The following is a 54957-nucleotide window of genomic DNA, read 5'->3' as shown; positions in this document are numbered from 1 at the left end:
AACGCGGCGTCTCGAAAAAACGTGTTCTCGTGTTCGTGCCGGAGTTAGACGCGCGTGACGTTCGTCGCGCGCGGGCCCTTCTGGGCCTCCTCGATGTCGAACTCAATCTCTTCGCCCTCGGTGAGGTCCGCGCCGCCGACGTCCTCCATGTGGAAGAAGACGTCCTCGTCCGCGTCGTCAGTCTCGATGAAACCGTAACCGCCAGTTTGGTTGAAGAAGTCAACCGTTCCGCGTGCCATTACAGAGGGTACTACGCCGAACGCGACGATAAGGGTTGCGCGACGCCCGGTAGCACGGGTGTCACGCGTCCCGCGTCACTCGCTCGCGCCGGGCGTCGGGTCGAGCGGGACGGTCTCGCCCACCGTGAGCGTCGCCGTCTCCCCGCCGAGTTCGACGGTGAAGTCGCCGGCCTCGACGACCGGGTCCGCGTCGCCCGGCACCTCGCCGGGGACGACGGCGAGCGCGGCGAGCGGGAACTCGACCGTCACGCGCCGCGAGCGCCCGGGCGCGAGTTCGACCTTCTCGGAACCGAGGCGTTTGCGCCGCGGGTACTGGACGGAGCCGTACGCCTCCGTGTAGAAGGCCTCGGCGAGCGCGGTACCCGTCCGGTCGCCGGTGTTCGTCACGGTCACGCTCGCCGTCGCGGTGCCCGTGCGCGCGGCGTCCGCGACCGTGGACGGCGAGACGGTGAGATCGGAGAACGCGAACTCCGTGTAACTCTGCCCCGCGCCGAAGTCGAAGAGCGCGTCCGCGTTGTCCTTCGCGGGGTGGTACTGGTTGTAGTAGTTCGGCACTTGCCCGACGCCGTCCGGCCAGCGGAAGGCGAGGCGTCCGCCGGGGTCGGCGTCGCCGTAGAGGACGTCCGCGACGGCGCCGCCGGCGCTCCCCGGATAGTACGCCATCACGAAGGCGTCGAGCTTGGCGAGCGTCTCGCTCGTCCCGCGCGGCCGGCCGGCGACGAGGAGACCGACGACCTCCGTGTCGAGGTCGGCCACGGCGTCCACGAGCTCACGCTGGGCGGCCGGGAGGGCGAGTTCGTCCGTGTTCCCGAACCCCTCGGCGTACGGTCCCTCGCCGAGGACGAGGACGACGCGGTCGGCGGTCTTCGCGTCCGCGACGATCGCGGCCTTCGTCTCGGCGTCGAGGGACCACTCGTCGTCGCTCCAGCGGTTGAACGCGTAGCCGGTCTCGTGGACGGCGACGCCGCCGATGGCCCGCGAGCGCACGCCGTCCGCGATGGTCGTCGCCCACGGTTTCGCGTCGTCGGCGTGGAGGCCCTGCCAGCCGATGGTCCACCCGCCGCACTGCGCGCGGACGTCGTCGACGTTCGGGCCGGCGAGCACGACGTTCTGCGTCGGGGCGAGCGGGAGCGCGTCGCCCTCGTTCTTCAGGAGGGTGAGGGACTCGCGGACGGCCTCGCGAGCGGCGTCCTTCGCGCCGCCGACGACGTCCGGGGCGCGCGTCGGGTCGACGTACGGGTCGTCGAGGAGGCCGAGTTCGGCCTTCAGTTCGAGCGAGCGCCGCGCGGCCTCGTCGATGCGCGACTCCGGCACCTCGCCGGCCTCGACGAGGTCGCGAAGCGCCGCGTGGAACTCATCGACGTGCGAGAGATCGGAGAGCATCGCCATGTCGACGCCGGCGTTGACGCCGGCTTTCACGGCCGCCCGGAGGTCCGGGGCGTACTCGTGCATCTCGACCATCCGGTGGAAGTCGTTCCAGTCGGAGACGGCGAGGCCCTCGAAGCCCATCCGGTCGCGGAGGACGTCGGTGAGGAGCCACGAGGAGGCGTGCGCGGGCACGCCGTTGACGGAGCCGCTGTTGATCATCACCGTCAGGGGCTCCTCCTGGAGGCCCATGTGGTGGGGGACGAGGTGGTTCTCCACGAGGTCGCGGACCGGGATGCGGGCGGGACTGCGGTCGTCGCCGTTCTGCGGCTCGCTGTACGCGGCGAAGTGCTTCACGCTCGCGGCGACGCCGCCGTGTTCCGCGTCGCCCTCCTGGAGGCCGCGAACGGCCGCCGCGCCGAGCTCGCCCGTCAGGTGCGGGTCCTCGGAGAGCGTCTCGTAGAAGCGCCCCCAGCGGGGGTCGCGGGCGATCCCGCTCGTCGGGGCGAACCCCCAGTGGGCGCCGATCGCGGACGCCGAGTCACCGGTGTGTCTCGCCGCGGCCGCCATCAGCTCGGGGTCCCGCGTCGCGCCCATCCCGACGTTGTGCGGGAACGCCGTCGCCCCCTCGACGGTGACGTTCCCGTGGACAGTGTCGAGGCCGTAGACGAACGGGACGCCGTTTCCCTCGCCGATCGCGTACTCCTGGAGGGCGTTGACGCCCTTGGCGAGTTCGACGGGATCGCGCGACGGCGGGTAGGCCGAGCCGGTGAGGAGCGAACCGACGTGGTAGTCGGTGAACAGCGACGCAATCTCGTTCGCGTCGACCGTCGAGACGTTCGCCTGGATCATCTGCCCGATCTTCTCATCGACGCTCATCTCCGCGAGGATCGCCTCGACGTCCGTCTCCGGCGGCGCCGGGCGCGACCCGTCGCCGTACGTCTGCATCTCCTGGGCGCTAACGCCCTCGGAGCCGCCGGCGACGGCGGCCGCACCGAGCGCGCCCGTCGCCTGGAGGAACCGTCGACGCGAATGCGTGATCTTTTCCGACATGTTTCACCGCGAATTGATCGTACGTGATGTAAAAACATTACTATATATGTACGTAACGATAGTCAAGGATACCGCGGCCGTCGCCGGCGCGCCGGCGACGGCCGGTCGGCGAGCGTCGTGCGCGACCGCGAGCGCGTCCCGAACGCGTTCGCTACGGAGCGCGAAGAGTCGGGCCGCTTCTCGTCCGCGTTCAGGTCGTCCGTCAACCGACGACGGCCGGGCGAGCCGGCGTTACCGGCGTCGCGTGAGGGCGACGAGGAGCACGAGCGCGCCGAGGAGCGCGAGCGCGCCCGCGAGGAGGCCGAACCCGGGCGACGAGCCGCCGGACGTCCCCGGGGAGCTCTCGCTGCCCGCGAGCGACGGACGGATGTCGTTCACCGCGGCGACGTCCGGGCCGTTCACGACCGTCACCGTCTCGTTCGCGTGCACGACGCGGTACGCGCCCCGATAGCCGTCGTCCCCGGAGACGATCCAGACGCCGTCCTCGCGGGTCGCGCCGTGCGCCTTCAGCGCCGCGACGTAGCCGGCCGCGAAGTCGCCCGCGTCGGTCTCGGTCTCCCACGCGGTCTTCCAGACGAAGCCGTCCGCGTCGCCGTTCCGGTAGGGGAGCACCGCGTCGCCCGCCCACCCCGCCGAGGCCGGCGCGGCGTAGCGGAACGTCCGATAGCCGTCGTCCGCGCGGATGTCCGTCGGCACGACGCCCGCGTCGTAGCGCGCGCTCTGCCACCAGAGCCCCATGAATATCGAGGCCTCGCCGAGCGTGTCCGTCCCGTTCACGCCGACGCTCGGATACGTCCGCCAGCCGTTCGTCGCCGCGTCGCGATCGACGGCGACGTCCGTCACCGCGGGGGCGTCACCGTGGATGACCTCGCTCGTCGTGGTCGGCGGGTCGCGCCACGCGGCGTCGACAGCCGCCCAGCCGCCGCGCTCGATGAGCTCGTTGACGTATCCCGGCCCGCTCGCGTACGGGAAGTAGAGCGTGTACTGCAGGCTCTGAGGGGGCGACGGGCCGGTCGACGCCGGGGAGTCGGACGACGAATCGTCGCTCGACGGCGTGGCGACGCAGCGCCACGTCCCGTTCGTACAGCGCCGGGTGTACTGTCGCTGGACGTATCGAGCCTCGCCCTCGATGAGCCCGCTCGTGGCGAGTTGCGCGTCCTGCGTCTCGCCGCCGTACTTCGCCGCACCGAGGTCGTAGGTCTGATCTTGGAGGGCGTGGGTCAGCTCGTGGGCGAGCGTCGCCCGGTCGATGTACGCCCGCTTCCCGGAGGGGACGATGATCTCGATGGCGTCGTCGCTCGGCGAGTAGAACCCTTGGACGCTGTTCGAGTAGTACGAGGACGTCGCCGAGGAAAGGTTCGTCTCGTCGCCGACGATCAGGGCGGCCTCCCACACCTGTTGGTTCCACCGCGCGTACGTCGCGTTCGTCGGCGCGTTCGATCGGTTCGCGCGGTACGCGTCCCGCGACATGACGTTCACGGGGACCGGCGTCTCGAAGTCGTGCCCGCGGAGGCGTTCGACGCGCGCCATCGTCCGCCGGACGTACGCGCGGATCTCCGCGTCGCTCAGCCCGTCGGACTGATCGACGTCGATCGCGGTGTCGTACCGATAGCCGTCGACGTAGCCGATAGATCGGTTCGAGTCGGTCGCGTCGTCGGCCTGTGCGGGCGCGGGAGTGTCGGTCGCGGGCGCAGTCGCGCTCGCGCTCGCGCTCCCCCGATCGACGCCCGACGCGCCGGCGGCTGTCGCGTTCGCCGTCGCCGCGCTCGACGCGACGAGGAGAACGACGACGAGAAGCGTTCGCAGTCGTGTGCGCATCTACCGGTTCTTCGGGCGGCCCGGCAAAGTCCCTGTGGGTTACGAGCGCGGCTTCACGACGGTATCGCACGACGGACAGGCGGCGTACGCGGCCTCGCCGTCGTCGTCCTCGTACTCGATGAGCACCGCGGTCGCGGGGACGTCGGCCCCGCACTCCGGACAGCGACCCAGCGCCCCGTCGGTCCCGTCGGCACCGTCGGCGTCAGTCATTCCCGTATCGAATACGAGTCACCGAACGGCCATAACTGTTCGGCGGGGAGGGGAAGGGTCTTCCGTGGCGGTCGCCTGCCCGCGGGTATGCACGGCGTGGAGGTGGTCGAGACGGCGGCGGCGTTCCGCGAGGCGCTCGCGGTCCGATACGCCGTCTTCGTCGACGAACAGGGCGTCCCGGCGTCGGTCGAGGTGGACGACCACGAGGCCGAGGCGACGCACTTCCTCGCCCGCGTCGACGGCGCGGCCGTCGGCACCGCGCGCTATCGGACGGCCGAGTCGGGCGCGGCGAAGATCGAGCGCGTCGCCGTCCGCGACACCCACCGCGGCGAGGGGTGGGGCGCGCGCCTGATGGACGCGGCCGAGGCCCGCGCCCGCGAGGCGGGACACGACCGCGCGGTCCTCGACGCCCAGACGAGCGCCGCGGGCTTCTACGCCGCGCGAGGCTACGAGCGGGTCGGCGACGTCTTCGACGAGGCGGGGATCCCGCACGTCACGATGGAGCGTCCGCTCGACGAGTAGGGGGCCGCGCGAACCGGTCGCCGGGCCGCGGACCGTCTGCCGCCGCGCTCGCCGCCGGGACGGATCCGACACCCGATCCCCGCGTCTCAGAGTTCGACGTCGGTCGCGGAGTCGACCGCGAAGCGGGTCGCCTCGGGGTCGCCCGCGAGGACGTCGGAGAGGCCGGCGACGAACGCTCGGAAGTGCTCGCTCTCCTCGTGGGCCTCGACGGCCGCGGCGTCCTCGTAGCGTTCGACGAACCGGAGGACGGTCTCGTCCTCGACGTCGACCGCGGCGTGGTAGTCGATGACGCCCGGTTCCTCGGTGGACGCCGCGACGACGTCGCGGGCGAGGTCGAGGGCTTCCTCGCGGTGATCCGGGTCGATCGGGAAGGTCGCGTGCACGACGATCATCACGGGCGCCTAGGACGACCCACCGCAAAAGCCGTCGGGTGGCGGTAGTCGTAGCCGTCACCGAGTCCGGAGGGACAGCACTAAGAACGGACGCGACGTGCGGGCGAGTATGGACGACGAGCGCAGACGCGTCCTCGACCTCCTGTGCGAGGACGCCCGGTACACGGCGGAGGACGTCGCCCGACAACTCGACCTCACCCCGGAGGACGTCGAGGCGCACGTCGAGGCCCTCGAAAACGCCGGGGTCGTGCGCGGCTACACCGCGGTCGTGGACTGGGCGGCGCTCGACGACGGAATCGTCGAGGCGAAAGTCGAGTTGAACGTCGAGCTCGACCGCGAGACGGGATACGAGGACATCTCCCGTCGCATCGCCAAGTTCCCCGAGGTGACGGCGTTCCAGCTCGTCAGCGGCGACTACGACTTCGCCCTGGAGGTCCGCGCCGACACGATGAACGCGGTGTCGCGCTTCGTCTCCGAGGAGATCGCCCCGATCCCCGAGGTGACCCAGACGGTCACGCACTACGTCATGGAGACCTACAAGGACGACGGGATCGAGTTCGACGACGGCGAGACGGACGACCGGCTCTCGTACTCCCCATGAGCCGCCTCTCCGAGCGCGCGGAGCGAACGCCGCCGTCGGGCATCCGGCGGTTCTTCGAGATCGCCGAGGAGATGGACGACGTCGTCTCGCTCGGCGTCGGCGAACCCGACTTCAGCGCGCCGTGGCCCGCCCGGAAGGCCGCCATCGACGCCCTGGAGCGCGGACAGACCTCCTACACGTCGAATCGCGGCCGGCGCGACCTCCGCGAGGCCATCGAGGCCCACGTGACGCGCTACGGGCACGAGTACGACGCGGACGAGGAGATCCTCGTCACGACGGGCGTCAGCGAGGCGATGGACCTCGCCATGCGCGCGCTCGTCGACCCCGGCGACGTCGTCGCGGTCGCCGAACCCGCCTACATCTCCTACGGACCGGACGCCTCGTTCGCCGGCGGGGAGGTCCTCCGCGTGCCGACGCGGGCCGAGGACGAGTTTCGACTCACGTACGACGCCTTGGAGCGCGCCGGCGCGGAGCGCGCCGACCTCCTCGTGCTCTGCTACCCCAACAATCCGACGGGCGCGGTGATGGACGCCTCGGGGTTCGCGGAGGTCGCGACGTTCGCGCGCGAACACGACCTCTTCGTCCTCTCGGACGAGGTGTACGCGGCGCTCACCTACGAGGGCGAACACGACAGCATCGCCACCCAGCCGGGGATGCGCGAGCGCACCGTCGTCTTCAACGGCTTCTCGAAGGCGTACGCGATGACCGGCCTCCGATTGGGGTACGCGATGGGTCCCCCCGAGGTCATCGACGGGATGAACCGCATCCATCAGTACACGATGCTCTCCGCGCCGACGACCGCGCAGGCCGCGGCGCTCGAAGCCCTGCACTCCTGCGACGACGCCGTCGTCGACATGCGCGAACAGTACGACCGGCGTCGGCGCTTCGTGCTCTCGCGCTTTCGGGAGATGGGTCTGGAGTGCTTCGAGGCGCGCGGGGCGTTCTACGTCTTCCCGTCGGTCCCCGGCGACGACGAGCGGTTCGCGGAGGAGCTCCTCCGCGAGGCGGAGGTCGCCGTGGTCCCCGGGCGCGTCTTCGGCGACGGCGGCGAGGGTCACGTCCGCGTCTCGTACGCGCGATCGCTCCCCGAGCTCCGCGAGGCCACGAACCGCATCGAGGACTTCCTCGCCGAGCACCGCTGAGCGCGGGCGCGAACCGTCGCGGCGACGGCCGATCCGGAAAATCCGGTGAGCGCGACGCGAACCGATCAGAACTCGTATTCGTCGCCGAGCGAGCGCTCGCTCGTCTCGCGCATGTCCGCCTCGAACTCCCCCATCTCGGCCTCCTCGTCGCTCCCCGACGTGGCGTCGTAGACGTTCAACCCCGTCGAGAGGAGCTCTTCGACCGCCTCCTTGCGGTTGAAGAACTCGCCATCGTCGACGAGGCGGTCGATTTCGACTTCGAGATCGCTCGGGAGGTCGACTTCGGCGGTAGGCATCGTGGGGGGTGGTTTCCGCGCGGGACGTTTCAACCCTGCGGCCCGGCGCTCGCGTCGCCCGCGTTCCCGTAGACGGTGCCGACGAGGACGGCCACGACGCCCACGGCGAGGACGGCGCCGAGGACGAAGGGCGGCCACGGCGAGACGACGTAGAGCGCGGTCATCGCCGGCGGCCCGACGGTCCGTCCGAGGCTCCCCGCGCTCTGCGTGATACCGAACGCCGCGCCCTGCTCGTCCGGCGGCGCGGCCGCGGAGACGAGCGTCGAGAGGGCGACGTTCAACAGGCCGTTCCCGAACGACAGCACCGCGAGGACGACGAGGAGGGCGACCAACGCGGGCGTGAACCACGGTGGCGCGCCGGCGAGCAGGGACGGCGGGACGACGGCCTCGCCGATGACCGGGGTGAACGGGACGGCGGCGAGCGAACCGACGAGCGCGAGCGCGCCGACGACGGCGAGCGCGTCGTCGCGGTACCGACGGGAGAGCCGTCCGACGACGACCGCCTGATTCACCACGCCGAGCACGCCGATGTACGTGAGGAGGAGCGCCGTCTCGGCCTCCCCGTAGTCGAAGGTGTCGGCCGCGAACGGGACGAAAACGACCTGCATCCCGGAGAACGCGACCGAGACGAGGAGGAAGGTCGCGACGTACGGGCGCAGCGCCGCCGAGCGCGCGGCCCCGAGGAAGCCCGAGACGACACCGGTGCGGCGCGCGGAGCCGCGGTGACGCGCGGGCTCCGGGAGGAAGGCGTACGCGGCGACGCAAGCCAAAGCGGAGAGGCCCGCGGCGGCGAAGCTCGGGAGGCTGAACCGCGTCGCGGGGACGAACGCGGGGAAAGCCGCGCGGGCCGCGGCGACGACGGGGTCGCTGGCGAGGAGGCCGCCGAGCGCCGGTCCGAAGACGAAGCCGAGGCCGAAGGCCGCGCCGATGAGGCCGAGCGCCCCCGCGCGCTCCTCCCGCGTCGTGACGTCCGCGATGTACGCCTGTGCGGTGGCGACGTTCCCCCCCATCGCGCCGGCGATCATCCGCGCGACGAAGAGGGCGCCCACGCCGCCCGCGACGCCGAACAGGGCCTCGAACTCCGCGCCGAGGCCGAACACGGTCCACGCGACGGCGCTCCCGGCGACCGAGAGCATCAGCACCGGCCGGCGGCCGTGCTCGTCGCTGAGGCGACCGAGAAGCGGCGCGAAGACGAACTGCAACAGCGAGTACGACGCCGCGAGCAGGCCGATGTAGACGTCGCTCACCCCGAAGCTCCGGACGTAGTAGGGGAGGATGGGGATGATGATGCCGAACCCGAGGAGGTCGATGAAGACGATGGCGATCACGGTGGCGAGCGCGCGCCGCGGCCGATCGAGTCCGGTGGGCGCATCACCGTCCGATTCGCCGCCCGCGTCCGCGCTCGTCGCCTCGGGGTCGCTCACCGCGGTCCCCCGTCCCGGTCGTGCATACCGCGCCGTGCAAGCGCCGGCGGCAAGTCGGTTGCGACCGCGGCAGCGCGAACCGGACGATATCTAAGGGTCGAGCGCATACGCCCGGTGACGACCCGCACGGGGACAGCATGAGTGCATCCGACGACGACCTCGACCTCGCGCGCGTTCTGGATGCGCTCAACGACGCGGACTGTCGGGCCTTCCTCGATGCGCTCGAAGAACCAATGACGGCGAACGAACTCTCGGAGGCGTGCGACGTGCCACTCTCGACGACTTACAGGAAACTCGAACTGCTCACCGACGCGACGCTCGTCGACGAGGAGACGGAGGTCCGATCGGACGGCAGACACCGCTCGCGCTATCGGGCGGCGTTCGACTCCCTCGAAGTCGCGTTCGACGACGACCACGACCTCGACCTCGACGTCGAGCGACCCGCGCGCGGCCCCTCCGAACGCCTCGCGGACATCTGGGCGGAGGTGCAAAAGGAGACGTGACCCCGATGGGAATCGGACTCGCGACCCTCGTGACGATCCTGAAGACGGTGACGCTCCTCCTCGGGGGTGCGATCACGTACTTCGCCTACGAGGCGTCGATCCGCACGCACTCGCGCTCGATCCGCCTGCTCGCGCTCGGCTTCGGTGTCGTCACCCTCGGTGCGCTCTTCGCCGGCTTCGTCGACACGCTCCTCCACGTCGACCCGATGCTCGCGCTCGTCATCGAGAGCGGGTTCACCGGCGTCGGCTTCGCCGTCATCCTCTACTCGCTCTACGTGGAGGACTGAGCCGGACTGGCCACGTCCGTGCCGGAATCGACGGCTTCTCACCGGCGAAGGACGAACGCGGCACAACGCGGACGCCACGGACATGACCGACGGAACGCCCACCCACGACGAGAGCGACGAGACGGACGACGAGCACGACGGCCCGGTCGACCGCGACCAACTCGCGCACGCGACCCGCCTCCTCCTCGACGCCATCGGCGAGGACCCCGGCCGCGACGGACTCGTCGAGACGTGGGAGCGTCGCGTCCCCGCCGCCTATGAGGAGCTCACGCGCGGCTACCGCGAGGACGAGCGCCCGACGATGCGGACCTTCGACACTGACGCCGACGACCTCGTCGTCAAGACCGGGATCCCCATCTACTCGCTCTGCGAACACCACCTCCTTCCGTTCCACGGGGTCGCACACGTCGCCTACCGACCGGACGGAGAAGTCGTCGGGCTCTCGAAGCTCGCGCGCTACGTCAAGTGGGCGTCCCGGAAGCTCACCGTCCAAGAGCGTCTGACCCGCGACATCGCGGAGGGCCTCGATGAGGCCGTCGCGGCCGACGCCGTCGCCGTCGAACTCTCCACGACCCACCTCTGCGAGGCGATGCGCGGCGTCGAGGCGCACACCACGACGACCTCGCGGGCCACCGTGGGCGACCTCAGCGCGGACGAGCGCGACCGGTTCCGCGACGCCATCGCCGCCGAGCACTGATGCAGCGAACGGTCGCCGGGACGACCGTCCGCGGCCTCGACGTCGGCCCCGAGACCCGCTGTGCGCACTACGACGCCGCCCGCGACGTGATCGCCATCCGCGCGGCGTGCTGTGACGCCTACTATCCCTGTCGCGCCTGCCACGATGCCGTCGCCGACCACGAGCACCGGGCGATCCCGCGCGACGCCTTCGACGACCCGGCGGTCCTCTGCGGGGCCTGCGGGGCGGCGCTCACCGTCCGCGAGTACGCCGACTGCGACGACGCGTGCCCGTCCTGTGGCCACGCGTTCAACCCCGGCTGTAAACGCCACTGGCGCAGGTACTTCGCCGAGCGATAGCGACACGGCCGGCTCTACGAGCGGAGAAAGTCGATGAAAGTAGGGGTCGCGCTCGCCTCGTCAGGCCTCGGCGAGAACGTAGGCGGGACCGGAGGTCCCGCTCGCACTGACTTCGGCTTACGCCTCAGCCAGATTGCGTGAGACGCTCGCGCGTCTCACTAATGCTTGCCTCGGCTTACGCCTCGGCAAGCACAACGCAGGACGCGTAGCGTCCTGCTGGCTCTCACGTCGCTTACGCCTCAGCCAGTACGTCGTCGAACTCGCCGTCGTCGACGCGGGCCTTGAAGCCGCGCGCGTCCTCGCCCTCGATGGTGACGCCGAGAGAGGCGCAGGTGCCCGCGACTTCCTTCGCGGCGTTCTTCGTGTCGTACGAGAGCAGGTCGGACTTCTTCTGCTCCGCGATGGACTTCAGCTGCTCGATGGAGAGGTCCGCGACGAAGTCCTTCTGGGGCTCGCCGGACCCGGTCTCGAAGCCGGCCTCGTCCTTGATGAGCTCCGCCGTCGGCGGGACACCGACGTCGATGGAGAAGGAGCCGTCCTCCTCGTACTCGACGGTGACGGGGACTTCCGTGCCGTCGAAGGCCGCGGTCTGGTCGTTGATCTCCTCGACGACCGCCTGCACGTCGACGGGCGTGGGACCGAGCTCCGGGCCGAGGGGCGGGCCGGGGTTGGCCTGCCCGCCGGGGACGAGCACTTCGATGGTATCAGCCATGCGTGGACGCAATCGCGCGGCGGATTTAAACCGTTCGAAAGCCGGCGATCGCCGCGGCCCGCGGGCCGCCCCCTCACGGGAGACTGATGCCCTGTCGGGCGAGGTAATCACTCGCGGCCCGGATCTCGACCGGACTCCCGATGATCCGAACGACGCCGTCGCGCTCGAACAGCGTCACGGTGAACCGCTCGTCGAGCGGCGCGTCGAGGCCGTCGAGCGCCCCGGCCGGGAGGACGATCTGCGTGCTGTCCCGGTAGCGCGACGGATCACCCATACCGATCCTGTCTCCCGAGCTGCTGAATAAACGTGTCGAAGATCGTGAGAGACGCGCGCGACGCCCGGACGAAAGTGATTTCCGGCGAGACGGCCCACGTTCGGCCAATGGGACTGGAGGCGGAGATCGAGGAGCTCGAAGAGGAGATAGCGAACACTCCGTACAACAAGTCCACGGAAGCGCACATCGGCCGGCTGAAGGCGAAGCTCGCGGAGAAAAAGGAGAAGCTCGAAGCCCAGCAGGCCGGCTCCGGCGGCGGCGGCGGATACTCCGTCAAACAGCAGGGCGACGCGACCGTCGCGCTCGTCGGCTTCCCCTCGGTCGGCAAGTCCACGCTCGTCAACGCGCTCACGAACGCCGACAGCGAAGTCGGCGCGTACGAGTTCACCACGCTCGACGTCAACCCCGGGATGCTGAAATACCGCGGTGCGGACATCCAGATCCTCGACGTCCCGGGTCTCATCGAGGGCGCCGCGGGCGGGCGCGGCGGCGGGCGCGAAGTCCTCTCCGTCATCCGCTCGACCGACCTGATCGTCTTCGTCCTCTCCGCCTTCGAGATCGACCAGTACGATCGGCTCTACGACGAGCTCTACGACAACAAGATCCGCCTCGACACCGAACCGCCCCACGTCCGCATCTCGAAGAAGATCAAGGGCGGCATCGACGTGAACACGTCGGGCGACCTCGAACTCGATCACGACACCGTCCGACAGGTCCTGCGCGAGCAGGGGTACGTGAACGCGGACGTCACGATCCGCGGCAACCCGAACGTCGACGAGCTCGTCGACGGCGTCCTCGACAACCGCGTCTACCTCCCCTCGCTCACCGTCGTCAACAAGGTCGACCTCATCGAGCCGTCGTACGTCGACACGGTGAAGGAGAACCTCCGCGCGCGCGACATCGATCCAGAGGAGGACGCCGTCTTCATCAGCGCACACGAGGAGAAGGGCCTCGACGCCCTCAAGGAGCGCTTCTGGGACGAACTCGATCTGATCAGGGTCTACATGGACAAACCGGGCCGCGGCGTCGACTACGACGAGCCGCTCATCCTCCGACGCGGCGAGACGGTCGACGACGCCCTCGACAAGCTCGGCGGCGACATGGACGAGCGCTTCCGGTTCGCGCGCGTCACCGGCCCCTCCGCGAAACACGACGACCAGCAGGTCGGCCGCGACCACGGGCTCGAAGACGAGGACGTCCTCCGGCTCATCGTCCGCAGATAGACGCCCCGACCCGTCTCGTTCGGTTCGATTCGGTTCGGCGGCGGGGCGTTCGAGAATGGGAGATCGACGACGAGGGTCGCGTCGATCGTCTCCCCCGACCGAAAAACCCTCGACGGGCGCGCCCGAAGGCCGCGTATGTCGCGTCGCCGCGCCGTTCGTATCCTCCTCCTCTGCGTCGTCGGCGCGCTCCCGTGGACGATCATCCGCTGGACCGGAAGCGCCGGGGTACAGTACGGGGCGTTCTTCGCGTACGGGCTCGGCCCGCTCAGCGGTCCGCTCGGCGAGCGGTTCATGCTCCTCCCGCGCTACCTCGCGGTGGCGGTGGTCGACACCTACTGGCGACAGGCGTGGCCGACCGGGGCGTTCCTCTTCGCGTGTGCGCTCGGGAGCGCCGCGCTCGCGCTCGTCGGCCGCGAGGACCGCCGCGTCACCGCCGGCCTGCTCGTCATGAGCGGCGGGGCCGAGTTGCTCTACGCGGTCGGGCTCGCGGGGTCGCGCTCGGACCTCCTCGTGCTCCCCGTCGCGCCGCTGCTCTGTTGGGGCGTCGCCCTGCTCTGCTATCGGGACGGCCTGCGACGCCTCGTCTACCTCCGCCCGGCAGAGGCCTGATCCGCCGACGCCGGTACGCTTAACGCCTCCGCGATTCACATCTCAGCCATGAGCGAGAGCGACTACGTGCTCGATCACGTGATGATCCGCGTCGGCGACCTCGAGGAGTCCCTCGACTGGTACACCGGCCACCTCGACTACGTCGAGTACGGCCGCTGGGAGGCCGAGACGTTCACGAACGTCTACCTCGGCCCCGAGGACCGACAGGAGGAGGACGCCGTCCTCGAGCTGACGTACAATCACGACACGAGCGAGTACGACATGGGCGACGCGTGGGGCCACATCGCCGTGCGCGTCGAGGACGTCGCGGCGGCCTACGAGGAGCTGATGGAGGAGGGCGTCGAGGACTACCGCGATCCCGAATCCTGCGGGGGGTCCTACGCGTTCGTGACGGATCCGGACGGCCACGAGGTCGAGATCGTCGAGCGCGACCACGGTCAGAAGTGGAGCCTCGATCACACGATGATCCGCGTCGAGGACGCCGACGAGGCGCTCGGCTTCTGGACGCGGAAGTTCGGGTACGAGCCCGACGGCCGCTGGGAGTCCGATACGTTCGCCAACTACTTCATGAAGCCAGCGGGAGCGAGCGAGCGCGCGATGACCGTCGAACTCACCTACAACTACGACGGGCGCCGCTACGAGGACGCCGACGGGTGGGGTCACCTCGCGGTGCGCGCCGACGACTTGGGTGAGGCGTGGGACGAACTGATGGAGCGCGAGGCCGCGGAGTACCGCGACCCCGAGTCCTGCGACTGGAACTACGCGTTCACGAAGGATCAGGACGGTCACGAGATCGAAGTCGTGACGCCCGACACCGACGTGATGGACGACTGACGGTCGCGGTGGCCGGCGATCGGCGACCGACTAGCTCCCTTCGTCGAGTGGGGCCGGGCCGACGTGTTCGGCGACCCAGTGGCGCTGGCGTTCGAGCCAGCGGCTCCCCGCCTCGGTGACGACGTAGGCGTTCGTCCGACCGTCGGCGTGGCGTTTTTCGACGAAGCCGCGTTCGCAGAGCGAGTCGAGGTGGTGGTAGAGTTGCTCGCTTCTGATCTCGGCGTCGTGGTACGCCTCCAGTTCCCGTTTGATGTCCTGCCCGCACGGATCGCCGTAGTCGACGACCAGCACGAGCATCTCACGTTGCAGGGCGTGGAGTGTCCGCATCGGCTGCCAGTTTTGCGGGAGGTGTTATCAACTTATTGTGATCCGGGTCGGGGTCGACCGATCCGCACCCGCTCGTCACTCGGGCGTCGTGAGGTCGTCGGGCGCGCCGGCGAGTCCACGGAGGGCGTCCGCCTCGACGTGGTGGAGGTCGCCGGGGACGATCAGCATGTGGAGCGGGCCGCCGAAGTCGGCGTCCGCGAGCGCGGAGAGCCGATCCGCACGCACCACGGGGTCGGGGCTCCCGGCGCGTGCGACGACGACGCCGAGCGCGTCGGAATCCCACGCCTCCGCGAGCAGATCCGCGGCGTAGTCCGCGCTCATGTACGCCTCGAAGTCGGGGTCGGGGCCCTCGGGACCCCGGCCGACCTTGATGTCGAGATAGCACAGCGTGTGCAATCCCCGGGATCGGTTGTCCTCGATGGTCTCGATCACCGAGCCGGGCACGACATCCGCGCCGTGCGCCCACTCGAAGGGGAGCGTCGTCGCCTTGCCGAAGCGGTAGTTCTGGAGCCCGGTCAGACTGGAGGCGGCTGATTCGGCCGTCGGCGCGTGGACGACGCGGGTCTCGACGCCGCGCTCGTGCGCGCGCAGACGGAGGTCGACGTGGGTCGTCGAGATCATCGTGTCGCCGGCGGTGAGGAAGACGGCGTCGCCCGACTCGGCGGCGTCGAGAATCGGCTCGGGGCGCTGTTCGACGCCCGCGCGATCCCGCACGTCGATCTCGACGCCGTGGTACGCCTCGATGTCGGCGACGTCCGCGCCGACGAGGTGGCTCGTGTAGAACTCCGCGAAGACCGCGCCGGCGTCCGCGTCGGCGATCGCCTCGCGTCCTTCGACGGTGATGGAGGACTCGTCGTAGAGGCCGAGTCCGACGAACGTGAGCATGCGTACGCGTGGGGCCGCGGCGTGGATACGGGTTTCGTTGCGCGCGGTCGTCGGTCGACGGTCCCGCGGCCCGCCGAAACGCCAGCCGTAAGGCCGCACGGCGCGCAGTCCCGCGTATGCACGCGCCCTGCGTCCGCGTCCCGACCGAGGAGGGCGAAGCGACGCGCCGCCGACTCGCCGACGCCGACCTCGTCGACGAGTCGCTCGACATCGTCGTCGAGGACGGCGCGCTCTACATCCCCGTCACCGGTCCGGACGCCGTCCCGGACGGCCTCCGGGTCGTCGAGCGCGACGTGCCCGAGCGCGAGACGCCGACGTCGCCCGCCGACCTACTGGGGTTCGAGCCGTCGTACGAGCGCCTCGGCGACATCGTCATCCTCGACGAGGACGACCCGGCGCGCGCCGCGCGGATCGCCGACGCCATCGCCGAGTCGAACGTCCGCGCGGAGACCGTCGTCAACCGCGCCTCCAAGGTGAAAGGCGAGACGCGCGTCCGCGACTGGGACGTCCTCGTCGGCGAGAGCACGGAGACCGTCCACCGCGAGTACGGCTGCGAGTTCGCCCTCGATATCGCCGAGGTGTACTTCTCTCCCCGCCTCGCCACCGAGCGCCATCGCGTCGTCCAGCAGGTCGCGGACGGCGAACGCGCCGTCGATATGTTCGCCGGCGTCGGCCCGTACGCGATCCCGATGGCGAGAGCGGGCGCCGAGGTCGTCGCCACCGATATCAACGACCGCGCGATCGACTACCTCCGAGAGAACGCCGAGCGCAACGACGTGGCCGACCGGATCACCGCGTACGCGGGCGACGTCCGGGAGATCGCCGACGACTACACGGGGTGGGCCGAGCGCCTCGTGATGAACCTCCCGCACACGGCACAGGAGTTCCTCGACACCGCCGTCGCGCTCGCCGGTGAGGAGTGCGTCCTCCATTACTACGACATTCAACACGAGGACGAGCGCTACGCGCCCGGCGAGGCCGCGATCCGCGACGCCGCCGAGCCGGCGTACGACGTGACGATCGAGACGCGCCACACCGTCCGCTCGTACGCGCCACACGAGTACAACGTCTGTCTCGACGTGCGACTCACGCGGAACTGAGTAGGGCCGAAACGGGAGCGCGGAACCCAGTGAGCCCGCGGGCCACGCGGAGCGAAACGGGCGAAGCGCCCCGATCGGACCGACGTGACGCGAGCGCGCCGGGGCGCGGAGCCGCCGCGGTGCGACCCCGTAGCGTGAGAACGTCCCCGCCGACCGCCCCCGATTCGCAAGCCTTATTCCTTCCATGCGGCTACGAGAGAATGAGTACGAGCGCCCGACCCGGGCGACGTGCGCCGGAGTAGCTCAGCTGGCAGAGCGATTCCTTCGTAAGGAATAGGTCGAGGGTTCAAATCCCTCCTCCGGCTCTCCTCTCGGCGTCCAACTTCGTAGCGACGTCCGTATTTCACTTTTCGGCCTGGTCATCGAGCGGCGATCCCCGCTCGTACCGTCCTGAGCGACGGGACGGGAGACCGGACCGTCGTTCGTGCCCCGCGGGGCGTGTCACGGACGTGACGACGGGCAACGACCGAAGGGCCGGTGCGGCCTGGCCTGGCCGAGTGGACGACGGACTGCGTCCAGCCCGCATCTACAACTGTCGGGACGCCGTTGTCCCGCGCATGGAACGCGTGAACCCGGCGACCGGCGAGGCGCTCGATCCGATCGAGGCGGACGACGAGACGGCCGTCGAGGAGGCCCTCTCGACGGCCGAGGAGACGTTCGCGTCGTGGCGCGACGCGCCGCTCTCGGAGCGCGAAGAACTGCTCGCGAACGCGGCTGACGTGCTCCGGGAGAACCGAGACGAGTACGCGGAGCTCATGACGACGGAGATGGGCAAGCCGCTGGCGGCGGCGCGCTCGGAGGTGGAGAAGTGCGCGTGGGTGTGCGACTACTACGCCGAGCACGCGAGTGAACACCTCCAAGACGAGCGTATCGGGGCGGAGCCGGGCGTCGACTCGTTCGTCGCGTACGAGCCCCTCGGCCCGATCCTCGCCGTGATGCCGTGGAACTTCCCGTTCTGGCAGGTGTTCCGATTCGCCGCGCCGCACCTCACGTCGGGGAACGTCGGGCTCCTCAAACACGCCTCGAACGTCCCGGGCTGTGCCGCGGCCATCGAGAACGTCTTCCGCGAGGCCGGCTATCCGGACGGCGTCTTCCAGGCCCTCCTCGTCGGTTCGGACGCCGTGGACGACGTGATCGAGGACGAGCGCGTGAAGGCCGTGACGCTCACGGGAAGCGAGCACGCGGGACGAGCCGTCGCGGAGACCGCCGGTGCGGAGTTGAAGAAGACCGTCCTCGAACTCGGCGGGAGCGATCCGTTCGTCGTCCTCGACGACGCGGACATCGCGGCGGCGGCCGAGACCGGCGCGCGTGCGCGGACGATCAACTCGGGGCAGTCCTGCATCGCCGCGAAGCGCTTCATCGTCCACGAGGCCGTCTACGACGAGTTCGTCGACGCCTTCGTCGCGGAGATGGCGGCCCTCGACGTCGGCGATCCGACGGACGTCGTCGACCTCGGTCCGCAGGCCCGCGCGGACCTGATGCACGACCTCCACGACCAGGTGGAGCGAAGCGTCGCGGCGGGCGCGACCGTCGAGCTCGGCGGCGACCCCCTCGATCGGGACGGCTTCTTCTATCCGCCGACGGTGTTGACGGACGTCCCGCGCGACTCGGCGGTCGCCGACGAGGAGGTCTTCGGGCCGGTCGCGCCGGTGTTCGAGGTCGCCGACGAGGCCGAGGCGATCGCGCTGGCGAACGATACCGACCTCGGGCTCGGGGGATCGGTCTGGACGGCGGACCGCGAGCGCGGGACGCGCGTCGCCCGCGAGATCGAGAGCGGCGCGGTGTTCGTGAACGAGCTCACGAAGTCGGATCCGCGCCTGCCGTTCGGCGGCATCGACGACTCCGGCTACGGGCGCGAGCTCGGCGAGATGGGCATCCACGAGTTCGTCAATCGGAAGACGATCTGGGTGCAGGACGCCGAGATGCCGGAGGACGGGCCCGCCGGGGAGTAGCGAGGGCGACGGACTCCCGCGGGAGGACGGACTGTCAGCGGAGGAGACGCCGGCGGGCGTGCGGTTTTCCCGCCGCTCGCGGAGCCGTCCGTTAGAGGAGATCGCGGCGGTCGACGATGATGCCGTCGACGCCGCGTTCGGCGAGGCGTTCGGCGTCGGCGACGGTGCGGACGGTCCAGGCGTTCACGTCGAAGCCGCGTTCGTGGGCGCGCTCGACGATCGGGGTGGCGAGACAGCGCGCGACGGACGGGTGGACGGCGGTGCACTCGATTTCGGCGGCGACGTCGAGCGGCGTCTCGCGGTCGTCGTCGAAGAGGAGCGCGCGGTCGAGAGCGGGCGCGACGCCTCGACTCTCGTGGAGCGCGTCGACGAGGAACGAGGAGACGAGGACGTCGTGATCGTGCCCGCCCGCGAGCGCCGCGACGTCGTCGGCGAGCCCGGTCTCTTTCAGCTCGACGTTGAGCGCGAGGTCCGACGGGACGGCGTCGAAGACGGCTTCGAGGGTCGGGACGCCGTCGCCGGTGTCGAGGACGTCGCAATCGGCGAGGTCGGCGTAGGTGAGGTCGGCGACGCGACCACACCGGTCCGCGACGCGGTCGATCGTGGCGTCGTGGACGACGACGAGCTCGCCGCTGGCACAGCGGCGGACGTCGACTTCGACGGCGTCGACGTGAGCGGCGACCCGTCGGATCGCGTGGACGGTGTTCTCCGGGTACTGCTCGGCGCAGCCGCGGTGGGCGATGGTCCGAACGGCACTCATGGGCGCACGCGCGCTCCGGGTCGGGTGTGATCGGGGTCGCGGGACGGACACACGGAGATTACGGTGCGCATATCGGCCGGGAGTGGCCCGCGACGGTTGACGGTTACTAGGAGCGCTCCGAAGCGATAGGGAGCACTCGGGAGTGCTCGGGACGGTGGACAGTCGCGGGACCGGCTACGGTTCGCCCCGCCGCGATCGGGTGAGGACGGCCGGGTCGGCGGCCCCCACACACCACTACTGCAAGTGTTCTCGGGAGGTCGGGGGGATGGGGACGGGGGTACGGTAGGGGAAGTGGAGTAGATCGAAGGGTGGACCGAAAAGGGGCGACCGGGTGGAGGGGCTGACGTCGCGGGGCGGGCGAGACACCACCCCCACACACCACCGTTGCAAGTGTTTCGGCGCGGGGAGTGGAGGTGGGGGCGGGGTGGACGTACGGTGGGAGAGAGTGAGTAGAGCGGGGCAGGATAGGTCGAGTGGGCCCGGGGGAAGGGGAGGGAGTGTGTATATCGATGGGAAATGAGTGAGTGAGTGAGTGAGTGGGAGGGTAGATGAAGCGAGGAAGCACGGACGGAGCGAGGGACGGCGGAGGTGAAGCGAATCGGGGAGTCGAGAACGGACGAAACAAGTGCGACACTTGTAACAGTTGCATCGGTGGGTTTTAGCCGACCGGGTGATTCCGTCGTGGCATGACGGTGTTCGAGCGGACTCACGCGATCTTCGACGACGAAGACGTGCTCCGCGATGACTATCAGCCGGAGCGGATCGAGGAGCGCGACGAGGAGTTAGAGGAGTACAAGGCGTACTTCCAGCCGGTGATCAACGGCAAGCAACCGCGGAACATCTTCCTCTACGGCAAGACCGGCGTCGGGAAGACCGTCGCTACCAAATACCTGCTCTCGCACCTCGAACGCGACGCCGAGCGCTACGACGACCTCGACGTCACGACCGTCTACCTCAACTGCGAACACCTCACCTCCTCCTACCGCGTCGCCGTCAACCTCGTAAACGAACTCCGCGAGGAGGGCGAGGAGATCTCGACGACGGGGTACCCGCGAGACGCGGTCTACGACATGCTCTGGGCGGAGTTGGAGAACGTCGGCGGGACGATCCTCGTCGTCCTCGACGAGATCGACTACATCGGCGACGACGACAGCCTCCTCTACCAGATCCCGCGGGCGCGCTCGAACGAGAACCTCCACGAGGCGAAGGTCGGAATCATCGGCATCTCGAACGACTTCAAGTTCCGCGAACAACTCGATCCGCGCGTCGAGGACACGCTCTGCGAGCGCGAGATCCACTTCCCGCCGTACGACGGGAACGAACTCCGGAACATCCTGGAGAAGCGCTCGGCGCTCGCGTTCGAGGACGGCGTGCTGTCCGGCGACGTCGTGCCCCTCTGCTCGGCGCTCGCCGCCCAAGACCGCGGGAGCGCCAGACAGGCGCTGGACCTCCTCTTCGAGGCGGGCGACCTCGCGCGGCGAAACGGCGACGAGAGCGTCACGGAACACCACGTCCGCAACGCCCGAGCGCGCTTGGAGAAGCGCCAGATCGAGGAGTCGATGAAGGACCTGACGAGCCACGACCACCTCACGCTCTACACGATCACCGCGCTGACGGTGTTCGGCGAGGAGATGCCGGTCCGTCGGCAGACGATCTACGATCGCTACGAGGACGTGGCGACGAGCACGGATCACGACCCGCTGGCGATGCGGAGCCTCCACGCCCACCTCTCCGACCTCGTGATGCTCGGCATCCTCGAACGCCACGAGCGCAACGAGGGACGCAGCGGCGGCGCGTACTACGAGTACGAGCTCGGCGTCGACCTCGACGCGGTTGTCACGACGCTCGACGGCCTCGCCATCACCGGGAACCTCGATACCGACCGACTCCGCGGCGCCGCGGTGCGACAGGGCCTCATCGACTCGTCCTGACGCGACCGATCGGTACGGCGACGCCGAGCGGTGAGCGACGCCCAACCCACGTATCCCGTCGAGACCGACCGGCGTACGGCCCGAAGAAACGGCGTAGCTCGTCTTTCGTCCGTATCCGAGTCACTCCGACGCGACTATGAGTACGAATATTCCTTGTGATAGGATCAATTGTTACTACTACTAGCTCTAGCTAGCGTCTAGCTAGAAGTGAGAGGGAGAGTTCGGGTGAGTCGAGGGAAAGAGCGCGTGACGAGACGGGGGGGTCAAGAAGGGCGACAGAGAGGGTCCGGACGGAAGATGGAGGGTCGAGAAGGGAGGCTGAGGGAGTCAGGCGGAGAGTCGGGAGCGCGTCGTCGTGGCGTTCGTGTCGTCACGGCCCCTCGTCTCGACGGCGTTCTCGTTGCCGCGCGTCCCTCCGTTCTACCCACGTGGACCGTCGCGTACCGGCTGTACGCCCCGTGAGGCGACACGGTACCGATGGTGGATCTACACGGAGCCACCGGCGACGCCGTCATCGGTCCCGTCCCCCCTCCCCCACGCCGCTTCTCGAAACACTTGCAGCAGTGGTGTGTGGGGGATCGCAGACCCGCTCGTCTCACCCGTCGCTGATCCACGAAACACTTGCAACGGTGGTGTCCCCCCGTCGACTCGGATCGCCACACCGCTCACGGACGCGGAGCGACCCGGACCCGAGAACACTTGCAACGGTGGGGTGTGTGCGCCACAACACCACCCGACGATCGTACCGCCCGCTTCACTCGCACCGTCCGACTCGAACGCGCTTCCCCTCCCCTCGACCGCGCCGTCGACGCGTCACTCGTACGTGCGGGTGGCGAGCACTGTGCCGTTCGCGGCACGGACGGTCACCGTGTCGCCGCCGTTGTTCCAGACGGGGCGTCCGGCGTTCCAGTAGTAGTCGCCGTGTCCGTCAGTGCCCGCGCCCGTGTGGAGCCTGAGGGACGCGTCGGATGCGAGCGTCACCCCGTCGGGAACCGTGTACGCGTGGTCGGCGGCGTCGCTCACTCGCGTTCCGCCGAGGTCGAGCGTCGCGTCGCCCGCGTTCCGCAGGACGACGTACTCGTCGTTCAGGTTCTCGGTGTCCGGACCCGCGGCGTCGGCGTGGACGTCGACAGTGATCGGGCCGTCGGTCCGACTCGTCGCAGTGTTCGCGTCGTGACCCGTTTCGCCGCCCGTCGCGCCGGCGTTCGCCCCGCTCGCCCCGCCCGTCGCGGTGGCCGCGCACGTCCACAGGCCCGTCCGGTTCTCGTAGGCGGCCGTCTCGGCCCGCCGGAACGCGGGCTCGCGCGAGAAGTCGCTGTCGTCGTAGACGCGCGCGAGCCCCCGGTCGATCAGCGCCGCGTTGTGGTTCGTCCCGTTCACGTACACGTACGCGAGCAGACGACCGTAGTACCCCCGACGGTCGGTGTTCGGGTCGAACGCGAGCGTGACGTTCGCCCCCGCGAGCCGCGAGGTCGTGTAGTCGCTCGCCTCGTGCCCCCACCCGCGGAGGCAGTCGCGGGTCGCGGACGTGTTCGCCAGCCCGCGGAACTCCCCGGGCGTGTTCGTCACCCACACCTCAGGGGTGTCGACGCCGACCAGTCGGATCGTCTCCTCGGTGCCGTTGGCCAAGCGGACGTCGACGGTGTCCCCGTCCGCGACGTCGACGACAGTGGCGTTCAGCGTCTCCGCGAACGCCGCCGCACTCTCCGCCTCCGACGGTCCGCTCCCGGTGTCGCCCGCGCCGGCGGTCGTCGCCTCGCTCGCGTTCCCGCCGATCGCCGTCGTCCCCGCACCGCCCGCGCCACCCGTCGCGCACCCGGACAGCACGCAGAGCAGACAGAGGGCGATCGCGAGTCCGGTTTCGCGTCTCACGGCGGTCGTTTCGGGCCTCGTCCCTTAACGTCCTCGGCCGCTCGGACGACCCCGATCACCGCCGCCACCTCACTCGGCCGACGCCGACGTCGTGCCCGACCGGCGGAGCGCGTCGGCGACGAGACCCCGGACCGCCGCGTGAGCGTCGTCGACGATCACGGTTTCGTCTGCGACGGCTACGAGGCGCGCGTTCGCACCGACGGCCCGCGCGTCGTCGGGGACGACTACCACGTCGGCGCCCCGGCAGTACGCGGCGGCCCGCTCGAACGCGTCGTCGCTCACGGCCCCGAAGGGCGGCGTCGTCACCGCGGGGCGATCGAGGCGACGCGCGGCCTCGTGATCGAGGCCGCCGTCGACGACGGGGCCGACGGTGACGCGATAGCCAGCGGTGACGAGCGGTTCGAGGAGTCCGACGGCGGCGTCGCCGGCACCGAGGACGTGGACGTGCGCGTCCCGATCTGCGGGATGCGTGAGCGGCGTGACCGAGGGGGTACCGGTCACGGGATCGGTGCCGACGGCGGTCGTCGCGTCGAAGGCGTCGCGGAGCGCGTCGCGGGTCACCACCTCGGCCGGCGGGCCGGCGGCGTGGACGCACCCCCCCGAGAGCACGACGAGGCGATCGCAGTAGCGCGCGGCGAGTCCGAGATCATGGATCGCGGCGACGGCCCGCCGTCCGTCGTCGACGAGGTCGCGGATCAGGTCGAGCGTGCGGATCTGATGGTTGACGTCGAGCCCCGCGGTGGGTTCGTCGAGGAGCGTCACGAGCGTGTCCTGCGCGAGCGCGCGGGCGAGGAGGACGCGCCGGCGTTCCCCGCCGCTGACCGCGGTGACCGGTCGGTCCGCGAGGTCGGTGAGCTCGCAGCGTTCGAGCGCCGCCTCGACGCGCGCCGCACCGTCCGCGTCGTCCGCGGGGCGCAGGCGCGAGCGATACGGGTGCCGACCCATGGCGACCACGTCGTGGACGGCGAAGTCGAAGGAGAACGCGCTCGACTGGGGAACGACGGCGACGCGGCGGCTCGCGGCCTTCGACGTGAGCGCGTGGACGTCGTCGCCGTCGACGCGCACCGACCCCGCGTCCGGGGTGAGGTAGCCCGCGAGCGTGCGCAGGAGCGTGGTCTTGCCCGCGCCGTTCGGTCCGACGAGACCGACGAGCTCGCCCGCTTCGACCGAGAGCGAGACGCCGTCGAGGATCGTCGTGCCGCCGAGGGAGACTACGAGGTCGGTCGCGTCCATTTAGAGCTCGTGCACCTCGCGTTTCCGGAGGAGGTAGAGGAAGAAGGGCGCGCCGACGAACGCGGTGGCGACGCCGACGGGGAGGCTGGTCGCTCCGAGGCGCGTCGCGGTGTCGACGGCGACGAGGAAGACGCCGCCGGCGAGCGCGCTCGTCGGAAGGAGGATGCGATGGTCGGGGCCGACGAGGAGGCGCATGACGTGGGGGACGACGAGGCCGACGAAACCGATGATGCCGACGAACGCGACGCACGCCGCGGTGACGACCGCCGAGACGGCGAGGAGGACGCGCTTGGTGCGCTCGACCTCGATGCCGAGCGCGTGGGCGTCCTCCTCGGAGAGCAGGAGGACGTTCAGGTCGCGGGCGTAAGCGAACAGGACGACGAGGCCGACGAGGACGACGGGAAAGGCGACGGCGACCTCGCTCCACATCGTGTTGCGGAGGCTCCCCATCAGCCAGACGATGGCCTCGCGGAGGCTGTGATCGTCGGTGCGGACGAGCAGGAGGCTGACGACCGCGCCGAGGAAGGTCTGGACGGCGACGCCCGCGAGAAGGAGTGTGGCGACGGGCGTCCGGCCGCCTTCGGTGGCGATGGTGTAGACGCCGAACGCGGCGATGAGCGCGCCGCAGAAGGCCGCGAGCGGAAGGCTGAGCGGGAGCGCGACGCCGGCGGCGATGACGAGCACGGCGCCCGCGGCCGCGCCGGAGGAGACGCCGATGATCGCGGGGTCGGCCATGGGGTTGCGGAAGAACCCCTGCATCACGGCGCCCGCGCTGGCGAGGCCCGCGCCGACCACCGCGCCGAGGGCGACGCGGGGCATTCGGAGGAACGTGACGACGAAGGGGTACGGGTCGGGGACGCTGACACCCGTCGAGACGCCGACGGCGTGGAGGACGCTGGCGACGACGAATCGCGGCGGGATGTCGATGATCCCCATCGCGGCCCCGGCGACGCAGACGGCGACGAGCAGAACGGCGAGGGCGCTCGTCCACGCTGCGACGCGGAGCCGACCCAGGGGCATCGGTGACAAGTCGACTTGCAGTAGGTAAATACTTATTGAACAGGCGGTGACGGGAGAACGTGAACCGAGCACCGTTCCTCGTCGTGCTCGTCCTCGTCGCGGCGCTCGCCGGGTCGACCGGCGGAGCGCTCGCGGCGACGCCGGACGACGCGCCGTCGGCCATCGACGTCCCGACGGCCGCGACGAACGACAGCACGACAACGACGACAGACACCACGACGACTACTGACACTACGACCACGACGACGGATACCACGACAACGACGACCAACGATACTACTACGGACAACACCACCACGACGACGGATACCACGACAACGACGACCAACGATACCACGACGACGAACGACACCACTACGACGACTGCGGACAACACCACCACGACAACGACGAACGACATCACTACGACGACTGCGGACGACACCACCACGACGAGCAGCACTACGACGACCAACGATACCTCTACTTCTGACGACACCACCACGACGACGAACGACAGCACGACCGACACCAATACGACGTATTCGACCGTTCCCTCGACGTGTTCGTACCCGTTCACCTCGACGGACGCGACGGGGACGAACGTCACCGTCGAGGGCGCGCCGGAACGCATCGTCGTCGTCGGTTCGAGTACCACGCAGACTCTCTGGGAGATCGGTGCACAGAACCGCGTCGTCGGCCTCTGGGACTCCTCGTACACGGCGTACCTCGACAACGCGAGCGCGAAACCGAACGTCGCGAATGCGCGCGGGTTCGCTGAGGTCGCGTCCGTCGTCGAACGGTCGCCCGACATGGTGTTGTTGGCGAACATCCAGGACGACGAGACGGCACAGAAGCTCCGACAGAAGGGTGTCACCACCTACAAGTTCGAGGCCGCGTCGAGTGTGAGCGACATCTACGCGAAGACCCGACTGACCGGGCACCTCACCGGGAACTGCGCGGGCGCGGAGGACACGGTGAGCTGGATGCAGGATCGGCTCGACACCGTCGAGGAGGTCCGCGATCGCGCCGACAGCACGCCGACGATCTTCTACCCGATGGCGGGGAGTTTCACCGCCGGATCGGGGACGTTCGTCTCGGACGTGATGCGCCTCGGCGGCACGCGGAACGTCGCGCTCGACGCGGGGATCACGGGCTACAAACCGTACAGCGAAGGATTCATCCTGAAGCAGTCGCCGGGGTGGCTCCTCGCCACGTACTCCCTCCCGGAGCACGGTGAAGCGCAGAGCCTCCTACCGAAGACTCAGGAGATAAACCAGTCTTCGGCCTACCGCGAGGACCGCGTCGTCGCGGTGAACGCGAACTACCTGAGTCAGCCCGCGCCTCGAATCGTCTACCCAATTGAGGACATCGCGGAGGCAGTCCACCCCGATGCGTGGGCGGCCGTCCACGACACGGGGAACGCTCGTGACAGCGACGGTGATGACGACGATGACGACATCGACTGGGAGGACCTCGAAGACGGCGGTTCGAGCGACGCGACGTCCACCAACGGGAGTGCCGACGAATCCGCGGCGAACGCGAGCGGCTCCCTCTCGATCACCCGCGCGAACGGGAGCGTCACCGCGACCGTTCGTAACGTCACGGGGACCGTCTCGTTCGCCCTCGTGAACCACACGGCGGCGAACGTGACTGCGGTGAACGCGACTGCGGTGAACGCGACCACTGATGGGAACCTGACCGCGACGAACGCGACGGCAGCGAACGCGAGCGCTACCGCGGATGCGAACGCGAGCGCGGCTGCCACAGGACTCACGAGTGCGACCGTCTCCCTGCGTGCCGGCGTGAACGCGAGCGAACTATCGTTCACCACGAGCGACCCGAGCGCGACGGCGCCGAACGCCACACCAGCGCTCAACGCATCGAACGCCACGCCGATGCGGTATTTCACCGCGAACGTCACCGGCGTTGACGCGGATGACGTCGATAACGCGACGATCCGCTTCCGTGTCGCGCCGGTCGACCTCCCGAACGGCACCGAACCCTCGGATGTCGCGCTCTACCGCTACCACGACGCGTCGTGGGGCGCGCTCCCGACGGAGCATCTGAACGGGAGCGCGTACGCGGCGACGACTCCCGGCTTCTCCGCGTTCGCCATCGGGTCGACGAACGCGACGGCCGCGGAGAACGCGAGCGAAACGACGGCGAACGAGACGACGAGCACGTCGTCGGAGTCGCACAACGGTACCGCGACGGTCACGACCGCGACGACGAGCGAGACGACCACGTCGACCGTGACGAGCACCGCGAGCTCCACGAGCACGTCGTCGGGGTCGTCGCCCGGCTTCGGGCCCGTGGTCGCGGCGCTGGCGTTCGCGCTCGTCACGTGCCTGCTGCGGCGGCGCTGACGCGCGACGCGCGCCTCCGACACGTTTTACCCACGGCGTCGACTAGCCCCGTGTATGGTCGAGAACGTCATCTGGCCCGCCTACTTCGACGCGACGCTCTCGCGTCGCGAGGGCCGCCGCGTCCCGCGCTCGCTCGCCGTCGAGGACCCGACGGTGGACGAGGTCGCGCAGGCCGTCGGGCAGGTCGGCTACGACGCCGTCATCGAGCGCGAGAAGGCCTACCCCCGGCAGGGATGGACGGAGTCCGGGCGCGTCCTCGTGAAGGACGCGGACGACGCCGGGAAGTCCGACCTCCTGCAGGCCGTCGGCGCGTACGTCGCCACCCTCCGCGAATGAAGCGCGCCGGCGACGTCGTCAGGAGCGCGCAGGGGCTGGCCATCGTCCGCTGTCCCGACAACGAACATCCCGACATCGGCGCGGAAGTCGTCGACGAGCGACTCACCGACGTCGGGCGCGTCGTCGACGTCTTCGGGCCGGTCTCGAAGCCCTATCTCGCGGTGACGCCGGACGACGCGACGCCCGCGGAACTCCTCGGCGCGAAACTCTACGTCCGGTAGCGAAAGGGCGAAGGACCGGGCGCGGGTTTCGCCAGTATGACTCAGCGACAGGGCGTGCTCGCCGCCTGCGCGGGCATCGTCGTCACCTTCCTCGCCGTCCAGCTCGGCGCGCTCGCGCTCGTCGAGCCGTTCAAGCAGGCGGGCTATCAGACCGTACCGGACCCCCAGAACCCCGTCAACAGCGTCGTGTACGTCGGCGTCCTGCTCGTCGCCACGGCCGCCATCCTCGTCGCCCTGAAGTACGGCGGCAAACGCATTCTCCGGGCCTTCATCGTCCTCACGGGCGGGATGATCACCGCCTACGTCGTCGGCATCTTCCCCGGCGTGGTCGTCGGCGGCGTGAACGTCCTCCCCTACGCCGCTGCCGGCGTCCTCGTCGTCGCCCTCTACGCCTACCCGGAGTGGTGGGTGATCGACCTCGCGGGCGTCGTGATGGGCGCGGGCGCGGGCGCGCTCTTCGGCATCAGCTTCGGCGTCCTCCCCGCGATCGTCCTCCTCGGCGCGCTCGCCGTCTACGACGCGATCAGCGTCTACGGCACCGAACACATGCTCACGCTCGCCTCCGGCGTCGTCGAGCTCAAAGTCCCCGTCCTCCTCGTCTACCCGACCGTCCGGGGCTACTCCTTCCGCGAACGTGCCGCCGAGGTCGCCGCGCGCGACGACGACGTGGCTGCGGAAGCCGACGGACAGAGCGACGAGGGCACGGCCGCCAGCGAGCGCGAGGGCGAGGCCGAGACGCACGGCGAGGAGGGCCGCGACAGCATCATGATCGGCCTCGGGGACGCCGTGATGCCGACCGTGATGGTCGCCTCCGCGGCCTTCTTCGTCACCGACGTCCCGCACGTCGCCGGCGTCCCGCTCCCCGCCGCGACCGCCATCGTCGGCACGACGCTCGGCCTCCTCGTCCTCCTGCGGATGGTCCTGCAGGGCCGCGCGCACGCCGGCCTCCCGCTCCTCAACGGCGGCGCGATCGGCGGCTACCTCGTCGGCGCGCTCGCCTCCGGGCTCTCGCTCGTCTCGGCGCTCGGCCTCGGGCCCTACCTCTAGCTCTCCCGTCTAGCGCGTCGGCCCGATACCGTGGAGTCCGTCCGCGGCGTGCACGTACACCGCGCTGTCGACGGGCGTGACGCCGTGGATCCCGCGGACGATCGTGTCTCCGTCGGTCGCTGACCCCGTCGCGTACCACCACCGTTGGCGCCCGTCGCCGACGTCGAACGCCCGAAGCGTGTCCCCGTCCACGGCGTAGAGTGTGTCACCGCGACGTCCGACTGGGTCTCCTGACTCCTCGAATTCGGTAACGACGCGCCCGTCGTTCGGATGGAGTGAGACGAGACGATCGCCGCCGACGTGTACGGCGTCCTCCGCGGCGACGGGCGGGTCGACGATGTCGCGTTCGCCGAGCGCCCGCCACCGTTCCTCGCCCGTCCCGGCGTCGAACGCGACGAGGCCCGCAGTGTCGTCGACGACGTACACCGAGCCGTGCGACACGACCGGTGTGCTCCATCCGACACCTGAAAGTGCGCGATGCCATCGTGTCTCAGCGTTCCGCGTATCGAGCGAGTGCAGTCCGTCACCGTCCGTGAGGTAGACGGTGGTGTCCGACACGGCGATCGGTGCACCGGTCTCCCCTGCGGTCTCGTGACGCCAGCGCGTTTCACCCGACTGGGCGTCGAGCGCGCGAAGGTGCGGGTGGGTACGCTCACCGCCGCCGGTACGGACGTAGACGACGCCGCCGGCGACCGTCGGCGGCACCTCGATCCCGGGCATCGTGGGGCCACGCCATCGGGTCGCATCAGCCGTGATATCGAATCGGTATGCCCGTTCCGCATCCGTTCCGTAGACACCACCGTCGGCGACCGTCGGAGAGCCTTTCGCGCCAGCGCTGGCGAGAGAAACCCGACCGGTCGCTGCGGCGGTCCCCGGCCGCCGCCGCGTGAGTGTCGTCCGCGATGCATCGGGTGTCCAGTTGTAGAGCGCGTCGTCCGAGACAACGGGCACGCCGCCCGCGTCGAGTATCCAGTACGTCTCGATGTCGAGTAGGCCGGTGCCGTCCGCGACGACGGCGGCGTTCGTGGCGTCGTACCGGTGACTCGGCCACGTTCCGTCGGCATCGAGGGCGGGCGACCCGGGAGGCCCAGTTGAGCCACTCTCGTCCGTCCGGCTGCCGTCCCCACCACAGCCGGCGAGGGCCGCGGCGAGACCGGTACCGAGCGCGTGGAGGGCGCAGCGTCGCGTTCGGGAACGTGTCACGTATCTGCCTGCACTCGGCGTGGACAAGTGTCTTCGGGTGCGCACGGCCGGCACCGAATGGTTTCCTGACCCGGGAGAGACCGCTCGCCGCCGGGCTCTCGCTCGTCTCGGCGCTCGGCCTCAGGCCCTCCCTCTGACTCTCCCGTCTAGCGTGTCGGCCCGATACCGTGGAAGCCGTCCGCGGCGTGCACGTACACCCCGCCGTCGACGGGCGTGACGCCGTGGATCGACTGCGAGAGCACGTCCGTCACCTGCACTCGCTCCGTCTCGTGCGACCACAGTTCGCCGCTCCCCTCGCGGTCGAGCGCGCGGAGCGTCCCGCGATCGGCCGCGTAGACGACGTCGCCGGCGAGCGCCGCCGGCGTGCCACCGCCACCGAGGCGCGCGGCGACCGATCCGTCCTCGGGATCGAGCGCCGCGACCCCCGACTCGGTGCCGACGTAGAGATACGACGCGTCCGCGACCGGCGGGGCGTTCCCCATCCGCGGGAGCGCCGTCCGCCACCGGATGTCGCCGCTCGCCGTATCCACCGCGACGAGCGACTCGTTCTCGTCGCCGCCGAACGCGTACACCGCGCCGTGCGCCGCGACCGGCGTCGACCACGGCTCGGAGACCGCGGGCTGGCGGAAGACCCGCTCGCCGCTTTCGGCATCGACGGCGTGGAGGCCGTCGCGCGCCGCGACGTACACCGTCCCGGCCGCGACCGCGGGCGTCCCCTTCGACTCCGCGGCGGTGTCGTAGCGCCAGCGCTCCGCGCCGTCCGCGGCGTCGAACGCGCTGAGGTGTGCGGGCGTCCGCTCGAAGCCGCCGCTGTTGACGTAGACGACGTCGTCCGTGAGGGCCGGCGGACACTGGATTCCGTCCATCTTCGGGCCGCGCCACAGCACGGCGTCGCGCTCGGCGGCGAGGCAGAAGGCCTCGTCGAAGGTCGTGACGTGGACGCGGCCGTCCCCGACGACGGGCGGCCCGTTCACGCCGTAGTCGACGAGCGACGTGCGCGACGAGACGGCCATCGTCGCCGGGTCGCGCCGCGTCAGGTCGGCGCGGTCCTGGTCGCGTCGATAGGTGTTGTAGAGCGTCCCGTCGGCGACCACGGCGGCGGTCCCGGCGTCGAGTCGCCAGTACTGCTCGCCGTCGCGCAGGCCCGTGCCGTCGGGGTTCGCCGCGGTGTTCGCGGCGTCGAAGCGCGGTCGCGGCCACGCGCCCGTCAGGGAGAGCGCGGGCTCGCCGGGCGGCGTCGCGGTCTCGCGTTCGTCGATGCCCGCACCGGTGCCGCGGGACGTCGTTCGCGTCGTCTCGGTGCTCGTCGTCTCCTCGCTCCCTCCGCCGTCGAGACAGCCGGCGAGGGCCGCGACGAGACCGGTACCGAGCGCGTGGAGGGCGCGGCGTCGCGTTCGGGGCCGTTCCATGTCCGCCCGCTTCACCCGGATTGGGTAAGTGTCTTCGGCCGGCACGCGCCGACGCGCGGAACCAAAGGGTGTATGAGCGCTTCGGCGCGTGGTTCGACGTAATGACGCACACGGACCGCACCGACGCCGGGGTGAGCGGGCGTGTCTAACGCCGTCGATACCGGGCCGGACGCGACGACGGCGCGCCGGCTCGCCGCGGACGCCGAGCGCGTCGTCGTGAAGGCGGGGACGAACTCGCTCACGGATGACGATTCGAACCTCGACGACGCGAAGCTCGACAAGCTCGTCGACGACATCGCGGCGCTGCGCGAACGCGGGAAGGAGGTTCTCCTCGTCTCCTCGGGCGCGGTCGGCGCGGGGATCGGGATGCTCGACATCGACGAGGACCGCGAGACCGTCGAGGAGTCGCAGGCGCTCTCCACGGTCGGACAGGGCCGTCTGATGCACCGCTACACGGAGAGCTTCGGGCGCTACGACACGCAGGTCGCCCAGCTCCTCCTCACCCAACACGACCTGGAGGACCCCGAGCGCTACACGAACCTCCAGAACACGATCGAGACGCTCTTCGAGTGGGGCGTCGTCCCGGTCGTGAACGAGAACGACGCGGTCGCCACCGAGGAGATCCGCATCGGCGACAACGACATGCTCTCCTCGTCGCTCGCGGTCGGCATCGACGTCGACCTCCTCGTGACGCTCACGGACGTCGGCGGCGTCTACACCGGCAACCCGAAGCGCGACGACGGGGCGCGACGCGTCGCGGCGGTCGGAGAGAACTACGACGAGATACAGGACCTCGTCGAGGACACCTCGACGGACGCCTTCGGCGGCATCCGGACGAAGGTGCAGGGCGCGAGACAGGTCGCCGAACACGGCTCGCCCGCGATCATCGCGGCCTCGGACGCCCCGGACGTCCTCGAACGCGTCGCCCGCGGCGAACCCGTGGGAACGATATTCCTCCCGGTCGACGGTGACGACGATGCGTGAGAGTGAGCCATCCACCGAGACGAAGGTCGAGGCCGCCGAGGCGGCCGCGCTCGACCTCGCGAACGTCTCCGACGACGACCGGAGCGCCGCGCTCCGCGCCGTCGCGGACGCCATCGAGGACGCCGCGGACGAGATCCTCGACGCGAACGAGACGGACGTCGCCGCGGCGGAGGAGAAACTCGCGGCGGGGGACTACACCCAGTCGTTCGTCGATCGGCTGACGCTCGACGCCGCGAAGGTCGAGAGCATCGCCGAGATGGTGCGCAGCGTCGCCGACCAACGCGACCCGCTCGGTGAGACTCTGGAGGCCAGACGGCTCGACGAGGCGCTCGAACTCTACAAGGTCGGCGTCCCGATCGGCGTCGTCGCCACCGTCTTCGAGTCCCGGCCGGACGCGCTCGTCCAGATCGCCGCGCTCGCCCTGAAGTCCGGAAACGCGGTCATCCTCAAGGGCGGCAGCGAGGCGACGCACTCGAATCGCGTCCTCTACGAGCTCATCCGCGACGCCACCGACGAGATGCCCGACGGCTGGGCCCAGCTCATCGAGGCCCGCGAGGACGTCGACACCCTCCTCGGGATGGACGAGTCGGTCGACCTCGTGATGCCCCGCGGGAGCTCGGCCTTCGTCCAATACGTCCAGGACAACACGAAGATCCCCGTCCTCGGGCACACGGAGGGCGTCTGTCACGTCTACGTCGACCGCGACGCCGACCTCGACACGGCCGCGGACGTCGCTCTGGACGCGAAGGTCCAGTACCCCGCGGTCTGCAACGCCGTCGAGACGCTGCTCGTCCACGCGTCGGTCGCCGACGAGTTCCTCCCGGACGTGCTCGCGCGCTACGACGACGCCGGCGTCGAACTCCGCGGCGACGACCGAACCCGCGAGATCGCCGCTGACGCCGACGTCGACGTCACACCCGCCCGCGAGGCCGACTGGACGCAGGAGTACGGTGACCTCGTCCTCGCCGTGAAGGTCGTCGACTCGCTCGACGACGCGGTCGCGCACGTCAACGCCAACGGCTCGAAGCACACCGAGTCGATCCTGACCGACGACGCCGATCGCGCCGGCGACTTCATGCGCCGGGTCGACGCCGCGAGCGTCTTCCACAACGCCTCGACGCGCTTCGCCGACGGCTACCGCTACGGCCTCGGCGCGGAGGTCGGCATCAGCACGGGCAAGATCCACGCCCGCGGTCCCGTCGGTCTCGACGGGCTCACCACCTACAAGTACTACCTCGAAGGCGACGGCCAGCTCGTCGCCTCCTACGCCGGCGAGAACCCGAAGCCGTTCCTCCACGAGGAGTTCGACGGCGAGTGGGTGCCCGGACACCTGTCTGACTCGTAGCGTCGCGCCGCGTCGGCCGAGCCCCTACTCCTCCGTTTCCGCCTCGCCCTCGACATCGCTCAGTCCGAACGCGTCGGCGAGGCGTGCGACGACGACCGTCTCGACGAGATCGCAGAGGGTCTCGCCGTCGGCGGCGGGGTCCGCGAAGATGCCGAGCGGGATCTCGCCGCCCGCCATCTCGCGGTGGCCGCCGGCGTTCCCGACGTCGTCGAAGGCGTCGGCGAGCGCGTCCCCGACGTGCACTCGGGAGTCCGTCGAGCGGGCGCTGAGCTGGACGCGCTCGTCCACGATCCCGAAGACGACCGCGGTCTCGACGCCTTCGAGCGTGGCGAGGTAGTCGGCGGCCTGCGGGAGGGCGTCGCGCTCGCTCGTCCAGCCGACGTTCGAGAGGAGGGTCGACCCGCGGATCGAGCGGTTCTCGATCGCGGTGGCGATGGCGTCGGCGGTCGCGCCGGTGACCGCGGGGGAGGCGAGACGGCGCAGGAGATCGGCGTCCGCCGGCTCGTGGAGGAACGCCGCGCCCTCGTACTCGGCGCGCGTCACGCCGCGGAGGAAACCGAGCGTCTCGCGGCGGATGGCGAACAGGAGCGCGGTGGCGAGCGTCGCGTCGAGTTCGACGTCGAGCTCGCGGACGTACTCGGTGAGGATCGTCGCCGTCGCGCCGACGTCCTCGCGGTGGTCGACGAAGCGCGCATCGAGCGCCTCGTGGGGGTGGTGATCGATCACGATGTCGACCGGCGTGCCCTCCGGGACGCGGTTGTTCCGTCCCGGGACGCCGTGATCGACGAACGCGAGGAGCGATCCGGTCTCGCGGTCGAGGACGGTCGCCGGATCGAGCGACGCGAGGTCGACGTCGAGGAGGTTGACGAACGCCCGGTTCTGCTGGTGGGAGATATCGCCGCTGTAGAGGATGCGCCGCTCGTCGACCCCCGCCGCGGCGGCGATGCGCCCGAGCGCCAGCGCGCTCGCGAGGCAGTCCGGGTCCGGGTTGTTGTGACAGACGATCGTGAGGTCCGTCGCCTCGGCGAGCAGGTCGCGGAGATCCGCGGCGGTCATGCGGGTTCGTTCACGGCCGGGACGCATAGTGGTGGGTGGCCGCCGGGCGGTGTGGGCGCGGGAGACGGCGGTCGCTCGCCGCCTCGTCGGTCACTCGTCGTTCGCCCGTCAGCGCGAGTCGAGCGCCCGATCGACCGCCGCGCGCGTTCGCTCGACGCGCTCGCTCTCCCGCGCGATCGCCGAGAGGACGGGGTACGTCGTCCCCGTCTCGCCGTAGACGTACTCCTCGAAGCCCGGTGCGTCGAACGACGCGGGGACCTGTCGCTCCGGACGGAGGTCACCCGCCTGTCGGCGTTCCGCGAGCGACTCGCAGCGCGCCGCGAGGTCGTCGAGGTCGTCGCGCAGGCGGACGAGCGCTGCCCGCTCGCAGGAGGCGAAGGGCCGGGAGTCGACGACGGCGCGCTCCGTCTCGATATCGGCGAGGGCGGCCGCCGTGTCGCCGAGGGCGTCGCGCTCGCGATCGAGCGCCACCACGACGGTCGCGCGGCTCTCCTCGGCGTCGCGAGCCGCGGCGACGACCTGCTGTTGGAGGAAGGCGGGGAGACCCGGCTCGTCGCGGAGCGCGGCGGCGAGCGCGGGGCCGAACTCCGCCGCGAGGTGCGCGCGATACGACTCGCCGTACTCCGCGTCGTAGTGCGGGACGGCCATCACCGTCTCCGCGTACGCCTCGCGGACCCCCGAACTCGCGCGCCCGTCGCCGCGGTCGGCGAGCAGTCCGCCGTAGGGGTCGCCGGCGGTGTCGGTCGTCCCGAGCGCGTCGACGCGCCGGGCGAACGCGTCGAAGGCGTCGCGCTCGGCGTCGAGGACCTCGCGTTCGCGATCGAGCGCCCGCCGCGCGCTCTCGAACACGTCTCCAGTCGGCTCTCGGCCGCCCCCCGTCCCGCGTCTGTCTGCGAGCGTCGCCATACGCCGAGCGACGACGGTGGCACCCGTGTACCTTACTAGGAGGAGTATAGCGGTCTCAATAGCGCTCACGAGGGGCGGGTTCGCGCCCGCGCGAGCCACGCATCACCGTCCCGTCTCAGCGTCGCGCCGCCGCGTCCGGCTCGGCCCGGAGCGCGGCGAAGGCGTCGAAGAAGTCCTGCCCGGTGTCGATCAGGGCGTGGTCGGCCCGCATGTCACGGGCGCGCTGAGCGACGGCGGCGACGTGCTCGTCGAGGCGCTCGCGGTACTGTGTGGTGCGTCGCCCGCCGAAGTACGCCCGCTCCGTCGACCCCGTTTCGAGGTCGCGGAAGATCGTGTCGCCGGTCGGCTCCGGGTCGAGCTCGGCCGGCGAGAGCACCTGCGGGAGGACGACGTCGTTGCGCGAGAGCGCGGCGACGCCCGACGCGACGGCGTCCGGGTCGACGAGGAGGTCGCTGACGACGATCACGAGGGACTTCGAGCCGATCGTCGCCGCGTAGTCGTCGAGGGCGTCGACGAACGCCGTCTCGCCCGCGGGCGTGGTGTCGTTCAGCCGATCGACGAGCGCGAGGAGTTCGCTCCGCGTCGAGCGGCCCGTATCGATTCGTTCGGGGCGCTCGCGGAAGAGCGAGAACCGGAAGTCGTTGTGCTCCTCGGCGGCGAGATAGGCGAAGCCGAGGCCGAGTTTCGCACCGAAGTCGAACTTGCGCGCGTCGCCGTCGCCGTAGTCCATCGACGCGCTCGCGTCGAGGAGGACGTGGACGGTGAGGTTGCGCTCGGCCTCGAAGACCTTCACGAACAGCTCCTCGGTGCGCGCGAACAGCCGCCAGTCGATGAGGCGGGTGTCGTCGCCGGGCGCGTAACGACGGTAGTCCGCGAACGTCAGCCCCTCGCCAGCGTACGGCGAGCGCTGTTCGCCCTGCCGGCGCGCCGACGTCTCGCGTCGAAGCGACGCCCGGAAGCGCGCGAGTTCGTCGAGGAAGGCGGGGTCGATCATTCGCGCTCGTCCAGTAGACGACCGACGGCGTCGTCGGGCGTCACGCCCTCGCGTTCCGCGCGGAAGTCCAGCCGGATGCGGTGGCGGAGCACGGGTCGGGCCATCGCCTCGACGTCGTCCCAGCTCACGTGCGCGCGCCCGGCGAGGAAGGCGCGGGCCTTCGCGGTCCGAACGAGCCCCATGCTCGCCCGCGGGCTCGCGCCGTACTCGATCTCGTCGGCCTCGCGGGTCGCGCGAACGAGGTCGATCGCGCGATCGCGGAGGTCGTCCGCGATCGGCACGCCGCGGACGAGCGACTGGATCGCCCGGATCTGCTCGTCCGTCAGTACGCGCTCGACGGGGTCGGGACGGACGTCGCCCGTGTAGCGTCGGACGATCTCGCGCTCCGCTTCGCTCTCCGGATAGTCGACGACGATCTTCAGCAGGAAGCGATCGGTCTGCGCTTCCGGGAGCGGATACGTCCCCTCCTGATCGATCGGGTTCTGCGTGGCGAGCACGAAGAACGGCTCCGGGAGGGCGTACGTCTCGCCCGCGGCCGTCACCTGCTTTTCCTGCATCGCTTCGAGCATCGCCGCCTGCGTCTTCGGCGTCGCGCGGTTGATCTCGTCGGCGAGGACGACGTTGGCGAAGATCGGCCCCTCCTCGAAGACGAACTCGCGGCCCGTCCCGCTCTCGCGGATGATCTCCGTCCCCGTGATGTCGGAGGGCATCAGGTCGGGGGTGTTCTGGACGCGCGAGAAGGAGAGGTCGCTCGCCGCCGCGAGCGCCCGGACCAGCGACGTCTTGCCGAGCCCGGGGTTGCTCTCCAGGAGGGCGTTGCCGTCCGCGAGCACGCAGACGAGCAGTTGGTCGATCACCTCCCGTTGGCCCACGATCTGCTTCCCGATCTCCGCGCGGACCGCGTCGATTCGGTCTTGGAGGTCGTCGATGTCGGTCTCGATGTCGGGGTCGTCCTCGGTCATTGGCTCTGGTTGGATCGGATTCGGAGGGTGTACTCGCGGATCAGCTCGGCGTCCTCGATCCCCGTCGGGTCGTCGTAGCCGGCCTGCTGGCTCTCGATCGCGGCGTCGGAGCCACCGGTGTAGCCGCCCGCGTCGTACGACTCGGGATCGTCGCCGCCCGGGCCGCCGCCGCTCGCGTCCACGGAGGCGTTGAGCGCGTCGTCGCCCGCTCGGGCGTCCGTCGGGTCGCCGAGCACGCCCGAGCCGTTCTGCAGGCCGCCGTACTCGTCGCTCGTGCCGCCGCCACCGCCTCCGCCACCGCCGCCGGAACCCGCGGTCGCGGGACCCGGGCCGCCGCCGACGTCGAAGGCGATGCCGGCGATCGCGGCGTGGACGCAGAGCAGGCTCACGACGACGACGGCGACGACCGTGACGGCGACGCGGCGGGCGTCGAGGAGCGCGACGCTCGACGTCTCGCGGAGGTCGTCGAGCACGCGCTCGTAGAGGCGCGCGGCCATCCGCGTGTCGCTGCCGGCGTCGACGGCGTCGCGCGCGGTCCGCAGCGCCTCGCGTACCCCGGGGTTCGCGGCCTCGAACTGCTCGACGAGCGGCCGACGCGTCCGGTAGCCGTACTCGGTGGCGAAGACGAGCGCGCCGACGACCGCCGCGGCGAGTGTCGGCACGGGAAGCGCGGCGATCGGGGCGGCCGCCGGGAGCGCGACGCGCGCCGGAACGGCGGCGATCGTCGCGCACGCGAGGTCCGCGAGGAGTCCGAGGAGGACGGCGTCGACCGTCGCGTAGATCGCCGCGACCTTCCGGCCCTCGCGCCGGACGGCGCGCAGGGCCGCGGCCATTCGCTCGCGCGCTTCACCGCGCTCGTCGCGCGGCCGGTCGCTCGCCGCCGCGCGATCTCGATCGGCACCGTCCGCGTCGGTGTCGGTGTCGGTGTCGGGAGCACGCGCCGCCTTGGGTTCGTCGCGTCCGTCGGCGGCCATCGTCACGTCGCCCCCGCGGGGGCGCGGAGCCGCGCCGTCCGCTGGCTCTCCAGTTCGTCGATGCGGTCGTTGAGCCGCTCGATCTGGTCGTTCAGCGCGTCGATGCGGTCGTTCAGCTCCTCGACGCGCTCGCGGAGGTCCTCGTTCTCGGCCCGGAGGTTCCGGTTCTCCGCGCGGAGGTCGTCGTTCTCGTCCGCGAGCTCCTCGTTCGTCTCCTCCAGGTCGTCGACTTCGTTCCGGAGGGTGTTCACGCGCGCGTTCGCCTGCTGGAGGTCGGCGCGCGTCTCGGAGAGCTGATCGCGCACGTTCGAGAGCTGCGACTCCGTGTCCTCGAGCTCGCCCGAGACCTGCTCGACATCGCCGCGGGCGCGTTCGACGCTCTCGTTGAGCGATCGGAGGCGCTCGCGCGTCTCGCCGAGCGCCGCGCGCGTCTCGCTGAGGTTCTCACGGAGCTGCTCGTTCTGCGTTTCGAGGCGGTCGTTCTGCGCCGCGAGGTCGGCCGCGGAGTGCTGGAAGAACAGCGTCGCCCCGCCCGTCCCGGCGATCGAGAGACAGAGCAGCCCGACGAGCGCGACGTTGAGCGTGCTCCCGATCGCCGTCACGGCAGCCCACCCCGGTTCGTCGCGGCACCCCGGTAGACGAGCAGCCGGCGGACGACGATCTCGCCCGTGAGGACGAGGAGCGCGCCGAGGAGGCAGAGCCACCCCCACTCCGTCCGGACGGAGCGGACCTGCGTGGACTGCTCGCGGGCGAACGACGCGATCGCGGCGGCCTCGTCCGGCTCGAAGGTCCGCCCGCCGGTCGCGTCGACGGCCGCGGAGAGCGCGGGTGCGGGCCCGAACGCGCCGTACTCCGCGGGATAGTTCGCGGCGTACGTCGCGCCGAGCACGCTCTCGTACCCCGGTTCGCTCGGCGTCACCGTCGCGCGGTAGACGCCGTCGCCGACCGCGCGGAAGTCGAGGCCGTCGGCGCGCGGGCGCTCGGCCCCGCGGTAGGTGACGGTCGTCGGCTCGCCGACGCGCGTGTCCGCGACGTCCGTGACGCCGCCGCGCTTGCGCTCGGGATCGCCGATGGCGTAGTTGACCGATTTCGTCACGAGCAGCGAGTCCGGCCGGGAGAGCAGGCCGTCGAGGCTACTGTCGGCGTCGTGGGCCGTGATCGTGAGCACGCGCCCGAGGCCGTATCGCCACGCCGCGACGGCGGGCGTCCCGTCGGCCGTGGCGACGAGGTAGTCCGCGCCGGGCTTGACCGAGACGGCGTTCGCCCGCCCGGGGTTCGAGCGGAGCGTGACGCCCGCGGTGACGAACGAGTTCGGATCGACGACCGTCAGCCCCGAGCCGCGGTACCGGCGGGCGGCGTCGCCGAACTGGAGGCTGAGCCGGTTCGTCTCGTCGGCCCGGTAGTACGTCCCGCCGGAGGCGTCCGCGATCCCGCGGAGCGTGCCCTCGTCCGTCGACTCCCCGACGCCGACGCTGATGACGCGCGTACCCGCGTCGCCGAGCGCCGACGCCGCGCGTACCGCCGCTTCCCGGTCGGCGAAGCCGTCGCTCACGAGGATGACGGTGCCGCGCTCCTCGCCGAGCAGTTCGTCCGCGCCGCGCAGTCCCGCGGCGATGTCCGTCGCGCCGCCCGCGGTGAGCCGTCGGATCAGCGTCGCCGTCTCCGCGCGGCTCTCCCCGAGCGGCCGGAGGTCCGCGATCCGGTACGCCCGGCTGTTGAACGCGACCACGCCGACGCTATTCGAGTCGCCGAGCTGCGAGAGGGCGTCGAGCGCGATGGCCTTCTGGGTGCCGAGACCGCCCTGCGCACTCCCGGAGACGTCGACCGCGAGCACGACGTTCGCGCTCGATCCGCCGGCCGCCCCGGCCGTCACGGGGAGCATCGACCCGAACGCGCTCTGGGCGTAGTCGCCGTGTTCGAAGGCGCGGTCGCCGCCGGCGACGACGAGGCCGCCGCCGTCGATGACGAAGCGCTGGAGCGCCTCCGCGTCCCCCAGATCGTCCGCCGCGAGGTTCTGCACCACGACGGCGTAGTAGGGGTCGAGGTTCGACGGCACCGACGAGGCCGTCTGGACGTCGTAGAGCGTCCCGAGGTAGTCCCGGAGCGGGTAGTCGCCCCGCGAGACGTAGAGCACGCGGGGGCGCTCGACGACGGACACCGAGCGCCGGGAGGCGTCGTTGACGTCGTAGACGTCCTCTCCATCGATCGTCGCCGTGACGCGGTGCGAGCCCGTCGTCTCGAAGGTGTGCGAGAACGAGACGGTTCCGGTGCCATCGAGCGTCCGCGAGACGACCTCCGTCCCGTCGACCGTGACGCGGAGCGCGACGTCGCCGTCGGTCTCGACGCCGTCGACGCTGGCGAGGAAGCTGTTCTCCACGCCGACGCTCGTCTTCGCCGGACCGCTCACTCGGACGTGGCGCTCCGTGCGCGTCGGCGTGACGTCGACGGCGCTGATCGTCGCGTTCAGCGATCGGGCGAGCTCGGCGGTGGCGGCGAGGCTCCGCCCGCCCGTCACCTGCCCGTCGGAGACGACCACGACGCTGCCGTTCGACTGGAGGTTCGCGGCGACCCCGTCGCCGATCCGCGAGCGGGTGCCCTCGCCGACCGTCGCGGTCGTCACCGGCACGCCCTCCCGTTCGATCGCATCCGTGAGCCCGTCTACGGGTTCCGTGACGTTCATACTGTCGGAGCGGTCGGTCAGCAGCGTCACGTGCGGGTCGCCCGGGGTCTCCGCGCTCGCCACGGTGTACGGCCCGGCCGCCGCGCCGACGAGGAGGACGACGATCACGGCCCGGGAGGTCAATAGCGCGAGACGACTCCGCCGCGACGCCGTGCCGTCCGTCCGGTAGGCGACGATGCCCCAGAGCGCGACGAGCGCGACCGGCGCGGTGAGGAGCGCGAGCGGCGTCGTCAGCCCGGCGGTGACGCCGGCGACCGTGACGGTCACAGATCGCCCTCCCGCCGGAGGTAGGCGAGCTCACCGAGACAGACGAGGAGCGCGGCGAGCGCGACGTACCCCGTGAGCGGTCGCGGGACGGGGCTCCGATCGGTGCGCGTCGGCGGCGCGGCGTCGTCACCGCTCCGCGCGTCGAGCGGCGTCGTCGCCACGGCGGACTCCGACTCGCTCGTTAGCGCCGCGCTGTAGCGCCGGTCGCCGACGACGTAGTAGCCCGCGCGGTCGAGACGCACGCTCGTCGCGTTCACCGTCCCCGTCGGCGTCTCGACCGCGGTCGGCGTCTCGAAGGCGAGTCGCGTCCCCGTCTCGCGGTTCGACGCGGCGAGGCTCTCGCGGCCCGCGAGGTGCGCGATCGCGCGCTTCCAGAACACGGGGTACTCGTAGTCGTACTTGAACGCCGAGGCGTCGGACAGGTAGCCGTCGTAGAGGATGCGGCCCGGGCCGCGCTCGGCGGTCGCCACGAGCGGCGTGCCGTCGCTCGTCGCCACGAGCGCCCGCCCCTCTCGGAGTCCCCCAGTCAGATAGCGCTCGGGTGGCGGGAAGGAGAGCCCGCGCGTCAGTTCGCTCTCGGCGGTCGGCGCGAGCGTCGGGTTCCGCGACGTCCCGTTCGGGGCGAGGAGGAGCAGGTCGCCGTACTTCTCGACCGGCATGTTCGACGACTGCGCGCGGACGACGACGCCGCCGCCGCGCGCGAGCGTCTCCCGCCCCGCCTGAACGTTGCCTTCGAGCAGACGCGAGGGCTGGAGACCGCCGTAGATCACGACGTCGTAGGTGCCCTCGATCGCCGTCGGCGGCCGATCGACCGTCAGCGCCACCTGATCGTTGACCGAGAGCGCCGTCGTCAGGTACTCGTCCTCGTCGTTCGTCAACAGGAGGACGTCGATCGTCGGATCGGCGGGCGCGGCGATCGGCACGGCGTCGTCGGTCGGAAAGGAGTCACCCGGCGTCAACGCGAGCGTCCCGCCGCCGCCCGGTACGGCGAACGTCGCGCTCCGCACGTCGCCGGGCGCGAACGTCAACGTCCGGCGCTGGTCGCCGAGCGTCAGCGTCCGCTGGACGGTCGCGTCCGCGTAGTTCTTCACGGACACCGTGACGTTCTGCCCCGAGAAGGCCCGCTCGACGATACCGACGTTCGCCTCCCCGCCGCCGCCGAACTGCCGGAGGTCGACCGCGAGCCCGCGCGCACGCGCCGACTCGACCGCGTCCGCCCACTCCGAGTCGCCCGCGAAGTCGCTGTAGACGACCACTCGGGCGTCGGCGTCCGCGATCGCCGCCGCCTGTGAGATCGCGCTCCGGAGATCGCCCGGGGCGTCCGTGACCCGGAGGTCTCCGAGGCTCCGGCGTGCGGCCGTCGATCCGCCGTGGCGGAGCTCGACGCGACTCCCGCCGCCGGCGACGACGAGCGACGTCGTTTCCGTGACGTCGGCGCGGGCGGCCGCGACCGCGCGGGCGAAGCGCGTCGACCCGTCCGTCTGGGTCGCCATGCTCGCGCTCGCGTCGACGACGAGCACGGTCTGCTCGACGGTCGCGTCCGCGGGGACGGTGACGTACGGCGCGGCGAGCGCCACCGCGATCGCGACGAGCGCGAGCAGTTGGAGACACAGGAGGAGGTTGCGACGGAGACGCTCGAAACGCGCTCGCGTCTCCGCGTCGCGCTCGCCCGCGACGAGAAAGCGCAGCGTCGGGAGATCCCGCTCGGCGGGATCGGGCTTGATGAGGTAGAGGACGACGACCGGCAGGAGGGCCAGTAGCGCCAGCAACCCCATCGGGGCGAGGAGGACGTCCGCGAGGGCCATACGGACACGTCGGCCCGCCGGCTATTGAGCGTGTCCACTGTCCGCGTCGCCACTGTCCGCCCCAATCACAACTACCATACTCCGGGCCGCCGGAGTTGCGGTCACTAGGTGGATCTCGTGACCGAGAAACGCGAATACACGGGCGATTATCCCGACAAGACGCTGTACATCCCCGGCCCGACCGAAGTCCGCGAGGACGTCATCGACGAGATGGCCCAGCCGATGTTCGGCCACCGGATGGACCGCATGACCGACCTCTACACGACCGTCGTCGAGGACACGAAGGAGTTCCTCGGCACGGACAACGAGGTCATCGTCCTCACGGCCTCCGGCACCGAGTTCTGGGAGGCCTCGACGCTCAACCTCGTCGACGAGAACATCCTCGTGCCGACCTGCGGCTCGTTCAGCGAGCGCCACGCGAACGTCGCCGAGCGACTCGGGAAGAACGTCGATCGACTGGAGTACGAGTGGGGCGAGGCGATCAAGCCCGAGGACATCCGCGCGCACCTCGACTCGACGGACAAACACTACGACGTCGTCACCTGCGTGATGAACGAGTCCTCGACGGGCGTTCGCAACCCCATCGAGGAGATCGGCGACGTCCTCAAGGAGTACCCGGACACCTACTTCGTCGTCGACGCCGTCTCCGCGCTGGGCGGCGACTACGTCGACATCGACGAGCACGACATCGACGTCATCTTCGCCTCGACGCAGAAGGCCTTCGCCATGCCGCCCGGCCTCGCGGTCTGCGTCGTCAGCGACGCGGCGTACGAGCGCGAGCTGGAGAAGGACGAGGCGTCGTGGTACGGGGGCTTCCAGCGCTCGCTCGACTACTACGACCGGAAGGGACAGACGCACTCGACGCCCGCCATTCCCGTGATGCTCGCCTACCGCAAGCAGATGAAACACATGCTCGATGAGGGCCACGAGGCCCGCAGCGAGCGCCACCGCGAGATGGCCGAGTACACCCGCGAGTGGGCGATGGAGCACTTCGACGTCTTCCCCGAGGACGGCTACGAGTCCCAGACCGTCTCCTGCATCGAGAACACGGCGGACATCGACGTCGCCGCGACCATCGAGGCGGTGTCCGAGGAGTACGACTACGTCTTCTCGAACGGCTACGGCTCCGCGCTCGGCGAGAAGACGTTCCGGATCGGCCACATGGGCGAGCACGACGTCGAGAGCATCCGGGCGCTGACGGACGCCATCGAGGACGTCGCGGGCCTCTGAGGCCGCCCGCACCGCCGTCCCGTTCGTAGCCGTGCGCCGCGTCCCGCGAGCGCCGTCGCGCGCACGCTTCCCGCGCCCGCCCGGGAAAACCGGACGGTATAAACTCGCTTGTCGAGTAGCGGAACGTATCACGCGAGCGGCGATCGGGGCGGTGGGCCTCGATGCCGGCGCCGCCGTCCGACCGTCGACCATGTCCATCTCGAACGTCCTCCTCGTCACCGTCGACTCGCTGCGCGCCGACGCGATCGGCCCGTACGACGACCGACGGCATACGCCGGTTCTCGACGATCTCGCCGCTCACGGAACCGTCTTCGAGCGCGCGTTCGCCACCGGCAACTGGACGCCGTTCTCCTTCCCGTCGCTTCTCGCCTCGCGGCCCGTCTTCGCCGACACCGGGTCGATCGGCGTCACGGGGTCGCCGACGCTCGCCGCGACGCTCGCCGACGAGGGGGTCGCCACGGGCGGATTCAACGCCGCGAACGGATTCCTCACCGAACACTGGGGATACGACGGCGGCTTCGACGAGTTCGACGCGTTCGTCACCGGCGTCGGGAGCGGGCGATACAACCGCTATCTCGCGACGCACCCGACCGTCGAGGCGTGGATCCAACTCGCCACGTCGCCCCTCCGCCGCCTCCGGGCGTGGACCGCCGGCGACGCCGACGACCGGCCCTTTCTCGACGCCTCGCGGCTCTTCGCCGTCGAGGACGCCGCGACGTCGTTCATCGCGGACGCCGACGACCCCTTCTTCTGCTGGGTCCATTACATGGACACCCACACGCCCTACGTCCCCGCCCCGCGCTACATCCGCGAAGTGTCCGGCGACCGCGTCGGGACGCACCGGATGCTCCACGCGCACGTCCGCACCGGCCTCGGCCTCGACGTCGACGAGCGCACCCTCGCGGAACTCCGCACGCTCTATCAGGCCGCGGTCCGGCAGGTCGACGCCAGCATCGGCCGCCTGCGCGAGACGCTCGCGGCGACCGGTCACTACGACGACACCGCCGTCGTCGTCGCCGGGGATCACGGCGAGGAGTTCCAAGAGCACGGCCACCTCGCCCACTATCCGAAGCTCTACGACGAGCTCGTCCACGTCCCGCTCGTCGTCGACGTCCCCGGCGTCGACGGCGGGCGCGTCGCCGAGCACGTCGGTCTCGACGCGATCCCGCCGACCGTCGCGGACCTCCTCGACGCCGACCCCGATCCCGCGTGGACCGGCGACTCCCTCGTCCCGGCGGTCGCCGACGGCGAGTCGCCCCGCGCGGATCCGGTTGTCTCCGTCGCCGTCCGGAGTGAGGAGGTCACGAGCCAACCGATCCCGCGCTCGCTCGACGACGGCGACCTGCTCGTGAGCGCGCGCGATCGGGACTGGACGTACGTCCGAAACGTCGACGCTGAGACCGCGGAGCTCTACCACCGGCCCACGGACCCCGATCAGCAGGACGACCTGCACGGCGACCCGACCCCGGAGGCCGCCGACGCGATCGAGCGACTCGCCCCCGCCGTCGACGACCACGCCGCATCGCTCCGCGAGGCGACCGCCACGGCAAACGACGGCGGCGATGACGACGCCGACGCGGACCTCGAAGCGCACCTCGAAGCACTCGGCTACCGATAGATGCGCGCGCTTCTCCGCGCGCTTACGAAGGGGCCACGCGCCGTCCGCCTCCGCCGGTTCGCCGCCGTCGGCACGGCCACCGCCGGCGTCCAGTTGGCGTTGCTGTGGCTGCTCGTCGACGTCCTCGCGTGGCACTACCTCGCCGGCGCGACCGTCGCCATCGAGTGCACGATCATCCTCACGTACATCCTCAACAACGCCTGGACGTTCCGCGACCACCGCCACACCACGCCGCGCGAGTACGTCCGCGGACTCCTCACGACGAACGTCATCCAGGGAACGGCGATCCCGATCCAACTGGGCGTTCTCGCCGCGCTCGTCGAACTCTACGGCATTCCCTACCTGTGGGCGAACGTCGTCGCCATCCACGTGAGCGGCCTCTACCGCTACGTCCTCGACACGCGGCTGACGTGGCGCGGCGTCTGACGGGTGTCCGGGCCGGCGGTCTCGGCCGTGAACGATGTCCCGTCGGTCACTCAGACGACTGCATCGTCTCCTCGGCGTCGGTGCGGTCCGCGACGGGTGCGATCACGGTCTCGTCGAGGCGTCCGAGGACGGTGGGACTGACGATCCCGACGAGGTCGGCCGCCTCCTCGGCCGCCCCCTCGACGCCCAAGACGTCGTCGAAGAACCGGTTGAGGACCTCGTACTCCTCGTGGAGCGACGCCGCCCGCTCGCGGCCGTCGTCGGTGAGCCGAACGCCCTGATACGCCTCGTAATCGACCAGGCCGTGGTCGTCGAGGCGCTGGATCGCCTCCGTCGTCGTCGGTCGGGAGCGATCGACGGCGTCGGCGATCGCGGTCGTCGAGACGCGCTCGTCGGTCGTCTCCGCGAGTTCGTACACCGCCAGCAGATAGCGCGTCGAGACCGTCACGTGCACGCACCCGATCGAATCGCTCGGTCTCGACGCGCCGCGTCGGCGCCGATCGCACTCACTCGGCATCACCCGCGGTCGCTGCCGGCGTCCCGTCGTCGTCGCCGTCGCGCTCACCGTCGCCGAACAGCCGACAGAAGAGCGCGGCCCAGAGTCGCCCGTTCCGGCGGCGTCGCCCCATCATCCCCGTCGGAGGAGGTGGTCGCGGACGGTTCGCTGTCGCTCGTCGAGCACGGCGTCGAGTCGCGCGACCGTCGCCAACGCGGGGTAGTCGACGGACAGCGGCTCGTAGAGGGTCGCGGCGAGGGCCCGCTGTTCGACGCCGACGAGCCCCCGGTTCGTCGAGCGGGCGAGCACCGCCTGTCGCTCCTCGCCGACCCGATCGCACGTCTCGCGGTGGCCCGCGAGCGCGTCGTGGCGCTCACGCAGGCCGTCGAAGCCGAGCGAGGCCGGCGACGTCCCGTCCGCCCGGACGAGCGCCTCCGCGACCCCCTCGATCGCCTCGCGGCTCTCGTCGAGCGACCGCGCTTCGACGTCGAGCGCGCCCGCGAGCGTCCGTAGCTCCCGGCGGCGCTCGTCGACGGCGGACAGCACCGCCCGCTTGATCCCGGTCGTGAACGCCGTCGTCGTCCCCGGCGAGACGGCGCGCGCGACCTCCCAGCCCAATTCCTCCCGCATCGTCTCCGAGACAGAACGGTCCTCGTCCGGCGCCGTAACGGCGTCGTGGGCGGTGTCTACGAACGCCTCGCGGACGCGACGGCACTCCGGGGACGACGCCGGTTCGTTCGGCGTTCCAGCCGCGACAGCGGTCCCAGCGTTCGCAGAGCCGTCCGCCGCGGCCCGCGTCGCGGCGGCCGGCTCGATCGACTCGACGTCCTTCCGGAAGCGATCGAGGGCGGTCCGTTCGGCGTCGACGCGCTCGCGTTCGCCCCGGACTCGCGCCAGCGCGCGCTCGATGTGTGTCTCGTCCATCGGCACGCGCTCACCCGCCACCCGCGCAGTCGTCGGGTTGCTCCCTCGCGAGGAACACCTCGCCGGTCGGGGCGCGGCCGCGTCGTGTCGACCCGCTCCCCGCGACAGTGCCACACATAATTTTTAGGCTGTCCTAAAAACACATAATTACTTCGGTCATCCGGCGCGTTCGAACGACCGGGGTGCGGGCCGCGCGTCGCCGCGGCGCGCGGCGACCCGGCCCCGAACCGTTTTACCGACTGGGTTGGTACGTGGGACCGATGAGCAACGCGACCTTCGAGGTGTACACGGACGCGGCGGGACAGTGGCGCTGGCGACTCGTGCACGACAACGGGAACGTCATCGCGGACTCCGGCGAGGGATACGCCTCCCGGCAGAAGGCGACCCAAGGGATCGAGAGCGTGAAAGGGAACGCGCCCGACGCCGAGGTGGTGGACGTCGACGGGTAGGGAAGACTGGCGCGCTCGACCCGTCCGAGCGTCATCCCGCGCGGCGTCGGCGCTCGCGTCACGCCGCATGGGAACGGTTATCCTCGCTTTCCCCCAAAGGACGACCATGGCGGACGAGGATCGGATCACCGTCCTGTACGTGAACGACGATCCGCAGCTTCTAGAACTGCTCAGTACCCAGTTGCGCATGGAGGAGCCGCGACTGGACATCGTCACCACCGAGACGGTGGCCGGGGGGCGGGCGATCCTCGACGGCACGCAGATCGACTGCGTCCTCTCGGATTACCACCTCGAGGCGTCCAACGGCGTCGCGTTCCTGCGCGACGTCCGCGAGGAGTACCCGGACCTCCCCTTCCTGCTCTTCACGGAGACGGGCGACGAGACGGTCGCCAGCGAGAGCATCGAGGCCGGCGTCACCGACTACGTCATCCAAGAGGCCGTGGGGAACCAGGCGCCGCTGCTCGCGCGGAAGATCGTCACCTACGTTGATCACCGCCGCGCGCAGCGCCGGGCCGAGCGGACGGATCGACGACTCCGCGAGATCGTCTCCGTCACCGAGCAGGCGCTGTGGGTGTTCTCGGCGGATTGGAGCGAGTTGCAGTTCATCAACGACAGACACGAGGCGCTGTTCGGCCAGTCGACCGACACCCTCCGCGACGATCCGACGTCGTTCCTGGATCGGGTCCACGAGGGGGACATCGAGCGCGTGACGGTGGCGATGGAGCACGCGTCCGCGGGCGAACCGCAGGTCGTCGAGTACCGCGTCGACAAGTCCGAGGCCGTCCAGCTCTGGGTCGAGTCCCGCTGTCGTCCGATCAGGGACGACACCGGAGCCGTCACGTCGATCGTCGGCCTCTCGCGCGACGTCACCGACCGGAAGGTGTACCAGCGCGAGCTGGTCGAGAAGGTCGACCAACTGGAGGAGTTCGCGGGCACCGTCGCGCACGACCTCCGGAATCCGCTGAACGTCGCGGACGGGAACGTCCGTCTCGTGGCGAACGAGTACGATCACGAGCGCTTGGGAACGGTGCTCTCCGCGCTCGATCGCATGGACGTGCTGATCGAGGACCTACTCGAACGCGCCCGCGCGGGCGAACTGGTCGGCGAGCGGTCCCGCGTCGAGTTCGCGGAGCTCGTCACCGGGAGCTACGAGAACGTCCACGCGCCGGGGAGTTCGCTCGACGTCACGGGAAGCATCGGGCTCGAATGCGACGCCGCGCGGGTGATGGAGGCCTTCGAGAACCTGATCCGGAACGCCGCCGAGCACGGCCCGAGCGACGTGACCATCACCGCCGGTGTCCTCGCGGACGACCGCGGCGTCTACGTCGAGGACGACGGTCCCGGGATCCCCGCGATCGAACGCGAACGGATCTTCGAGAAGGGCTATACGACCGCGAAGAGCGGGAGCGGCTTCGGGCTGGCGATCGTCGAGCGGATCATCGACGGCCACGGCTGGTCGATCGACGCCCGGAAGAGCGCGTCCGGCGGCGCGCGCTTCGAGATCGTCGTCGGCGACGCGTAGCACGCCGAGCGGTGCGACGGCAACGGGACGACGACGGGGGGCGACGGCGGGAGCCGGCTCAGTCGAGCGGGTCCTCCAAGTTCCCCATCACGGTTTCGAGCGCGTCCGTGGCGGTGAGGAGGCCGACGACGCTCCCGCCGCGGAGGACGAGCGCGATCTCCTGATCTTCGGCCTGGAACTGATCGAACGCGTCGCTGACGCTCGTGTCCGCGGCGAGCGTCATCGGCGGTGCCGCGATCTCCTCGAACGACGTCGTCCCCGCCTTCAGCCCCTCGTAGTGGTCGATGATCGACGGCGAGTAGACGATCCCGCGGAAGTCCGCGAGGCCATCGCCGACGAGGGGGAACCGCGTGTGCGGGCTGCTGCGGATTCGATCGAGGTTCTCCTCCACGTCCGCCGACACCGAGATCGCCACGATCTCCGCCGCGGGCACCATGATCTCGCTGATCTCGAGCTCGTCCGCATCGAGCGCGCTCAGCACCTCCTCGCGACGCTCCTCGGGGAGCTCCCCGCGTGCGAGAAGCGAGTCGAGGCGATTGCGGAGGTCCGCCCGCGACTCCAGGACGTCCGCCTCGGTTTCGAGCCACGCGCCCGTCATCTCGACGCCGAAGAGCCGGAGCGTCCCCTTGGCGACCGCGTCACCGAGCGTGATGAGCGGCGAGATGAGCGCGTTGAACCAGTAGAGCGGCGTCGCGCCGTAGCGACAGACGGTGCGCGAGCGCTCGACGCCGAGGTAGGTCGGCGTCTGCTCGCCGTGCGTCAGGTGGAGGAGGTTGATGATCGTGAAGGCGAGGATCGCCCCGGCGCCCACCGAGGCGAGCCCCGTCCCCGCGAAATACGGCTCGAAGAGCGCGGCGAGCGCGGGCTCGGCGACGATCCCGACCGCGATACTGGAGGCGGTGATCCCGACCTGACAGGTCGTCAGATAGATCTCGAGATCGTTGGTCATCTCCCACGCGCGTTCGAGCGCGGGGTTCCCGTCGACGAACTCCGACTCGCTGAACTGGCGGGCGCGCGTCAACCCGAACTCGATCGCCACGAAGAACCCGTTCGCCAGGATGAGACCGACCCCGGCGAGGAGGCGTATCACGATCTCGGGGGGCGTCATCACGAGGACGTACCGGGAACGCGATCAAAAAAATCGGGGCCGACGCGTCCGCGTCCGCTCCCGGCCGCTTCCGACCGATCGTTCACCGACACCCGGGTACTGGGAGGTATATATCCGCCCGTACCGCTACATTCTGGGGGTTTATCGCGGTTCCGTCGCGAGGTGGACGCGAGGCACGAGATGACTGAGCCAGATCTAGCGGACCCGACGTACTATCTCAATCGGGAGCTCTCCGAGTTGGCGTTTCAAGAGCGTGTGTTGAGCGAGGCGCTGGACGAGCGGAACCCACCGCTCGAACGCTTGCGCTTTCTCGCGTACTTCACGAAGAACACGGACGAGTTCTTCATGAAGCGCGTCGGCGGTCTCGAACAACAGATGGACGCGGGCGTGACCGAGACGACGCCGGACGGACGCACCCCTGAAGAGCAGTGGGAGGAGGTCCTCGAAACCGCCCGTCCGCTCTTCGAGCGTCAGTCCGACTACTGGCTGACCGAGCTGCGCCCCGCGCTCGCGGACGCGGGCATCGAGGTCGTCGACTGCGACGACTTGGCGGACGACGAGCGCGACGCGCTCCGAGCGCACTTCGAGGAGTCGATCCTCCCGACGCTGACGCCGCTCGCGTTCGACCCCGCACACCCGTTCCCGTTCATCTCCAATCTCTCGCTCTCTCTCGCCGTCCTCTCGCGCGGGGCGGACGGCGAGGAGACGTTCACCCGGATCAAGATCCCGTCGAACCAACCCCGGCTCGTCGCCGTCCCGAACACGACCGGGCGATACGTCCTCATCGAGAACGTCATCGAGGCGAACCTCGACGTCCTGCTTCCCGACCTCGACGTCGTCGACGTCTCGAAGTTCCGGGTGACGCGCAACGCCGAGGTGAGACGGAACGAGGAGGTGGCCGAGGACCTCATCGACATCATCGAGGACGTCCTCGACCAGCGCCGGTTCGCCACCGTCGTCCGCCTCGAGGTCGACGCGGACATGCCAGAGCGCGCCGTCGACATCCTCAAAGAGAACCTCGACGTCAGCGAACGCGAGGTCTTCTACCGCGAGGGTCCCCTCGACTTCGAGGACTTCTTCGAACTCACCGAACTGGACCGCCCGGACCTCAAACTCGACCCGTGGACGCCGAAGCCGCACCCCCGACTCCGGCCGTCGGCCGGCGACGCGACCGACGACGAACTCGACATCTTCCGGGAGATCCGCGAGGGTGAGATCCTCGTCCACCACCCGTATCACTCCTTCGAGGGGACCGTCCAACGCTTCCTCGACGCCGCGGCGAACGATCCGAACGTCCTCGCGGTGAAGGCGGCGATCTACCGGACGGCGAGCGACTCGAAGGTGATCCAGAGCCTCATCGACGCCGCGGACAACGGCAAACAGGTCGCGGTGATGGTCGAGCTCAAGGCGCGCTTCGACGAGAAGAACAACCTCGAGTGGGTCCGCCGCCTCGAAGAGGAGGGGATCCACGTCGCGTACGGTACGGTCGGGCTGAAGACCCACACGAAGACCGCACTCGTCGTCCGCCAGGAGGCCGACGGCGTTCAGCTCTACTCGCACGTCGGGACGGGCAACTACCACTCGCAGACCGCGAAGGGATACTCCGATCTCGGGTTGCTGAGCGCGGACCGGGACATCGGTCAGGACCTCACGAAGGTCTTCAACTTCTTCACGGGACCGACGCTCGACGATCAGTTCCGCAAACTCCTGATCGCGCCCGTCACGATGCGCGAACGGTTCGTCGAGATGATCCGCCGCGAGGCCGCACACGCCCGAAACGGTCGCCCGACCCGGATCGTGGCGAAGGTGAACGGACTGGAGGACCCGGAGATCGTCGCGGAGCTCTACCGGGCCTCGATGGCCGGGGTCGAGATCGACCTCATCGTGCGCGACATCTGTCGGCTCCGGCCGGGGCTCGACGACGTGAGCGAAAACATCGCGGTTCACTCGATCGTCGGGCGATTCCTCGAGCACGCGCGCGTCTTCTACTTCGAGAACGGGGCGCGGTCTACGGACCCGCACGCGGCAGACGGCGCGGGCGAACCGGAGTGGTACATCGGTTCGGCCGACTGGATGACCCGCAACCTCGACTACCGCGTCGAGGCCGTCACGCCCGTCGAGACCCCCGCGCTCCGCGCGCAACTCCGCTTCATCCTCGAACTCTCGCTGCGCGACAACCGCCGTCGATGGGTGATGCAGAGCGACGGGAGCTACGAACAGGCCACGCCGGGGGCGGACGAAGCGGTGTGCGACCTCCAAGAGACGCTGATGCGAGCGGCCACCGACGCCGTCGAGAGCGGCTACGGCCCGGGGTTCGAGGTCGACGAGGAGCTGATCGACGGAGAGCTCCTGATCGAGCCGGCCCCCGAGACGCGGCCGGACGCGACGTCGGTCGACGACGGTAGCCGGGAACTCGACGGCGCCGACGGACCCGCCGCTACCGCGTCCGTCGCGGACCCGGACGACGTGGGACACGCTCCTGACACCGGCGTCGTCGAGACGACGGAGCATGCCACTGACCACGCCGAGGCCATCGACGCTGCGAACGACGCGGCGCGCTCGACGCGGCCCGAGACCGACGCCGACTCGATCTTCGAGCGACAGGCCGACCACTGGTACCGCCCCGAGAGCGAGACGTACCGGTGGGCGGTCCGCACGGCGGACGGCGACCGACGCTACTTCAAGACGCGCGAAGGTGCACGCGAGCGCCTCCGCATCGAGTACGAGTAGAACCCACGAGAGCGCCGCGATCAGCACGAGTCGGAACGCGACGGACCGGTGTCGGTGCTCGGCGGACGTCGACTACGCCGCCCCGAGGTGACGGACAACCAACCGTCACCCGGGGTTCGAAAGACACACGCTCCCGAGGATCGGTTCCGACCGCGATCGCTCGCCGCCGAGAGCGCTATGGCTCTCCGGGCAAACGAATACCGAATGAACGAGTCGGCGGAATCCGCCAGCATCCCACCAACTCTCCGATTATGAATAGCGAGGCGGCGAATCGGTGTTCCCAGAGGCTCGCGCACTC

54 protein-coding genes and 1 tRNA gene are annotated in these 54957 nt (G+C 70.3%); 26 read left to right on the top strand and 29 right to left on the bottom strand.

What is annotated here, in order from left to right; translation table 11 throughout:
- Positions 1-44 precede the first annotated feature (44 nt).
- The 4 genes from IEX91_RS12720 to IEX91_RS12705 form a co-directional block, all read right to left on the bottom strand.
- Positions 45-239, bottom strand: coding sequence for a cold-shock protein (locus IEX91_RS12720; protein WP_188879411.1), 195 nt, complete (start codon positions 237-239; stop codon positions 45-47).
- Between the two features lie 75 nt (positions 240-314).
- Positions 315-2657 carry a glycoside hydrolase family 3 N-terminal domain-containing protein gene (locus tag IEX91_RS12715; protein WP_188879410.1) on the bottom strand — a complete coding sequence of 781 codons (2343 nt, stop codon included), beginning with the start codon at positions 2655-2657 and terminating at the stop codon, positions 315-317.
- A gap of 231 nt (positions 2658-2888) precedes the next feature.
- Positions 2889-4475 (bottom strand): Hvo_1808 family surface protein, encoded by a 1587-nt coding sequence (locus IEX91_RS12710; protein ID WP_188879408.1) that lies wholly within the window; start codon positions 4473-4475, stop codon positions 2889-2891.
- A gap of 39 nt (positions 4476-4514) precedes the next feature.
- Complete coding sequence (locus tag IEX91_RS12705) at positions 4515-4685, bottom strand: DUF7837 family putative zinc-binding protein (protein WP_188879406.1); 171 nt, start codon at positions 4683-4685, stop codon at positions 4515-4517.
- A gap of 87 nt (positions 4686-4772) precedes the next feature.
- Here IEX91_RS12705 and IEX91_RS12700 point away from each other — a divergent pair, with 87 nt between their 5' ends.
- A complete protein-coding gene (locus IEX91_RS12700) occupies positions 4773-5207 on the top strand; it encodes a GNAT family N-acetyltransferase (protein ID WP_188879404.1) in 435 nt (144 codons plus the stop codon).
- An 86-nt stretch (positions 5208-5293) separates the two neighbouring features.
- Here the strand turns inward: IEX91_RS12700 and IEX91_RS12695 are convergent, their stop codons facing one another.
- Positions 5294-5599 carry a putative quinol monooxygenase gene (locus IEX91_RS12695; RefSeq protein WP_188879402.1) on the bottom strand — a complete coding sequence of 102 codons (306 nt, stop codon included), beginning with the start codon at positions 5597-5599 and terminating at the stop codon, positions 5294-5296.
- A 109-nt stretch (positions 5600-5708) separates the two neighbouring features.
- On the opposite strand from IEX91_RS12695, the gene IEX91_RS12690 reads away from it, so the two are divergent.
- Together IEX91_RS12690 and IEX91_RS12685 are read left to right on the top strand one after the other, a co-directional pair.
- Positions 5709-6200, top strand: a complete 492-nt coding sequence (locus tag IEX91_RS12690) for an Lrp/AsnC family transcriptional regulator (RefSeq protein WP_188879400.1) — start codon at positions 5709-5711, stop codon at positions 6198-6200.
- On the top strand, positions 6197-7342 hold the full coding sequence (locus tag IEX91_RS12685) for a pyridoxal phosphate-dependent aminotransferase (RefSeq protein ID WP_188879398.1): 1146 nt from the start codon (positions 6197-6199) through the stop codon (positions 7340-7342). Before IEX91_RS12690 ends, IEX91_RS12685 begins: the two co-directional genes overlap by 4 nt.
- A gap of 65 nt (positions 7343-7407) precedes the next feature.
- On the opposite strand, the gene IEX91_RS12680 is transcribed toward IEX91_RS12685, so the two are convergent.
- Positions 7408-7638, bottom strand: coding sequence for a DUF7120 family protein (locus tag IEX91_RS12680; protein ID WP_188879396.1), 231 nt, complete (start codon positions 7636-7638; stop codon positions 7408-7410).
- Between the two features lie 29 nt (positions 7639-7667).
- Positions 7668-9062, bottom strand: a complete 1395-nt coding sequence (locus IEX91_RS12675) for an MFS transporter (protein ID WP_188879394.1) — start codon at positions 9060-9062, stop codon at positions 7668-7670.
- Positions 9063-9199: 137 nt separating this feature from the next.
- Between IEX91_RS12675 and IEX91_RS12670 the strand changes: the two genes are divergently transcribed.
- The 4 genes from IEX91_RS12670 to IEX91_RS12655 all read left to right on the top strand — a co-directional run bounded on the left by IEX91_RS12670 (position 9200) and on the right by IEX91_RS12655 (position 10887).
- A complete protein-coding gene (locus IEX91_RS12670) occupies positions 9200-9565 on the top strand; it encodes an ArsR/SmtB family transcription factor (RefSeq protein ID WP_188879392.1) in 366 nt (121 codons plus the stop codon).
- Between the two features lie 5 nt (positions 9566-9570).
- Positions 9571-9852, top strand: a complete 282-nt coding sequence (locus IEX91_RS12665) for a DUF7521 family protein (RefSeq protein WP_188879391.1) — start codon at positions 9571-9573, stop codon at positions 9850-9852.
- A gap of 82 nt (positions 9853-9934) precedes the next feature.
- Entirely contained in the window at positions 9935-10549 is a 615-nt protein-coding gene (folE, locus tag IEX91_RS12660; protein WP_188879390.1) for a GTP cyclohydrolase I, read from the top strand.
- Positions 10549-10887 carry a CHY zinc finger protein gene (locus tag IEX91_RS12655; protein WP_188879389.1) on the top strand — a complete coding sequence of 113 codons (339 nt, stop codon included), beginning with the start codon at positions 10549-10551 and terminating at the stop codon, positions 10885-10887. Before folE ends, IEX91_RS12655 begins: the two co-directional genes overlap by 1 nt.
- Positions 10888-11119: 232 nt before the next feature.
- On the opposite strand, the gene IEX91_RS12650 is transcribed toward IEX91_RS12655, so the two are convergent.
- On the bottom strand, positions 11120-11599 hold the full coding sequence (locus IEX91_RS12650; protein ID WP_188879387.1) for a 50S ribosomal protein L11: 480 nt from the start codon (positions 11597-11599) through the stop codon (positions 11120-11122).
- Positions 11600-11672: 73 nt separating this feature from the next.
- Positions 11673-11873, bottom strand: coding sequence for a VNG_1110C family protein (locus IEX91_RS12645; RefSeq protein ID WP_188879386.1), 201 nt, complete (start codon positions 11871-11873; stop codon positions 11673-11675).
- 107 nt (positions 11874-11980) lie between these two features.
- On the opposite strand from IEX91_RS12645, the gene IEX91_RS12640 reads away from it, so the two are divergent.
- From IEX91_RS12640 to IEX91_RS12630, 3 genes are all read left to right on the top strand, one after another.
- On the top strand, positions 11981-13096 hold the full coding sequence (locus IEX91_RS12640; RefSeq protein ID WP_188879384.1) for an OBG GTPase family GTP-binding protein: 1116 nt from the start codon (positions 11981-11983) through the stop codon (positions 13094-13096).
- Between the two features lie 135 nt (positions 13097-13231).
- Positions 13232-13705, top strand: a complete 474-nt coding sequence (locus tag IEX91_RS12635) for a hypothetical protein (protein ID WP_188879382.1) — start codon at positions 13232-13234, stop codon at positions 13703-13705.
- A 48-nt stretch (positions 13706-13753) separates the two neighbouring features.
- Positions 13754-14539, top strand: coding sequence for a VOC family protein (locus IEX91_RS12630; protein ID WP_188879381.1), 786 nt, complete (start codon positions 13754-13756; stop codon positions 14537-14539).
- 30 nt (positions 14540-14569) lie between these two features.
- On the opposite strand, the gene IEX91_RS12625 is transcribed toward IEX91_RS12630, so the two are convergent.
- Entirely contained in the window at positions 14570-14866 is a 297-nt protein-coding gene (locus IEX91_RS12625; RefSeq protein ID WP_188879380.1) for a helix-turn-helix transcriptional regulator, read from the bottom strand.
- Positions 14867-14941: 75 nt separating this feature from the next.
- Positions 14942-15751, bottom strand: a complete 810-nt coding sequence (gene dph5, locus IEX91_RS12620; protein ID WP_188879378.1) for a diphthine synthase — start codon at positions 15749-15751, stop codon at positions 14942-14944.
- 116 nt (positions 15752-15867) lie between these two features.
- Here dph5 and IEX91_RS12615 point away from each other — a divergent pair, with 116 nt between their 5' ends.
- The 3 genes from IEX91_RS12615 to IEX91_RS12605 all read left to right on the top strand — a co-directional run bounded on the left by IEX91_RS12615 (position 15868) and on the right by IEX91_RS12605 (position 18803).
- Positions 15868-16851 (top strand): class I SAM-dependent methyltransferase, encoded by a 984-nt coding sequence (locus tag IEX91_RS12615; protein WP_188879377.1) that lies wholly within the window; start codon positions 15868-15870, stop codon positions 16849-16851.
- A gap of 232 nt (positions 16852-17083) precedes the next feature.
- Positions 17084-17156, top strand: a tRNA-Thr gene (locus tag IEX91_RS12610).
- A 252-nt stretch (positions 17157-17408) separates the two neighbouring features.
- Positions 17409-18803, top strand: a complete 1395-nt coding sequence (locus IEX91_RS12605) for an NAD-dependent succinate-semialdehyde dehydrogenase (protein WP_188879376.1) — start codon at positions 17409-17411, stop codon at positions 18801-18803.
- 91 nt (positions 18804-18894) lie between these two features.
- Here IEX91_RS12605 and IEX91_RS12600 read toward each other — a convergent pair whose 3' ends face one another.
- Entirely contained in the window at positions 18895-19563 is a 669-nt protein-coding gene (locus IEX91_RS12600) for a glycerophosphodiester phosphodiesterase (RefSeq protein WP_188879374.1), read from the bottom strand.
- A 686-nt stretch (positions 19564-20249) separates the two neighbouring features.
- Between IEX91_RS12600 and IEX91_RS12595 the strand changes: the two genes are divergently transcribed.
- Positions 20250-21494: an orc1/cdc6 family replication initiation protein gene (locus IEX91_RS12595; protein ID WP_188879373.1), complete on the top strand. Its 1245-nt coding sequence runs from the start codon at positions 20250-20252 to the stop codon at positions 21492-21494.
- 813 nt (positions 21495-22307) lie between these two features.
- Here IEX91_RS12595 and IEX91_RS12590 read toward each other — a convergent pair.
- The 3 genes from IEX91_RS12590 to IEX91_RS12580 form a co-directional block, all read right to left on the bottom strand.
- Positions 22308-23366: a thermonuclease family protein gene (locus tag IEX91_RS12590; RefSeq protein WP_188879372.1), complete on the bottom strand. Its 1059-nt coding sequence runs from the start codon at positions 23364-23366 to the stop codon at positions 22308-22310.
- A 69-nt stretch (positions 23367-23435) separates the two neighbouring features.
- On the bottom strand, positions 23436-24599 hold the full coding sequence (locus IEX91_RS12585; protein WP_188879370.1) for a heme ABC transporter ATP-binding protein: 1164 nt from the start codon (positions 24597-24599) through the stop codon (positions 23436-23438).
- Positions 24600-25619, bottom strand: a complete 1020-nt coding sequence (locus tag IEX91_RS12580) for an iron chelate uptake ABC transporter family permease subunit (protein ID WP_188879369.1) — start codon at positions 25617-25619, stop codon at positions 24600-24602.
- A gap of 59 nt (positions 25620-25678) precedes the next feature.
- On the opposite strand from IEX91_RS12580, the gene IEX91_RS12575 reads away from it, so the two are divergent.
- The 4 genes from IEX91_RS12575 to IEX91_RS12560 are packed head-to-tail and all read left to right on the top strand — an operon-like array spanning position 25679 to position 29571.
- Positions 25679-27967, top strand: coding sequence for an ABC transporter substrate-binding protein (locus tag IEX91_RS12575; RefSeq protein ID WP_188879368.1), 2289 nt, complete (start codon positions 25679-25681; stop codon positions 27965-27967).
- A gap of 54 nt (positions 27968-28021) precedes the next feature.
- Positions 28022-28303, top strand: a complete 282-nt coding sequence (gene srp19 / locus IEX91_RS12570; protein WP_188879367.1) for a signal recognition particle subunit SRP19 — start codon at positions 28022-28024, stop codon at positions 28301-28303.
- On the top strand, positions 28300-28524 hold the full coding sequence (locus tag IEX91_RS12565; RefSeq protein WP_229772871.1) for an H/ACA ribonucleoprotein complex subunit GAR1: 225 nt from the start codon (positions 28300-28302) through the stop codon (positions 28522-28524). The genes srp19 and IEX91_RS12565 overlap by 4 nt, the downstream gene beginning before the upstream one ends.
- A 36-nt stretch (positions 28525-28560) precedes the next feature.
- Positions 28561-29571 carry a presenilin family intramembrane aspartyl protease PSH gene (locus IEX91_RS12560; protein WP_188879365.1) on the top strand — a complete coding sequence of 337 codons (1011 nt, stop codon included), beginning with the start codon at positions 28561-28563 and terminating at the stop codon, positions 29569-29571.
- Between the two features lie 9 nt (positions 29572-29580).
- Here IEX91_RS12560 and IEX91_RS12555 read toward each other — a convergent pair whose 3' ends face one another.
- Both IEX91_RS12555 and IEX91_RS12550 read right to left on the bottom strand, forming a co-directional pair.
- Positions 29581-30774 carry an outer membrane protein assembly factor BamB family protein gene (locus IEX91_RS12555; protein ID WP_188879364.1) on the bottom strand — a complete coding sequence of 398 codons (1194 nt, stop codon included), beginning with the start codon at positions 30772-30774 and terminating at the stop codon, positions 29581-29583.
- Between the two features lie 146 nt (positions 30775-30920).
- Complete coding sequence (locus IEX91_RS12550) at positions 30921-32183, bottom strand: outer membrane protein assembly factor BamB family protein (RefSeq protein WP_188879363.1); 1263 nt, start codon at positions 32181-32183, stop codon at positions 30921-30923.
- 141 nt (positions 32184-32324) lie between these two features.
- On the opposite strand from IEX91_RS12550, the gene proB reads away from it, so the two are divergent.
- Entirely contained in the window at positions 32325-33167 is an 843-nt protein-coding gene (gene proB, locus IEX91_RS12545) for a glutamate 5-kinase (RefSeq protein ID WP_188879362.1), read from the top strand.
- The gene (locus tag IEX91_RS12540) at positions 33160-34512 is read left to right on the top strand and encodes a glutamate-5-semialdehyde dehydrogenase (protein ID WP_188879361.1); all 1353 of its coding nucleotides are present in this window, start codon (positions 33160-33162) and stop codon (positions 34510-34512) included. Before proB ends, IEX91_RS12540 begins: the two co-directional genes overlap by 8 nt.
- A gap of 24 nt (positions 34513-34536) precedes the next feature.
- On the opposite strand, the gene IEX91_RS12535 is transcribed toward IEX91_RS12540, so the two are convergent.
- From IEX91_RS12535 to IEX91_RS12500, 8 genes are all read right to left on the bottom strand, one after another.
- Positions 34537-35568 carry a DHH family phosphoesterase gene (locus IEX91_RS12535; protein WP_188879360.1) on the bottom strand — a complete coding sequence of 344 codons (1032 nt, stop codon included), beginning with the start codon at positions 35566-35568 and terminating at the stop codon, positions 34537-34539.
- A 108-nt stretch (positions 35569-35676) separates the two neighbouring features.
- Positions 35677-36474 (bottom strand): DUF7260 family protein, encoded by a 798-nt coding sequence (locus IEX91_RS12530; protein ID WP_188879359.1) that lies wholly within the window; start codon positions 36472-36474, stop codon positions 35677-35679.
- A gap of 115 nt (positions 36475-36589) precedes the next feature.
- Positions 36590-37468 (bottom strand): DUF58 domain-containing protein, encoded by an 879-nt coding sequence (locus IEX91_RS12525; protein WP_188879358.1) that lies wholly within the window; start codon positions 37466-37468, stop codon positions 36590-36592.
- On the bottom strand, positions 37465-38430 hold the full coding sequence (locus IEX91_RS12520) for an AAA family ATPase (RefSeq protein WP_188879357.1): 966 nt from the start codon (positions 38428-38430) through the stop codon (positions 37465-37467). Before IEX91_RS12520 ends, IEX91_RS12525 begins: the two co-directional genes overlap by 4 nt.
- Positions 38427-39404, bottom strand: a complete 978-nt coding sequence (locus IEX91_RS12515) for a DUF7502 family protein (RefSeq protein ID WP_188879356.1) — start codon at positions 39402-39404, stop codon at positions 38427-38429. The genes IEX91_RS12520 and IEX91_RS12515 overlap by 4 nt, the downstream gene beginning before the upstream one ends.
- Positions 39405-39406: 2 nt before the next feature.
- A complete protein-coding gene (locus IEX91_RS12510) occupies positions 39407-40006 on the bottom strand; it encodes a chromosome partitioning protein (protein ID WP_188879355.1) in 600 nt (199 codons plus the stop codon).
- Positions 40003-42351, bottom strand: coding sequence for a VWA domain-containing protein (locus IEX91_RS12505; RefSeq protein ID WP_188879352.1), 2349 nt, complete (start codon positions 42349-42351; stop codon positions 40003-40005). The genes IEX91_RS12510 and IEX91_RS12505 overlap by 4 nt, the downstream gene beginning before the upstream one ends.
- A complete protein-coding gene (locus IEX91_RS12500) occupies positions 42348-44156 on the bottom strand; it encodes a DUF7408 domain-containing protein (protein WP_188879350.1) in 1809 nt (602 codons plus the stop codon). The genes IEX91_RS12505 and IEX91_RS12500 overlap by 4 nt, the downstream gene beginning before the upstream one ends.
- A 117-nt stretch (positions 44157-44273) precedes the next feature.
- Here IEX91_RS12500 and IEX91_RS12495 point away from each other — a divergent pair, with 117 nt between their 5' ends.
- The 3 genes from IEX91_RS12495 (at position 44274) to IEX91_RS12485 (ending at position 47430) form a co-directional block, all read left to right on the top strand.
- The gene (locus IEX91_RS12495) at positions 44274-45386 is read left to right on the top strand and encodes a pyridoxal-phosphate-dependent aminotransferase family protein (RefSeq protein ID WP_188879621.1); all 1113 of its coding nucleotides are present in this window, start codon (positions 44274-44276) and stop codon (positions 45384-45386) included.
- A gap of 190 nt (positions 45387-45576) precedes the next feature.
- The gene (locus IEX91_RS12490; RefSeq protein WP_188879348.1) at positions 45577-47004 is read left to right on the top strand and encodes a sulfatase; all 1428 of its coding nucleotides are present in this window, start codon (positions 45577-45579) and stop codon (positions 47002-47004) included.
- Positions 47005-47430, top strand: coding sequence for a GtrA family protein (locus tag IEX91_RS12485; protein WP_188879346.1), 426 nt, complete (start codon positions 47005-47007; stop codon positions 47428-47430).
- 46 nt (positions 47431-47476) lie between these two features.
- On the opposite strand, the gene IEX91_RS12480 is transcribed toward IEX91_RS12485, so the two are convergent.
- From IEX91_RS12480 to IEX91_RS12475, 3 genes are read right to left on the bottom strand one after another with little or no spacing between them, the layout of a single operon-like run.
- The gene (locus tag IEX91_RS12480) at positions 47477-47878 is read right to left on the bottom strand and encodes a metal-dependent transcriptional regulator (RefSeq protein ID WP_188879345.1); all 402 of its coding nucleotides are present in this window, start codon (positions 47876-47878) and stop codon (positions 47477-47479) included.
- Positions 47879-47936: 58 nt separating this feature from the next.
- Positions 47937-48059: a hypothetical protein gene (locus tag IEX91_RS16550; RefSeq protein ID WP_268238708.1), complete on the bottom strand. Its 123-nt coding sequence runs from the start codon at positions 48057-48059 to the stop codon at positions 47937-47939.
- The gene (locus tag IEX91_RS12475) at positions 48059-48850 is read right to left on the bottom strand and encodes a DUF7260 family protein (protein ID WP_188879343.1); all 792 of its coding nucleotides are present in this window, start codon (positions 48848-48850) and stop codon (positions 48059-48061) included. Before IEX91_RS12475 ends, IEX91_RS16550 begins: the two co-directional genes overlap by 1 nt.
- Before the next feature lie 260 nt (positions 48851-49110).
- Between IEX91_RS12475 and IEX91_RS12470 the strand changes: the two genes are divergently transcribed.
- Together IEX91_RS12470 and IEX91_RS12465 are read left to right on the top strand one after the other, a co-directional pair.
- Positions 49111-49299, top strand: coding sequence for an HVO_2922 family protein (locus IEX91_RS12470; protein ID WP_188879342.1), 189 nt, complete (start codon positions 49111-49113; stop codon positions 49297-49299).
- A gap of 106 nt (positions 49300-49405) precedes the next feature.
- Positions 49406-50821, top strand: a complete 1416-nt coding sequence (locus IEX91_RS12465) for a sensor histidine kinase (RefSeq protein WP_188879341.1) — start codon at positions 49406-49408, stop codon at positions 50819-50821.
- Between the two features lie 58 nt (positions 50822-50879).
- On the opposite strand, the gene IEX91_RS12460 is transcribed toward IEX91_RS12465, so the two are convergent.
- The gene (locus IEX91_RS12460; protein ID WP_188879340.1) at positions 50880-51929 is read right to left on the bottom strand and encodes a CNNM domain-containing protein; all 1050 of its coding nucleotides are present in this window, start codon (positions 51927-51929) and stop codon (positions 50880-50882) included.
- 180 nt (positions 51930-52109) lie between these two features.
- Between IEX91_RS12460 and ppk1 the strand changes: the two genes are divergently transcribed.
- Positions 52110-54659: a polyphosphate kinase 1 gene (gene ppk1 / locus IEX91_RS12455; protein ID WP_188879339.1), complete on the top strand. Its 2550-nt coding sequence runs from the start codon at positions 52110-52112 to the stop codon at positions 54657-54659.
- Positions 54660-54957 lie beyond the last annotated feature (298 nt).

The sequence above is a fragment of the Halarchaeum nitratireducens genome, from assembly GCF_014647155.1.
Classification (GTDB): domain Archaea; phylum Halobacteriota; class Halobacteria; order Halobacteriales; family Halobacteriaceae; genus Halarchaeum; species Halarchaeum nitratireducens.
This window is presented reverse-complemented; position numbering and strand designations above follow the sequence as displayed.

Excerpts from the sequence above, each read along its gene's own strand:
- IEX91_RS12520 (WP_188879357.1), bottom strand. The coding sequence starts at position 38,430 with ATGACCGAGGACGACCCCGACATCGAGACCGACATCGACGACCTCCAA.
- IEX91_RS12600 (WP_188879374.1), bottom strand. The coding sequence starts at position 19,563 with ATGAGTGCCGTTCGGACCATCGCCCACCGCGGCTGCGCCGAGCAGTAC.
- IEX91_RS12515 (WP_188879356.1), bottom strand. The coding sequence starts at position 39,404 with ATGGCCGCCGACGGACGCGACGAACCCAAGGCGGCGCGTGCTCCCGAC.
- IEX91_RS12715 (WP_188879410.1), bottom strand. The coding sequence starts at position 2,657 with ATGTCGGAAAAGATCACGCATTCGCGTCGACGGTTCCTCCAGGCGACG.
- IEX91_RS12560 (WP_188879365.1), top strand. The coding sequence starts at position 28,561 with ATGACTCAGCGACAGGGCGTGCTCGCCGCCTGCGCGGGCATCGTCGTC.
- IEX91_RS12530 (WP_188879359.1), bottom strand. The coding sequence starts at position 36,474 with ATGGCGACGCTCGCAGACAGACGCGGGACGGGGGGCGGCCGAGAGCCG.
- IEX91_RS12645 (WP_188879386.1), bottom strand. The coding sequence starts at position 11,873 with ATGGGTGATCCGTCGCGCTACCGGGACAGCACGCAGATCGTCCTCCCG.
- folE (WP_188879390.1), top strand. The coding sequence starts at position 9,935 with ATGACCGACGGAACGCCCACCCACGACGAGAGCGACGAGACGGACGAC.
- IEX91_RS12680 (WP_188879396.1), bottom strand. The coding sequence starts at position 7,638 with ATGCCTACCGCCGAAGTCGACCTCCCGAGCGATCTCGAAGTCGAAATC.
- IEX91_RS12500 (WP_188879350.1), bottom strand. The coding sequence starts at position 44,156 with ATGGCCCTCGCGGACGTCCTCCTCGCCCCGATGGGGTTGCTGGCGCTA.
- IEX91_RS12580 (WP_188879369.1), bottom strand. The coding sequence starts at position 25,619 with ATGCCCCTGGGTCGGCTCCGCGTCGCAGCGTGGACGAGCGCCCTCGCC.
- IEX91_RS12485 (WP_188879346.1), top strand. The coding sequence starts at position 47,005 with ATGCGCGCGCTTCTCCGCGCGCTTACGAAGGGGCCACGCGCCGTCCGC.
- IEX91_RS12535 (WP_188879360.1), bottom strand. The coding sequence starts at position 35,568 with ATGACCGCCGCGGATCTCCGCGACCTGCTCGCCGAGGCGACGGACCTC.
- IEX91_RS12540 (WP_188879361.1), top strand. The coding sequence starts at position 33,160 with ATGCGTGAGAGTGAGCCATCCACCGAGACGAAGGTCGAGGCCGCCGAG.
- IEX91_RS12655 (WP_188879389.1), top strand. The coding sequence starts at position 10,549 with ATGCAGCGAACGGTCGCCGGGACGACCGTCCGCGGCCTCGACGTCGGC.
- dph5 (WP_188879378.1), bottom strand. The coding sequence starts at position 15,751 with ATGCTCACGTTCGTCGGACTCGGCCTCTACGACGAGTCCTCCATCACC.
- IEX91_RS12665 (WP_188879391.1), top strand. The coding sequence starts at position 9,571 with ATGGGAATCGGACTCGCGACCCTCGTGACGATCCTGAAGACGGTGACG.
- IEX91_RS12705 (WP_188879406.1), bottom strand. The coding sequence starts at position 4,685 with ATGACTGACGCCGACGGTGCCGACGGGACCGACGGGGCGCTGGGTCGC.
- IEX91_RS12460 (WP_188879340.1), bottom strand. The coding sequence starts at position 51,929 with ATGACGCCCCCCGAGATCGTGATACGCCTCCTCGCCGGGGTCGGTCTC.
- IEX91_RS12615 (WP_188879377.1), top strand. The coding sequence starts at position 15,868 with ATGCACGCGCCCTGCGTCCGCGTCCCGACCGAGGAGGGCGAAGCGACG.
- IEX91_RS12710 (WP_188879408.1), bottom strand. The coding sequence starts at position 4,475 with ATGCGCACACGACTGCGAACGCTTCTCGTCGTCGTTCTCCTCGTCGCG.
- IEX91_RS12720 (WP_188879411.1), bottom strand. The coding sequence starts at position 239 with ATGGCACGCGGAACGGTTGACTTCTTCAACCAAACTGGCGGTTACGGT.
- IEX91_RS12490 (WP_188879348.1), top strand. The coding sequence starts at position 45,577 with ATGTCCATCTCGAACGTCCTCCTCGTCACCGTCGACTCGCTGCGCGCC.
- IEX91_RS12475 (WP_188879343.1), bottom strand. The coding sequence starts at position 48,850 with ATGGACGAGACACACATCGAGCGCGCGCTGGCGCGAGTCCGGGGCGAA.
- IEX91_RS12700 (WP_188879404.1), top strand. The coding sequence starts at position 4,773 with ATGCACGGCGTGGAGGTGGTCGAGACGGCGGCGGCGTTCCGCGAGGCG.
- IEX91_RS12670 (WP_188879392.1), top strand. The coding sequence starts at position 9,200 with ATGAGTGCATCCGACGACGACCTCGACCTCGCGCGCGTTCTGGATGCG.
- IEX91_RS12640 (WP_188879384.1), top strand. The coding sequence starts at position 11,981 with ATGGGACTGGAGGCGGAGATCGAGGAGCTCGAAGAGGAGATAGCGAAC.
- IEX91_RS12635 (WP_188879382.1), top strand. The coding sequence starts at position 13,232 with ATGTCGCGTCGCCGCGCCGTTCGTATCCTCCTCCTCTGCGTCGTCGGC.
- IEX91_RS12550 (WP_188879363.1), bottom strand. The coding sequence starts at position 32,183 with ATGGAACGGCCCCGAACGCGACGCCGCGCCCTCCACGCGCTCGGTACC.
- IEX91_RS12595 (WP_188879373.1), top strand. The coding sequence starts at position 20,250 with ATGACGGTGTTCGAGCGGACTCACGCGATCTTCGACGACGAAGACGTG.
- IEX91_RS12690 (WP_188879400.1), top strand. The coding sequence starts at position 5,709 with ATGGACGACGAGCGCAGACGCGTCCTCGACCTCCTGTGCGAGGACGCC.
- ppk1 (WP_188879339.1), top strand. The coding sequence starts at position 52,110 with ATGACTGAGCCAGATCTAGCGGACCCGACGTACTATCTCAATCGGGAG.
- IEX91_RS16550 (WP_268238708.1), bottom strand. The coding sequence starts at position 48,059 with ATGGGGCGACGCCGCCGGAACGGGCGACTCTGGGCCGCGCTCTTCTGT.
- IEX91_RS12465 (WP_188879341.1), top strand. The coding sequence starts at position 49,406 with ATGGCGGACGAGGATCGGATCACCGTCCTGTACGTGAACGACGATCCG.
- IEX91_RS12585 (WP_188879370.1), bottom strand. The coding sequence starts at position 24,599 with ATGGACGCGACCGACCTCGTAGTCTCCCTCGGCGGCACGACGATCCTC.
- IEX91_RS12630 (WP_188879381.1), top strand. The coding sequence starts at position 13,754 with ATGAGCGAGAGCGACTACGTGCTCGATCACGTGATGATCCGCGTCGGC.
- IEX91_RS12565 (WP_229772871.1), top strand. The coding sequence starts at position 28,300 with ATGAAGCGCGCCGGCGACGTCGTCAGGAGCGCGCAGGGGCTGGCCATC.
- IEX91_RS12525 (WP_188879358.1), bottom strand. The coding sequence starts at position 37,468 with ATGATCGACCCCGCCTTCCTCGACGAACTCGCGCGCTTCCGGGCGTCG.
- IEX91_RS12470 (WP_188879342.1), top strand. The coding sequence starts at position 49,111 with ATGAGCAACGCGACCTTCGAGGTGTACACGGACGCGGCGGGACAGTGG.
- IEX91_RS12695 (WP_188879402.1), bottom strand. The coding sequence starts at position 5,599 with ATGATCGTCGTGCACGCGACCTTCCCGATCGACCCGGATCACCGCGAG.
- IEX91_RS12650 (WP_188879387.1), bottom strand. The coding sequence starts at position 11,599 with ATGGCTGATACCATCGAAGTGCTCGTCCCCGGCGGGCAGGCCAACCCC.
- srp19 (WP_188879367.1), top strand. The coding sequence starts at position 28,022 with ATGGTCGAGAACGTCATCTGGCCCGCCTACTTCGACGCGACGCTCTCG.
- IEX91_RS12625 (WP_188879380.1), bottom strand. The coding sequence starts at position 14,866 with ATGCGGACACTCCACGCCCTGCAACGTGAGATGCTCGTGCTGGTCGTC.
- IEX91_RS12685 (WP_188879398.1), top strand. The coding sequence starts at position 6,197 with ATGAGCCGCCTCTCCGAGCGCGCGGAGCGAACGCCGCCGTCGGGCATC.
- IEX91_RS12605 (WP_188879376.1), top strand. The coding sequence starts at position 17,409 with ATGGAACGCGTGAACCCGGCGACCGGCGAGGCGCTCGATCCGATCGAG.